The organism is Shinella agrisoli (assembly GCF_046557955.1).
Taxonomy (GTDB): Bacteria; Pseudomonadota; Alphaproteobacteria; order Rhizobiales; family Rhizobiaceae; genus Shinella.
The window spans coordinates 1-55,742 of sequence record NZ_JBJIEP010000012.1 but is presented as its reverse complement, the minus strand read 5'-3'; the positions used below and the strand labels follow the sequence as shown (position 1 = coordinate 55,742).

Here is a 55,742-nt window from a genome sequence, read left to right as displayed (position 1 = left end):
GGGTTTTCCGCCATCACCTTCGCCGTGTTGAGGAGCGAACGGGTGGCGTTCGTCTCCTCGCGGCGGCGGATGACGTTGGCCTCGGCCTGCTTCTCGGCAGCCACGACCTGGTTGAGGATATCGCGCATCTCGCCCGGCAGGATCACGTCCTTGAGCTCGATGGCCGAAACCTCGATGCCGATGGCCGCCATGTCGGCCCGCACCTTCCCGGCGGCCTCCGCGTTGACCGTCACCTTGCGCTCGAGGACCTGGTCGAGCGTCAGCGTGCCGAGCGTCTGGCGGAAGGCGAACTGCAGCGCCCGGTAGAGGGCGTCCGCAAAGTCCTTCACCTGCGAGACCGCCGTCAGCGGGTCGACGACGCGGTATTCGGCCGAGATGTTCACCCGGATCGTCACCTTGTCCCGGGTGAGCAGTTCCTGGCCGGTCACGTCGAGCGACTGGCGCTTCAGGTCGACCACACGCACCTGGATCGTCTTGCCGACGTTCCAGAAGGCGTGGAGGCCCGGCTCCAGCATGCGCTGGTGCGTTCCGTCGACGAAGAGCAGGCCGACCTGGCCGTCGCTGACGACGAAGGCCGTCGCCAGCTCCGTGCGGCGGGCCCGCGTCAGCCGGCGCATCAGCTCCGGTTCGACGTCGAGCCGCTCGGCAAGGTCGACGCGCGTCTCGGTCCACGGACCGGCCGCGTTCCAGACCACGAGCTTCTGGTTCGGCGCCAGCACCGCGTGAAGCTCGCCGTCGCGCTCGACGACCGAGATTTCGCGGGCGTTCGTGCGGATGACCGTCAGTTCACGCTGCGCGACCTGCGGGAGCGTGTCGAACAACGGCTTCTCGTAGGCCGAAACGAAGACCGGCCGGTTCACGTCGTGGCGCTCCAGCTCCAGCATGCGGCGGCGGTTCGGCAGGCTGTGCTCGCCCGCGCCGAAAATGCCGAGGATCTCTCCCTTGTAGAGGGCGAGCACCCGTTCGTTGGCCTTCACGAGGACGCGCTTGCGTCCCAGGATCATATCGAGAAACATCGTCATTGTTCTGCTCCTTCGGTCATACGCTACGTCATGAACCGATCGTCCTTTCATCATCAGTTCCCTGGGGAACCCGGATCGCCCGGGGAACGTGCGGGCGGGGTATTCGATATGGATCCGGGAACCGGTTGACGGCCATCGGCGGCGGGTTTCCGGGAGCGGACCGCACAGCCCTTGGGCGGGCTCGGGAGCCGTGGCTCCGTCGCTGGCCGAAAGGCGGCTTGATCGTCACCGGCAACCGGACCGCGAACGTCCGGCGTCGGGCTTTCCGGAGAGGGAGCCTTGCGGCCCGCCCCCGGTCCACCGTCCGCAGTCCGGTCCCCGGACCGGATAAGAGACAGCGTGAAGGCTGTTTGGAGAAGGATTCGAACCTTCCACAGTCAGATTAACGGTCTGATGCTCTACCACTGAGCTATCCAATGGAGCAGACAGCGGGAATCGAACCCGCGACCTCCGGACGAATGTCCGGTGCTCTGCCACTGAGCTAGGTCCGCAATACCAGTCTTCTCGGCGCGGCATCCGTACACGACGGCGGCAGGGCCGCCTCGCGCGGGAGGAGCGGGAAAACTCCATCCGTTGACATCCGCACCGGCTGAACGACCGGGAGGGCGCGTTTATTCTCATGGCGATGCGGGATCAAGACGAAAAAGCCGCGCACAGGCTCACGCTGCGGCAGGTGTTGCCGTAGCGTCACACTCCGACGGGCGGGCTGATCGACTCGGCGGGCGCTATGCGCCGCTCACCACCATTTCGCCGGCGCGAAGCGGCCCGCCGCCTTTTCGATGACGTGGGCCGTCTTGAAAAGCGTTTCCTCCTCGAAGGGCTTGCCGATCAGCTGGAGGCCGAGGGGCAGGCCCTTGTGGTCTAGGCCGGCGGGGACGGAGAGGCCCGGAAGGCCGGCCATGTTCACCGTCACCGTGAAGATGTCGTTGAGGTACATCTTCACCGGATCGGCGGCGAGGTCCTCGTCGGCGATGCCGAAGGCGGACGACGGCGTGGCGGGCGTCAGGATCGCGTCGACGCCGGCGTTGAAGGCGAGCTCGAAGTCGCGCTTGATGAGCGTGCGCACCTTCTGGGCGCGCAGGTAATAGGCGTCGTAGTAGCCGGCCGACAGCACGTAGGTGCCGATCATGATGCGGCGCTTGACCTCGGCGCCGAAGCCGGCGGCGCGCGTCTTCTCGTACATGTCGACAATGTCCTTGCCGTCGACGCGCAGGCCGTAGCGCACGCCGTCGTAGCGGGCGAGGTTCGAGGAGGCTTCGGCCGGGGCGACGATGTAATAGGCCGGCAGGGCGTATTTCGTGTGCGGCAGCGTGATGTCGACGACGTCGGCGCCGGCATCCTTCAGCCAGGCGATGCCCTGCTGCCAGAGCGCCTCGATCTCGTCGGGCATGCCGTCGACGCGGTATTCGCGCGGAATGCCGATGCGCATGCCCTTCAGCGACTGGCCGAGCGCGGCTTCGTAGTCCGGCACCGGCAGGTCGACGGAGGTCGTGTCCTTGTCGTCGACGCTGGCCATGGATTTGAGGAGGATGGCGGCGTCGCGCACGTCGCGGGCGATGGGGCCGGCCTGGTCGAGCGAGGAGGCGAAGGCGACGATGCCCCAGCGCGAGCAGCGGCCGTAGGTCGGCTTGATGCCGACGGTGCCGGTGAAAGCGGCGGGCTGGCGGATCGAGCCGCCGGTGTCCGTCGCGGTCGCGCCGGCGCACAGGAACGCGGCGACGGCCGCGGCCGACCCGCCGGACGAGCCGCCCGGCACCAGATCGGCATTGGAGCCCTTGGCGCGCCACGGGTTCTTGACCGGGCCGTAATAGGAGGTCTCGTTGGAGGAGCCCATGGCGAACTCGTCCATGTTGAGCTTGCCGAGCATGACGGCGCCGTCGTTCCAGAGGTTCTGCGTGACGGTCGATTCGTAGCGCGGCTTGAAGCCGTCGAGGATGTGGCTCGCCGCCTGGGTGTGCACGCCCTCGGTGGCGAAGAGGTCCTTGATGCCGAGCGGGATGCCCTCCAGCGCGCCGGCCTTGCCTTCGGCGATGCGGGCATCGGAGGCCTTCGCCATGTCGCGCGCCTTTTCCGGCGTGACGGCGACATAGGCGTTGATCGCCGGGTTCGCCGCTTCGATAGCGGAAAGATACGCGTCCGTCAGCTCGACCGCGGTGATCTCCCTGGCGGAGAGCTTTTCGCGGGCTTCGGCAATGGTCAGGCGGGTGAGGTCGGTCATGGAGGAACTACTTTCGGAAGCGGAGGCTCTGACGGCGGAGGAGGCGTTACTCGACGACCTTCGGAACCTGGAAGAAGTTGCGGTCGGAGGCCGGGGCATTGGCGACGATGTCTTCCGCCTTGTTGCCGTCGGTGACGACGTCCTCGCGCTTCTTCATCTCCATCGGCGTGACGGAGGTCATCGGCTCGACGCCCTCGACATTCACCTCGGAAAGCTGCTCGACGAAGCCGAGGATGCCGTTCAGCTCGCCGGTCATGCGGCTTGCCTCCTCCTCGCTGACGGCGATGCGGGCAAGGCGCGCGACGCGCTTCACGGTGGCCAGATCTACGGACATGGATGGTCTCCGGTAGGAAATTTCCCCTTCGCTATACTGACCAAGCCCAAGGGGCGCAACGGGGAATGCGGGCAAACGAAGCAACACTCCCTCCGCCTGCCGGCATCATATGGCACGCCGTTGCCGCTTTCCCCTTCTCCCCGGCAGGGAGAAGGGGCCGGTGGCGCCCGCCGAATTCCATATGCGATCGCCCTGCCCTTGTGTGGGAGGGCTTACCGCGAGACCGAGCCGCCGGGCTTCGGCACCTCGATCTTCGCGGACGCGCCGTCCATGGCTTTCACGAAAAGGTCCGCCGTCTGGTCGATGATGCCGAAGGAGCCGTAGTGGCAGGGAAGGACGGTGTCGAACTTGAAGAAGCGCTGGCAGGCGAGCGCGGCGACGGCGCCGCCCATGGTGAAGCGGTCGCCGATCGGCACGAGGCCGATCTCCGGCTGGTGCAGCTCGTTGATCAGCGCCATGTCGGAGAAGATGTCGGTGTCGCCCATGTGGTAGAGCGTCGGCTCGTCCTCGAAGTGCAGCACCAGGCCGTTGGCATTGCCGAGCGAATGGGAAATGCCGTCCTCGGTGATCTGCGCGGAGGAATGCAGCGCGTTGACGAAGGTGGTGGAAAAGCCGTCGAAATGCACCGTTCCGCCGGTATTGCCCATATCGACCTTCTCCACGCCCTTCGCGCCGAGCCAGGCGGCAAGGTCGGCGTTGGCGAGCACGGTCGCGCCGGTCTCCTTCGCGATCTCGATCGTGTCGCCGACATGGTCGCCGTGGCCGTGGGTGAGAAGGATATGCGTGAGGCCGGCGACGGCATCCTTGCGGGTCGCGCCGTCGAAGGCGGGATTGCCGGTGAAGAACGGGTCGATCAGGATCTTTGCCTTGGCCGTTTCGATGCGGAAGGCGGAGTGGCCGAGCCAGGTGATTTTCATGTCTGTTCTCCCGTTTGGATTCGGCAGGCAATATAGTCGCGGCGAAGGCCGTTTCCATCCGCCGCCGGATCGTTATAAGCGTGGCCTTCGGCTTATTGAAGGAAACCCGCCATGAGCGACGACGACTACATCTATGACGAAGCGACCGGCGAATGGCGCCCGGCCTCCGAGATCGCGGCGGAAAAGGCCGCGCAGAATACGGTGCGCGACGCCAGCGGCAACGTGCTTGCCGACGGCGACTCGGTCGTGCTGATCAAGGACCTCAAGGTCAAGGGCGCCGGGCAGACCCTGAAGCAGGGCACGGTGATCAAGTCGATCCGCCTCACCGACAACCCGGAGGAGATCGACTGCCGGCACGAGGCCATCAGGGGGCTGGTGCTGCGGACGGAATTCGTGCGCAAGCGCTGAGAGGCCTTGAATGGCGACCCTCACCCTTGAAGAACTGGCGCAGACCCTTGGCCCCGGCCAGCCGATCGCCGGCCTCGACCTCGGCACCAAGACCATCGGCCTTTCCGTCTCCGATCTCGGCCGGCGGCTGGCGACGCCGCGGCCGGTGCTCAAACGCGTGAAGTTCACGCGGGACGCCGAGGTGCTGCTCGCCTTCGCGGCGAAGGAGAAGGTCGCCGCCTTCGTCATCGGCCTGCCGGTGAACATGGACGGCAGCACGGGCCCACGCGTCCAGGCGACGCGGGCCTTCGTGCGCTCCATGGCGGAAAAGACCGACATTCCCTTCGTCTTCTGGGACGAGCGGCTGTCGACGGTGGCGGCGGAGCGCACGCTGATCGAGATGGACGTCTCGCGCAGGAAGCGGGCCGAGCGCATCGATTCGGCCGCCGCCTCCTTCATCCTTCAGGGCGCGCTCGACAGGCTCTCGTCGCTGGCAAGGGCGGCCGGCGAGGACTGACGGCGGGCCTGCCACCAGGCGAGAATCTGCCTGCGGCGGCGGAAGGCGAGGATGCCGAGCACGAGAAGGCTGTCGACGGCGATGGCGCGCAGCACCAGCGGCGGCAGGTCCTCCGGCGGAATGCCGAGGATGTGGCCGTAGATCTGGAACACCAGGTCGTGCGCGTCCCGGGTCAGCATGAAGATGCCGAAATTCATGTCGTAGTAGGACAGCCCGTACCAGCTGCCGAGCAGCGCGATGGGACCTGCCCACAGAATCAGGAACCACTTCATGCCGCCCTCCTCTTCATGGCGAGAAGGTCGCCGGCCGCGAAGATCATCTCACCGACCGCCACGCCCGCGACGAGCACGATGAGCGGCACGACGATATCCACCGCCGCGAAGGAAAACAGGGTCGTCATGACCGACATCCGGGCCGTCCTGGCCATACTCGATACTCGCTCGCATGGTTAACACCAAGTAAACGGCACCTTTGCCCGTTAACCCTTTCCGTGCAATGCAAACCCTGCATTAAGGTTAATTTCCACACGGCTGCCTCCCGCCAGCGACTTGCCATGCCTTTCAAGGCGTGGAATGAGCGGAAGTCCCAATCGCCCGATCCGGTTCCATGCCCGACATCTTCGAAAGCATCCTGCCCGTCTTCCTGCTGGTCGTGCTGGGGGCGCTGCTCAAGCGCTGGCGGCAGATCGACCGCGACATGTGGAACGGGCTCGAGCAGCTCGGCTTCTTCGTGCTGTTCCCGTGCCTGCTCTTCACGACGCTCGCCAACGCCGAGTTTTCCGGCATCGGGGCCGTCAACGTCGCGGTCGGCTCCATCGGCTCGGTGACCTTCATCGCGCTCCTGCTGGCGCTCGCCTGGCCGCTCTTCCGCGCGGCGGGCGTCTCGGCGGCGTCCTTCACCTCCGTCTTCCAGACCTCGACGCGCTGGAACGCCTTCATCGCGCTGGCGATCGGCGAAAAGCTCTACGGCGCGGACAGCCTCGCCCTCGTCGCGCTTGTGGCGACGCTGATCATCATTCCCCTGAATTTCTACAATATCGCCCTTCTGGTCTGGTTCGGCGGCGGTACGCGCAGCCTGAAGACCTTCGCGCAGAAGATCGTCACGAACCCGATGATCATCGGTTCGGTGCTCGGCATCGCCATCAACCTACTGGGAATCCATATCTACGAGCCGCTGATGCGCACGGCGGAGCTGGTCGCGGACACCTCGCTCAGCTTCGGCCTCATCATGGTCGGGGCCGGGCTGAAGCTTGCCGATGCCCTGAAGCCGCGGCCGCTGGCGCTCCTGCCCGTCGCGCTGAAGCTCGTCTTCATGCCGATCGTCATGACCGGCGCGGCCTATGGGCTCGGCATGCGGGGCGAGCCGCTGCTCACCATCGCCATGGGCGCGAGCGTGCCGACCGCGATGAACGGCTATGTGCTGGCCAAGCAGATGGGAGGCGACGCGCCGCTTTACGCCGCCGTCGCGACGCTCCAGACGATCGCGTCCTTCTTCACCATTCCGATGGTGCTCGCGGCGACCGCCTATCTCGCCGGCGGATAGAGCAGGTCGACGATATAGGCCGAATCGAAACGCGAATCGAGCATGCCGTAGGTCGCGCGCCAGCCGGAGGCAAGGCGCGTTTCGAGGAAGGCGTCGGCGATGCGGCCGGCCCCGGCGCGGTAGAGCTCGGCGGCGCCGGCGGCGAGCGCCAGCTGCTCGACCAGCATGCGCGCCGCACCCTCGTCGCGCTCGCAGAGCGACAGGCAGGCGCGCAGCACGTCGACCGTCTTCTTGCCGGCGGGGCCGAGGTCGCGGGCAAGGGCGGCGAAGAGGATGTCGAAAAGGTCCCTGCCCCGGCCCATGACGCGCATGAGGTCGAGCGCCATCACATTGCCGGAGCCTTCCCAGATCGCGTTCACGGGCGCCTCGCGGTAGTGCCGCGCGATCGGCCGCTCCTCGACATAGCCGCTGCCGCCGATGCACTCCATCGCCTCGTAGATGAGCGCCGGGGCGATCTTGCAGCACCAGTATTTCGTGACCGGCGTCATGATCCGGGCGTAAGCCGCGTCCTCCGCGCTGTCGCGCGCCTTGTCGAAGGCCTCCGCGAGGCGGAAGGACAGCGCCGTGGCGCCGGCGACGTCGAGCGCCATGTCGGCGAGCACGCGCGTCATGATCGGCTGGGCGACCAGCGGCCTGCCGAAGACGCTGCGGCCGCGCGCATGGTGCACGGCCTCGGCGAGCGAGGCGCGCATGATGCCGGCCGAGGCGAGCGCGCAGTCAAGCCGCGTCAGCGTCACCATGTCGAGGATGGTGCGGATGCCGGCATCCGGCGCGCCGAGCAGGAAGCCGAACGTGTCGGAGAACTCGACCTCCGACGAGGCGTTGGAGCGGTTGCCGATCTTGTCCTTGAGGCGCTGGAAGCGCAGGCCGTTCGTCGAGCCGTCCTCCAGCAGGCGCGGCACGAGGAAGCAGCCGATGCCCTCCCGGGTCTGCGCCAGCATGACGAAGCCGTCGCTCATCGGCGCGGACATGAACCACTTGTGGCCCGTGAGGCGATAGATGCCCTCGCCGACGCGCTCGGCGGTGGAGGTGTTGGCGCGCACGTCGGTGCCGCCCTGCTTTTCCGTCATGCCCATGCCGAGCGTGACGGCGCTCTTCTGCATGGCCGGCTTGTTGGCGCTGTCGTACTTGCGCGACAGGATCTTGCGGCCCCATTCGCGCTGCACCTGCGGCGAGGCGGAGAGCGCGGCGACCGAGGCGCTCGTCATGGTCAGCGGGCACAGATGCCCGCATTCGAGCTGGGCCGTGAGATAGAAGCGCACGGCGCGCGCCTTGTGCGCCCTGCCCTTCTCGTCCGGCACGTTCTCCCAGAGCGAGGAATGCAGGCCGTTCGCCATGGAGCGGCGCATCAGCGCGTGCCAGGCCGGGTGGAAATCGACGACGTCGATACGCTCGCCGCGCGGCCCGTGGGTGCGCAGCTTCGGCACGCCCTCGTTCGCCATGCGGGCGAGCTCCTGCGCCTCCGGCGAGGTGACATAACGGCCGATCGCGTCGAACTCGTCGCGCAGCCCCTTCGGCATCGCGTCGGTGGCGTCGACCAGCAGCGGGTCGGAGCGATAGGCGTTGATGCCCGACCAGAGCGGCGGCTGGTTGAGATCGGCGAGTTTCTGTTCGGTGTCGCGAGTCATGAGCGGTTTCTATCCCAAGTCGCGGCGGGGCGAAACGGGGCGCTGCGCGCTGCGGCGCCCCGGCGGCCACAAAAGAGTGGGAATGCTCGGATGCAGGCCCTCTTCGCCTTGCCGCCGCGGAACCGACACTCTATAGACCCCGCGTATCCACGACATTGAGGCGGAGCCCCATGGACTTCTTTCCGCATCGCCACCTTCTCGGCATCAAGGGCCTGACCGAGCAGGAAATCACCCACCTGCTCGACCGGGCAGATGAGGCGGTCAAAATCTCCCGCCAGCGCGAGAAGAAAACCTCCACCCTGCGCGGCCTGACGCAGATCAACCTGTTCTTCGAAGCCTCCACCCGAACGCAATCCTCCTTCGAGCTCGCCGGCAAGCGCCTCGGCGCCGACGTGATGAACATGTCGGTCGGCAATTCCTCGGTGAAGAAGGGCGAGACGCTGATCGACACGGCGATGACGCTGAACGCCATGCACCCGGACGTGCTGGTGGTGCGCCATTCCTCCGCCGGGGCCGCCGCGCTTCTTGCGCAGAAGGTCTCCTGCGCGGTGGTGAACGCCGGCGACGGCCAGCACGAGCACCCGACGCAGGCGCTGCTCGACGCGCTCACCATCCGCCGCGCCAAGGGCAAGCTCTCGCGCATCATCGTCGCCATCTGCGGCGACGTGCTGCACTCGCGCGTCGCCCGTTCGAACATCCTGCTGCTCAACGCCATGGGCGCGCGGGTGCGCGTCGTCGCTCCGGCGACGCTCCTGCCTTCGGGCATCGCCGACATGGGCTGCGAGGTCTACCACTCCATGGCGGAGGGGCTGAAGGACGCCGACGTCGTCATGACGCTGCGCCTCCAGCGCGAGCGCATGTCGGGCGCCTTCGTGCCCTCGGTGCGCGAATACTTCCACTACTACGGGCTCGACGCCGAAAAGCTGAAGGCGGCGAAAGAGGACGCGCTCGTCATGCATCCGGGTCCCATGAACCGCGGCGTCGAGATCGCCTCGGAGATCGCCGACGGGCCGCAGAGCGTCATCGAGCAGCAGGTCGAGATGGGCGTCGCCGTCCGCATGGCCGTGATGGAAACGCTTCTTCTTTCGCAGAACCAGGGTGTTCGCGCATGACCCGCACCACTGTCCTTAAAAACCTCCGCATCATCGACCCCTCCCGCGATCTCGATGAGAACGGCTCCATCGTCATCGAGAACGGCAAGATCGCCGCCGTCGGCAGCGGCGCGCAGAACCAGGGCGCGCCGGAAGGCGCCGAAGTGGTCGACGGCCGCGGACTCATCGCCGCGCCCGGCCTCGTCGATGCCCGCGTCTTCGTCGGCGACCCCGGCGCCGAGCACCGCGAGACGATCGAATCGGCCTCGCGCGCGGCGGCGGCCGGCGGCGTCACGACCTTCATCATGATGCCGGACACGGACCCGGTGATCGACGACATCGCGCTGGTCGAATTCGTGCTGAAGACGGCGCGCGACAAGGCGGTGGTCAACATCCATCCGGCGGCGGCGCTCACCAAGCACCTCGCCGGCGAGGAGATGACCGAGTTCGGCCTCCTCAAGGCCGCCGGCGCCGTCGCCTTCACCAACGGCCGCAACCCGATGCACAATGCGCAGGTCTTGCGCCGCGCCATGACCTATGCCCGCGAGTTCGGCAGCGTCATCGCGCTCGAGACCCGCGACAGGCATCTGGGCAGCGGCGGCGTGATGAACGAGGGACTGCTGGCGAGCTGGCTCGGCCTTTCCGGCACCCCGCGCGAGGCGGAGCTGATCCCGCTCGAACGGGACCTGCGCATCGCCGGCCTCACGCGCGCAAAATACCACGCGGCACAGATTTCCGTGCCGGAATCGGCCGAAGCGGTGCAGCTTGCCAAGACGCGCGGCGCGGACGTCACCTGCGGCGTCTCGATCAACCACCTGACGCTGAACGAGAACGACATCGGCGAGTACCGCACCTTCTTCAAGCTCTCCCCGCCGCTGCGCGGCGAGGACGACCGCAAGGCGATGGTGGACGCGCTCGCGCGGGGCGACATCGACATCATCGTCTCCTCGCACGACCCGCAGGACGTCGACACCAAGCGCCTGCCCTTCGCGGATGCCGCGGACGGGGCGATCGGCCTCGAAACCATGCTGGCAGCAGCACTGAGGCTGCATCACAGCGGCGAAGTCCCCTTGATGCGCCTCATCGATGCGCTCTCCACGCGTCCGGCAAGAATCTTCGGCCTCGACGCCGGCACGCTGGCGCCGGGCGCCCGCGCCGACATCGTGCTGATCGATCCGGACGAACCGTGGCTCGCCGTCAAGGACGGCTTCGTCTCGCGTTCGAAGAACACGCCCTTCGAAGATGCCCGCTTTACGGGACGCGCGGTTAGCACCTATGTTGCCGGCGAGCGGGTGCATTCGCTGGGCTGACGGGACGCGGCCTGGGATGGTGGATCCTCGGGTCGAGCCCGAGGATGACGGAGGGGAGGAGACGTTGCTGAGCCCATCGATCGATGCGGCATGCGGCGACGTTTCCCAAAATCTGTCTACCTTCCCGTCGTCATCCTCGGGCTCGACCCGAGGATCCACGGCCGCGCATGCAGATAACGGAACTGGGGGAGAACAACCGTGACCGACATCCTCACCTGGCAGCTCGGCACCCTGCCGACGCTCGCCGCCCTCGCCTTCGGCTATCTCCTCGGTTCCATCCCCTTCGGCCTGATCCTCACCCGCATGGCGGGGCTCGGCGACGTGCGCAGGATCGGCTCGGGCAATATCGGCGCAACCAACGTGCTGCGCACCGGCAACAGGAAGCTCGCCGCCGCGACACTGCTTCTCGATGCCCTCAAGGGCACCGCGGCGGCGGCCATCGCCTCGCGCTGGGGCCTCGATGCGGGCATCGCGGCGGGCCTTGCCGCCTTCTTCGGCCATCTCTTCCCCGTCTGGCTCGGCTTCAAGGGCGGCAAGGGGGTCGCGACCTATGTCGGCCTGCTGCTCGGCCTCGTGCCGGTCGTGGTCGCCGTCTTCGCGGCCGTCTGGATCGGCCTTGCTTACCTGACCCGTTACTCATCCCTCTCTGCCCTGGTTGCAACCGCCGTATCTCCGGTTGTATTGTGGTTTCTGGGTCACGAGAAGGTGGCGGTGCTCTTCCTGCTGCTCACCCTGATCACCTGGTGGAAACACCGCACCAATATCAGCCGCCTCCTGAGCGGCACGGAAAGCAAGATCGGCAGCAAGGGATAGCCATGGACGACCGCAGCGCAGGCAGACGGGGGATTGCGCTGACGGAAAGACAGAGGATCGCCTGGCTGCGCCTCATCCGCAGCGACAATGTCGGCCCCGTCACCTTCCGCGAACTGATCAACCATTTCGGCAGCGCCGAAACCGCGCTGGAGATGCTGCCGGAGCTTTCCCGCCGCGGCGGCGCCGCTCGCAGCATCCGCGTCGCCAGCAGGGCTGACGCGGAACGGGAACTGGAGATCGCGGAACGGCACGGCGCGGCCTTCGTCGGAATCGGCGAGCCCGACTATCCGCCGCTGCTGCGCCAGATCGACGGCGCCCCGCCGCTTCTCGCCGTCAAGGGCAACCGCAAGGCCGCGGCGGCACCGGCCGTCGGCATCGTCGGAGCGCGCAATGCCTCGATCTCGGGAATGAAATTCGCGGGCCTGCTGGCGCGGGAGATCGGCCGGGCGGGCTATTCCGTCGTCTCCGGCCTTGCGCGCGGCATCGACACCGCCGCCCACCGCGCCAGCCTCGACACCGGCACCATCGCCGCCATGGCCGGCGGGCTCGACAAGCCCTATCCGCCCGAAAACGTCGGCCTGCTCAACGAGCTCACGGATGGACAGGGGCTCGCCGTCAGCGAAATGCCCTTCGGCTGGGAACCGCGGGCGCGGGACTTTCCCCGCCGCAACCGGCTGATCGCCGGCATGTCGCTCGGCCTCGTCGTGGTGGAGGCGGCCCTGCGCTCCGGCTCGCTGATCACCGCGCGCAACGCGGCGGATTTCGGCCGGCTGGTCTTTGCCGTGCCGGGCTCGCCGCTCGATCCGCGCTGCGAGGGCACGAACGGCCTCCTGAAGGACGGCGCGACGATCACCACGACGCCGGAGGACGTGCTCGACGCCTTGAGGCCGCTTTCCGAACCCGACCTCTTCGCCCCCCGCCCCGGCGCGGACGAGCCGGCGGAGGACATGCCGGCCGCCCTCCGGCTGCCGCCGAGCGACGGCGAGCGCGAGCGCATCGCCGAGGCGCTGAGCCAGGTGCCGGCCGAGATCGACGAGATCATCCGCCACACGGGCATTGCGGCTGCCACCGTCTACCTCGTACTCCTAGAACTTGACCTTGCCGGCCGGCTTCAGCGGCATGCCGGTGGCGGGGTCTCGCTGACCCCGGACTGAAAGCGGCCTGAGGCCGGACAGGATGTCCCCCGCCTCCATGTAGGCCATCTCGATCAGGTACTGCAGCATGTCGGCGCCTTCATTGTGCACGACCGTGCGCAACTCGCCCAGCATCTGGCGGGTGTAGGCGATGTTCTCCTCCGGCGTGTGCGGCGGGAGAACGGGCTTGGAAGGTTTCTCTCTCATGGCTTTTCCGTTGCACCAACGATTCAGAATCGCCGTAAGGTTGCATCTCTTGCGCCTGAAAAACGATACAATGATTATTTATAATTGCAACTGTAGATTAATCTCGCATTGGTTGCATGACGTTGCAACCGACTAATTTCAGCCCTACCTCTTGACCGGAACGCTTTCCCTGTTCATGTCGAAGCACGACTTTCCGGCGCGAGGCGCCCGTTTCGCCGCGCATTTCAGCCGCGGCGCCTGAAATCAGAGAAATGACGATGAATGTTGTAGTTGTGGAATCGCCTGCCAAGGCCAAGACGATCAACAAGTATCTCGGCCCTGGCTACAAGGTGCTCGCCTCCTTCGGCCATGTGCGCGACCTGCCGGCCAAGGACGGCTCCGTGCGCCCGGACGAGGACTTCGAGATGTCCTGGGAAGTCGACGGCGCATCGGCCAAGCGCATCAAGGACATTGCCGACGCCGTGAAGTCCTCCGACGGCCTCATCCTCGCAACCGACCCCGACCGCGAGGGCGAAGCGATCTCCTGGCACGTGCTGGACGTCCTGAAGAAGAAGAAGGTGATCGGCGACAAGCCGGTCAAGCGCGTCGTCTTCAACGCCATCACCAAGTCGGCCGTGCTCGACGCGATGCAGAACCCGCGCGACATCGACATCTCGCTGGTCGACGCCTATCTCGCCCGGCGCGCTCTCGACTACCTCGTCGGCTTCAACCTGTCGCCGGTCCTCTGGCGCAAGCTGCCGGGCGCCCGCTCGGCCGGGCGCGTGCAGTCGGTGGCGCTTCGCCTCGTCTGCGACCGCGAGGCGGAGATCGAGCGCTTCGTCTCGGAGGAATACTGGAACCTCTCCGCCCTCCTCAAGACGCCGCGCGGCGACGAGTTCGAGGCGCGCCTCGTTTCGGCCGAGGGCAAGCGCCTTCAGGCGAAGTCCATCGGCAACGGCGAGGAGGCGAACCGCCTCAAGGCCCTGCTCGACGGCGCGGCCTACCGCGTCGAGAGCGTCGAGGCCAAGCCGACGAAGCGCAACCCGGCACCGCCCTTCACAACCTCCACATTGCAGCAGGCCGCCTCCTCGAAGCTCGGCTTCTCCGCCTCGCGCACCATGCAGGTGGCGCAGAAGCTCTACGAGGGCATCGACATCGGCGGCGAGACGGTCGGTCTCATCACCTATATGCGTACCGACGGCGTGCAGATGGCGCCGGAGGCGATCGAGGCCGCCCGGCGGGCCGTCGCCAGCCAGTTCGGCGCGCGCTACGTGCCGGAAAAGGCCCGCTTCTACTCCACCAAGGCGAAGAACGCCCAGGAAGCGCACGAGGCGATCCGCCCCACTTCCTTCGACCGCACGCCGGACCAGGTGAAGCGCTTCCTCGATCCGGACCAGTTGAAGCTCTACGACCTCGTCTGGAAGCGCGGCATCGCCAGCCAGATGGCCTCCGCCGAGATCGAGCGCACCACGGTCGAGATCGAGGCGGACAATGGCAGGCGCAAGGCGGGCCTGCGCGCCACCGGCTCGGTCATCCGCTTCGACGGCTTCATCGCCGCCTATACGGACCAGAAGGAGGACGGCGAGCAGCCGGACGAGGGCGAGGAGGACGGCCGCCTGCCGGAGATCAACGCCAAGGAAAAGCTCGACAAGCAGAAGGTGAACGCCACGCAGCACTTCACCGAGCCGCCGCCGCGCTATTCCGAAGCCTCGCTCATCAAGAAGATGGAGGAGCTCGGCATCGGCCGCCCGTCGACCTATGCCGCGACGCTGGCGACGCTGCGCGACCGCGAATACATCGTGATCGACAAGCGCAAGCTGGTCCCGGAGGCCAAGGGCCGGCTCGTGACCGCCTTCCTCGAAAGCTTCTTCACCCGCTATGTCGAATACGATTTCACGGCCGATCTCGAAGAGAAGCTCGACAAGATCTCCGCCGGCGAACTCGACTGGAAGCAGGTCCTGCGCGACTTCTGGAAGGACTTCTTCGCCCAGATCGAGGACACCAAGGAGCTGCGCGTCACCAACGTACTGGACGCGCTGAACGAGGAGCTGGCGCCGCTCGTCTTCCCCAAGCGCGAGGACGGCAGCGACCCGCGCATCTGCCAGGTCTGCGGCACGGGCAAGCTGTCGCTGAAGCTGGGAAAATTCGGCGCCTTCGTCGGCTGCTCGAACTATCCGGAATGCAACTACACCCGCCAGCTTTCCGCCGACAACGGCTCGGACGCCGAAGCCGCCGCCTCCAACGAGCCGCAGAGCCTCGGCAAGGACCCGCACACGGGCGAGGAGATCACGCTGCGCTCCGGCCGCTTCGGACCTTACGTGCAGCGCGGCGACGGCAAGGAGGCCAAGCGCGCGAGCCTGCCGAAAGGCTGGACGCCGGCGAGCATCGACCACGAGAAGGCGCTCGCCCTGCTCTCGCTGCCGCGCGACATCGGCCGGCACCCGGAAACGGGCAAGATGATCTCCGCCGGCATCGGCCGCTACGGCCCGTTCCTGCTGCACGACGGCAGCTATGCCAACCTCGAAAGCGTCGAGGACGTGTTCTCCATCGGCCTCAACCGCGCCGTGACCGTCATCGCCGACAAGCAGTCGAAGGGACCGGGCGGACGGGCGCGCGGCACGCCGGCGGCGCTGAAGACGCTCGGCGACCATCCGGACGGCGGCCCGGTCACCGTGCGGGACGGCAAGTACGGGCCCTACGTCAACTGGGGCAAGGTCAACGCCACCCTGCCGAAGAGCAAGGCCGCCGACAGCGTCACGCTGGAGGAAGCGCTCGCGCTGATCGCCGACAAGGCCGGGAAATCGCCCGCCAAGGGCAAGAAACCGCCTGCGAACGCGAAGACAGCCAAGTCCGGAGAGACCAAGACGGCGAAGCCGAAGGCGGCAGCCAAGCCCAAGGCCGCAGCAAAGGCAAAGAAGGCCTGACGTCATGGACAACCTGGCTTTCGCATATAGGGGCAAGCCGGCTCCGCTCTCCTTCTCTCCCCGGGGAGAAGGTGGCCCGAAGGGTCGGATGAGGGGGAAAGCCATGGAACTCCTTCGCGAAGCCAGGTCGCCCCACCCCCTCGTCCGCCTGCCGGCGCCTTCTCCCCGAAGGGAGAAGGGGGCATACGGCTCACGTCTCATTTCCCATCGGATCGCTTTGACATGACGAAGGAACCGCGCAACCCGGCAGGACAAGGAAGGCGACCCGGCCGCGCGGGCCGGGACGTGCCGCCGGCGGACAATATCCCGATCATCCACGGCGTCATCCCGCCGCGCGACGTGCTGCTGCGCTTCATCGCGGACCACCCCGAGCAGGCGTCCAAGCGGGAGATCGCCAAGGCCTTCGGCCTCAAGGGCGAGGCGCGCGCGGAGCTGAAGGCGCTGCTCAGGTCGCTGGAGGAAGACGGGCTCCTGGAAAAGCGCCGCAAGTCGCTGGTGCGCCCCGGCGCCCTGCCCCCGGTCACCGTGCTCGACATCACGACGCGCGACGTCGACGGCGAGCTGATCGGCCGCCCGGCGGAATGGCTGGACGACGCGGGCGTCGCGCCCGCCGTGCTGATCCGCCAGCCGACCGTCGGCCGCAAGGACAAGGCGCCCGTCGCCGGCCTCGGCGACCGGGTGCTGGCGAAGATCTTCCCCGCGAAGGAACGCGGCGGGCCGGCCTATAGCGGCCGGGTCATCAAGATCCTCGACAAGAAGAAGAATTCCGGCATGGGCGTCTTCCGCACCATGCCGGGCGGCGGCGGGCGCATCATGCCCATCGACCGGCGCGGCGAGGAGATGGAGGTCGACGCCGAGTTCACCGCGGGCGCCACGGACGGCGACCTCGTCGAGATCGACGTCGTGCGCATGGGCCGCCACGGCCTGCCGCGCGCGCAGATCAAGGGCGTGATCGGCTCCGTCGCCTCGGAAAAGGCGATCTCCATGATCGCCATCCATGCCCACGGCATTCCCTACATCTTCCCCGACGCGGCGATCCGCGAGGCGGAGGCCGCCGGCCCCGCCACGATGGCGCACCGCGAGGACTGGAGGAGCCTGCCCCTCATCACCATCGACCCGGCCGACGCCAAGGACCACGACGACGCGGTCTTCGCCGAAGCCGACACCTCCCCCGACAATCCGGGCGGCGTGATCGTCACCGTCGCCATCGCGGACGTGAGCTATTACGTGCGCCCGAAATCGGCGCTCGACCGCGAGGCGCTGAAGCGCGGCAACTCGGTCTATTTCCCCGACCGCGTCGTGCCCATGCTGCCGGAGCGCATCTCCAACGACCTCTGCTCGCTGAAGGAGGGCGTCGACCGGCCGGCGCTCGCCGTGCGCATGGTCTTCTCGAAGGAAGGCCGCAAGGCGAGCCACACCTTCCACCGCATCATGATGAAGAGCGCGGCAAAGCTCTCCTACCAACAGGCGCAGGCCGCCATCGACGGCGCGCCGGACGACAAGACCGGCCCGATCCTCGAAACGATCCTGAAGCCGCTATGGGAAGCCTACCGCATCCTGACGGTCGGCCGGAACCGCCGCCAGCCGCTCGAGCTCGACATGCCGGAGCGCAAGATCCTGCTGAAGGAGGACGGCACCGTCGACCGGGTCTTCGTGCCGCCGCGGCTCGATGCGCACAAGCTCATCGAGGAGATGATGATCCAGGCGAACGTCTCGGCCGCCGAGACGCTGGAGAAGAAGAGGCAGGTTCTCGTCTACCGCATCCACGACGCGCCCTCGCTCGCCAAGCAGGAGGTGCTGCGCGAGTTCCTGCAGACGCTCGACATCTCGCTCGTCAAGGGCGGCAACATGCGCTCCAACCATTTCAACGGCATCCTCGCCAAGGCCAAGGACAAGCCGTTCGAGCAGATGGTGAGCGAGATGGTGCTGCGCTCGCAGAGCCAGGCGATCTACAGCCCGGAGAACATCGGCCATTTCGGCCTCAACCTCATGAAATACGCCCACTTCACCTCGCCGATCCGCCGCTATGCGGACCTCATCGTGCACCGGGCGCTGGTGGGCTCGCTCGGGCTCGGCGAAGGCGGCATCACGCCGGACGAGGAAGCCGCACTCGACGACATCGCCGCCGAAATCTCGACCTTCGAGCGCCGCGCCATGGCCGCCGAGCGCGACACGGTCGACCGGCTGATCGCCCACCATCTCGCCGGCCGCATCGGCGAGGAGTTCGACGGGCGCGTTTCCGGCGTCACCAGGGCGGGACTTTTTGTCACCCTGCCCGAGTATGGCGCCGACGGATTCGTGCCTATATCTATGCTGGGACGCGACTACTATATCTATGACGAGGCCCATCAGGCACTTTCCGGTGAAAAGACCGGGCTCGGCTACCGCCTCGGCGATGAAGTGCGCGTGAAGCTCGCCGAGGCGGTGCCGCTTGCCGGCTCGCTCCGGTTCGACGTCGTCAGCGAAGGACGCAAGATGCCGACGGCGGTGCGCTCCTTCCACAAGTCGGGCCGGCGCAAGGGCGCCGCGCCGCGACGCCAGCCGGGCACGCGCCCGCCCCGCGGCAGGCGCTGAGCAATTCCTGCCTGCGCATCGGCTGCGCGCGGAATTGCATACAACCAGCAGGGCCGGCGCAAGGCGCCGCCAGGAAGGAAATGGACATGCAGGCGAACGAGACCACCGGCAGCACGGTGCATTTCGGCGACACGGCACCCCCCGCACCGGCGGAACGCCCGCTCGGCCGCGCCATCAAGCGCGGCCTCCTGAACCGCTGCCCGGCCTGCGGCTCCGGCCGGCTCTTCCGCGCCTTCGTCAAGCCGGTCGATCACTGCGCGGCCTGCGGCGAGGACTATACGCCCCAGCGCGCCGACGACCTGCCGCCCTACCTCGTCATCACCATCGTCGGCCACATCGTCGTCGGCGGCTACATGGCGACGGACCTCGTCTGGCCGCTCACCACCTGGCAGCACCTCGCCATCTGGACGCCGATCACGCTCGTCCTGTCGCTCCTGCTCCTGCAACCCATCAAGGGCGGCGCCATCGGCCTGCAATGGGCCCTGAAGATGCACGGCTTCGGCGACAAGCCTGCGGACGAAGACAAGACGCCGGCCTACGGCGACCGGACGGCATGACGGCCGTCCGGCCCGTCGATGCCGCCTCGATCCTGCTTCTCGACCGGTCGGGCGGACGCGTGCGCGTGCTGGTCGGCCGGCGCAGCAGCAGACATGTCTTCATGCCGGATGTGTACGTCTTCCCCGGCGGGCGGCGCGACGCGACCGACCGCCTCGTTCCCGTCGCACGGCCGCTGCATCCGCTCGCCTGTCAACGCCTTGCCCTGAGGGCCGGCGCGCGATGTTCCGATTCGCGCCTGCGGGCACTCGGTGTCGCGGCGCTGCGGGAGCTCCACGAGGAGGCCGGCATCGCGGTGGGCACGCCGCACGCCGCGCCTGCCGGGGGCGGGCTCCCCTTCCGGCCGGACCTTTCCAACCTGCGTTTCCTGGCCCGCGCCATCACGCCCGCCGGGATGGTGCGCCGCTTCGATACGCGCTTCTTCACGCTCTTTGCCGACGAGGCGGGCATAGACCCGGCCGGCACCACGGAAAGCCACGAGCTCGAGGACCTGCGCTGGGTGGATATTTTCGACCATGGGGGCATCGAGATGCCCGACATAACCGTATTGATCCTTGAAGAGCTTCAAAAAAGCATTCAGGAAGACGAGTCTCTCCCCTTCGGAAGGGCCGTGCCGCTGTACTACACCCAGCGCGGGCGCTTTTTACGGGACCTTCTTTGAGGATCGATCGCATATGACGCAGCCGCAATCCGGCACCTCCGGCCCGGTGGAGCATATTCACTGGCGGTCTCTCATTGCAGCCGTCGCCGCCATTTCCGCAGTCGGCATCGCCATCGGCCTCGGCCTTCCGCTGCTCTCCATCATCATGGAGAAGCGCGGCATCTCCTCGACGCTCATCGGCATCAACTCCGCCATGGCCGGCATCGCCGCCATGGTCGCGGCACCCTGCACGACGCGGCTTGCCCACGACTGGGGCACGTCGACGACCATGCTGGCCGCCATCCTGCTTGCGGCGGTGAGCGGCCTCGGCTTCTACTATATCGAGAATTTCTGGCTCTGGTTCCCGCTCCGCCTCGTCTTCCACGGCGCGATCACCACGCTCTTCATCCTCTCGGAATTCTGGATCAACGCCGCGGCGCCCCCGCGCCGGCGCGGCCTCGTGCTCGGCATCTACGCCACCGTGCTCTCGCTCGGCTTCGCCACCGGCCCCCTCCTCTTCTCGCTGATCGGCAGCGAGGGCGTGCTGCCCTTCGCGTTGGGCGCGATGATCATCCTCCTTGCCGCCATCCCGATCTTCGTCGCCCGGAGGGAAAGCCCGATCATCAACGAGAAGCCGGAATTGCACTTCATGCGCTACATCCTTCTCGTGCCGACGGCGACGGCGGCGGTCTTCATCTTCGGCGCGGTCGAGGTGGGCGGCCTCTCGCTCTTCCCGATCTATGCGACCCGCGCCGGCTTCAGCGAGCCGCAGGCCGCGCTGCTGCTCACCGTCATGGGCATCGGCAACATGGCCTTCCAGATCCCGCTCGGCATGATCTCCGACCGCATGCGGGACCGCAGGAGCCTCCTGACGATCATGTCCGCCATCGGCCTTCTGGGGTCGCTCTGCCTGCCGATCATCTCGCACAACTGGCTGTTGATGGCGGCGGTCCTCCTGGTCTGGGGAGGATGCGTGGCCGGCCTCTATACGGTCGGTCTCAGCCATCTCGGCTCGCGCCTGCACGGGGCGGACCTTGCGGCCGCGAACGCCGCCTTCATCTTCTGCTATGCGGTCGGCACGGTGGTCGGCCCGCAGGCGATCGGCGCGGCGATGGACGTGTCCGGCAACAACGGCTTTGCCTGGGCGATCGTCGCCTTCTTCGGCTTCTACCTCGTACTTTCTCTCGGCCGGATGGTTTTCCGGCCGAAACGGGCTTGACTTTTCGGGCGCGATTTGTAGTTTCCGCCCAGATTTAGAGCCGTGGAGCAGACTGGCTGTCCGCGGCTTCGTTTTTCATAAAGGCAGGACGACCATGGCCAAGGCTACCACCATCAAGATCAAGCTGCTGTCGACGGCCGACACCGGTTTCTTCTACGTGACCACGAAGAACAGCCGTACGATGACGGAAAAGATGACCAAGACGAAGTATGACCCGGTCGTCAAGAAGCACGTCGAGTTCAAGGAAACCAAGATCAAGTAGTCTTGGGACCCCATAGGTTCCGAAAAGGCGCCGGGCGGAAACGTCCGGCGCCTTTTCTTTTGGCATCGAATCCCTGCAACCCATTGCAACCGTACGAATCAAAAACGCCGCTCCCTTGACGGGAGCGGCGTTGAACGGGGGTCGACCAGGTACGACGACGGCACGAGGATTCCGTTTCTGTCGCAACCGGCCGACCGACCCCACGACCCAGGAGATGCGGCGGACCTAGCATCATGGGGTAACCGGTTGTGCGGGCTTGTTTGCCGCCCATGAGTTGAGCATCGCGCGAAAAAGAAAAAAAATCAACGAATTCTTAACGCTCCCGCAGCCGCCCCTTGTCTCATAGTTAACCGGCGCGGCCGCAGCTGTCCCGTTGAGCAGCATTTACGTTATAGAAGACAACAATACAGGGCTCCCCCTTCACAACCGCTGAGGGAGCGGCCCACAACCTGCGTACATGATCGGAACGGCACACGGCAAGATTGTGACAGGCAGAACCCATTGATAAGCTTTATCAAAAATAAATAGTACGATTTATAGCCAGAATTTGCCACAGCGGCGCCCGGCGGAAAACGGCGCCGCGCCCCTCGGGGCGAGACCGGCGATTCAGGGCAAATGCCCGAAATTAAAGGCAAATGCCCGTCCCCAAACTCGCCTGTGGACAAAAATGACGGAAGGAGGTCGAGTCGCGGCTTACGCGGCAGCGGCGACGACCCGGTTGCGGCCCGAACGCTTGGCCTCGTAGAGCGCAGCGTCGGCACGCTTGAGCAGCGCCTGCGGGCTGTCGTCCTCCGGCAGCATGGAGGCGATGCCGAGCGAAGCGGTGATCGGCAGGAACACATCCGTCTCGGGGATGCGGAAAGGCTCGCGCTCGACGATCGCGCGCAGGCGCTCGGCAACGCCGGCCGCCATCTCGGCGGGCGTGTCCGGCATGACAAGCACGAATTCCTCTCCCCCGTAGCGGCAGGCAAGGTCGGCGCCGCGCACGGCGGAACGGACGCGGTTGGCGAATTCGCGCAGCACCGCATCGCCCGCATCGTGTCCGTAGGTATCGTTGACGAGCTTGAAGCGGTCGATATCCGTGATGCAGACCGAGAGCGCCCGGCCGCGGGCGGTCGCACGGTCGATCAGCAGCTTCATATGGTTGTCGAGGTAACGGCGGTTGTGCAGCCCCGTCAGGCCGTCGGTCACCGCAAGCTCGATCGTCTGGCGCACGCTCGCCCGCAGGCGGTCGTTGCAGCGCTTCCGGCGGATCTGGGTGAGGCTGCGGGCGATCAGCTCGTTCGGATCGATCGGCCGCATCAGGTAATCCGTCACGCCGAGATCGAGCGCGCGCACGATCATGTCGTCATCCCCCTGCTCGGTGATCAGCAGGAGGGGCAGGAAGCGCGTGCGCTCCAGCGAGCGCAGCTGCGAGCAGAGGCGCAGCGGATCGTAATCCTCGAAGTTGGCGTTGACGATGACGAGCTCGTAGTTGCTTTCCGCCGCCTGGAACAGCGCCGCCTGCGGATCGGACATGCAGGTAACCTCGGCGACGGGCTTCAGCGCACGCACGATGCGCTCCTGCGAGCTTGCGCGCCCGTCGACGAGCAGGACGTCGCCCGGCTCGTCGCCCATGCTGTTCTCGATCCCCTCCTCCATGGAGATGGCGCGCGCGGTCGCCGCGCGCATGCGCAGCTCGTCCGTCAGCGTCTTCAGGCGCACGAGGCTCTTCACGCGCGACATGAGCTGCAGGTCGTTGACGGGTTTGGTGAGGAAGTCGTCGGCACCGGCCTTGAGGCCGCGCACGCGGTCGGAAGGCTGGTCGAGCGCCGTCACCATGACGACGGGGATATGGGCCGTGCGCGGATTGGCTTTCAGCCGCGCGCAGACCTCGAAACCGTCGATGCCCGGCATCATGATGTCGAGCAGGATGAGGTCGACCTGGGTGCGCTCGCAGATCGACAGCGCGTCGTAACCGTTCTCGGCGGTCAGCACGTCGAAATATTCCGCAAGCAGCCGCGCTTCGAGCAGCTTCACGTTTGCCGGAATGTCGTCGACGACGAGGATGCGTGCAGTCATGCGCCTGGCCTCCGCCTCATGCGTCGCCGAGATAGGTTTTTATGGTCTCTATGAATTTCGGAACGGAGATGGGTTTGGAGACATAGGCCTCGCAGCCGCCCTGCCGGATGCGCTCCTCGTCGCCCTTCATCGCGAAGGCGGTGACCGCGATCACCGGGATGACATGGAGCTCGTCGTCCTCCTTCAGCCACTTGGTGACCTCGAGGCCGGAAACCTCCGGGAGCTGGATGTCCATCAGGATCAGGTCCGGACGGTGTTTGCGTGCAAGATCAAGGGCTTCCATACCGTTTCGGGTCTGGATGGTGGTATAGCCGGATGCCTCGATGAGGTCCCGGAAGAGCTTCATGTTGAGCTCGTTGTCCTCGACAATCATCACCTGCTTGGGCATCGTGCGTCCCTGTTCCTCTCGCCGGCCTTGCAACCTTCTGGGAGATGGATAAGTTGCGGCAAAGCCGACATCACCCAGCCCGACCGCAGCCACGTTAGCGTCACTTGGTTGATTAAAAGGTAAATTTCCCGAGGGAAAACGATGAAAAGCCAAAAAGATACACCCGCGCCGGAAGACGCGGAGGCAACCGCCATCGCCATCCTCGGCTGGCTCGCAGGCGAACCGGAACTGCTATCCCGTTTCCTCGCGCTCACCGGCGTCGCGCCCGGCGAGGTCAGGAACGCGGTCGGCGATCCCGGTTTCCGTGCCGCCCTCGTCGATTTCCTGATGGGCCACGAGCCAACGCTTCTCGCCTTCAGCGCGGCGACGGGCATCCAGCCGGAAGCGGTCGTCCGTGCCCATGCGATCCTTTCGGGACCGTATGGCAGCGACGACTTCTGAGCCGGCGGGCGGAAGCCGGTGCCTCGCGCGTCTGGCCTGTGCAGCGTCATTGGTTAAGCCCCAGCCACTATTGAGACTCGCGAATTTAAGCAGTAAAGTCGCGATGTTCAATATTTGTTCCTGCCGATGAGCACCGCCGACATGCGTTTTCCGGGCTTCTGCCGCGACTGCCTTGCCGGGCAGCCGGCCGGCCTGCGCCGATGCCGCGCCTGCGGCAGTCCCCGCCTCGTCTACCATGACGAGCTCTACCGCCTGACGCTGGCGCATATCGACTGCGACGCCTTCTATGCGGCGATCGAGAAACGCGACAACCCGGAGCTTGCCGACAAGCCGGTCATCGTCGGCGGCGGCAAGCGCGGCGTCGTCTCCACCGCCTGCTATGTCGCGCGCATCCAGGGCGTGCGTTCGGCCATGCCGATGTTCAAGGCGCTGGAGGCCTGTCCGCACGCCGTCGTCATCAAGCCGGACATGGAGAAGTACGTGCGCGTCGGCCGCCAGGTGCGCGCGATGATGCAGGAGCTGACGCCGCTGGTGCAGCCGCTCTCCATCGACGAGGCGTTCCTCGAACTGAAGGGCACGGAACGGCTGCACCACGATCCCCCCGCCCGCGTGCTCGCGCGCTTCGCCCAGCGCGTCGAGAAGGAGATCGGCATCACCATCTCCATCGGCCTTTCCTACTGCAAGTTCCTCGCCAAGGTGGCCTCGGACCTCAACAAGCCGCGCGGCTTTTCCGTCATCGGCGAGGCCGAGGCGCTGGATTTCCTGCGGGAGAAGCCGGTGCGCCTTATCTGGGGGGTGGGAAAGGCCTTCGCCGAGACGCTGGAGCGCGACGGCATCCGCACCATCGGACAGCTCCAGACCATGGAGGAGACCGACCTGATGCGCCGCTACGGCGTGATGGGCAGGCGGCTCTTCACGCTCTCGCGCGGCCGGGACGACCGCGAGGTGCACCCGAACGATCCGGCCAAGAGCGTCTCGGCGGAGACCACCTTCTTCGACGACATTTCCAGCTATGACGAGCTGGCCACGCACCTGCGGCGCCTCAGCGAGAAGGTAGCCGCGCGCCTTCGCAAATCCGGCATTTCCGGCCAGACCGTCGTGCTCAAGCTGAAGACCGCCGACTTCAAGAGCCGGACCCGCAACCGCAAGCTGGAGGACCCCACCATGCTCGCCGACCGCATCTTCCGCACCGGTATCGAACTGCTGCGCAAGGAAGCGGACGGCACGAAGTACCGGCTGATCGGCATCGGGGTCAGCGACCTTGCCGATCCCGGCCGCGCCGACCCGCCGGACCTCGTCGATCCCGCCGCCGCGCGGCGCGCCGCGGCCGAGGCGGCGATGAACACGCTGCGCGACAAGTTCGGCAAGGCGAGCGTTGAGACCGGCTATACGTTCGGCAAGTCCGGCCCCGAGCGCTTTCACGAAAAGTTGACGCTCAAATCCACCGGAAAGACCGACCTTCCGACCGAATAAATCCCGGCAAACCAGCGTTCTCACCTGCATCGGGATGGCACAGATCGGGGAATCGCAACGGTGCATCAAACCTTCCTTAAGCCAGATGCACTACGCTTCCTGCCGGTTTGTATTGCGTACGGATGGGTTACATGAAGTTTCGCCTCGCGACCGGCATGAGCATATTGGGCCTGGTGCTGAGCTGCGGCACCGCGCTCGGCGGAACGCTCGAAGGTCCGCTCCAGATCATCGTGTCGAAGGACCAGCAGGAGTTGAAGATCTATGACGGCGGCGTCGTGGTCGCCACCTCGCGCGTTTCCACCGGCAAGGCCGGCCATTCGACGCCGACCGGCATCTTCTCGATCCTCGAAAAGAAGCGCAGCCACTTCTCCAACCTCTACGACAACGCGCCGATGCCCTTCATGCAGCGGCTGACCTGGTCTGGCATTGCGCTGCACGCCTCCAACAGCGTGCCCTCCTATCCCGCCTCGCACGGCTGCGTGCGCCTGCCGAACGATTTCGCCAAGACGCTGTTCTCCGTCACGCGGCGCGGCGGCCACGTGCTGATCACCGACCGCGAGATCGCGCCGCAGCGCGTCGTGCACGAGGCGCTGTTCAAGCCCGCCGTCGTCGTGCCGGACACGCCGCTGCTCGCGGATGCGGGGCTGCGCCCTGCCCTGATCGAGGCCGGCGACAAGAGCGTCGAGGTGGCGATGACCGACCCGAAGCCGGCCGTGGTGACGCCCGTCGTGCAGAAGACCGAGGAGGACCCGATCCGCATCCTCATCACCCGGCGCGGCGAGCGCGAGATGCTGATGGACATCCAGGCCCTGCTGAACACGCTCGGCTACGATGCCGGCATGCCGGACGGCCTCTTCGGCAAGCAGACCGTCACCGCCATCCGCGCCTTCCAGATCGCCGAAGGCCTCAAGGAAGACGGCATGGTCACGCCCGAGCTTGCCGCAGCCGTCTACGCGAAGGCCGGCAAGGGAACGCCGCCGAACGGCCAGATCCTCGTGCGCCAGAAATTCAAGCCGCTGATCGAGGAGCATATCACCATCCGCAACCCGGAAATCGCGCTCGGCACGCATTTCCTCCTCGCCCGCGAGGTCGATGCCGACAAGGGCAAGGCCGAGTGGTACGGCGTGAGCATGGACAACCAGCTCCCGCAGACGACGATGAAGCGCCTAGGCATCACCACGGAGGCCGACGCCGCCCTGCCCGGCGCGATCGCCCGCACGCTCGACCGCCTCGACATTCCGCAAGACGTCCGCATGCGCATTTCCAGCCTGATGGGCGAAGGCGCCTCCCTCTCCATCTCGGACACCGGCCTCGGCCCCGAAACCGGCGAGGGCACGGATTTCATCACCGTGACCCGCAAGGTGCAGAAAGCGGAGGCCGCCGCGGTGCAGGGCGGCAAGAAGGCCAAGAAGAAAAAGAAGGCGTCGTCGGTTACCGCGGTGAACTGAGCGCGGCACGGCCTTCGCGGCAAGCGCGTGTGAACGAAAGGCCGGGTGCACCGCCGCGACGAAATAGGCGGCGCGCCCTCACACCAGTTCCACGTCCAGCACGCCCGGGGCCGCGCGCATGGCGGCGGCGATTTCGGAGGAGATGCGGAAGCGCTCGTTCAGTTCCACCTCGATCTCGCGCTGGCCGTTGTCCTTGATCACGATGAACGAGACGAGGCCGTCGCCCTTCGTGTTGAGGTGGGCGGCGATGGAGCGCAAGGGGCCGGAATCGCGGACATAGACGCGCAGCGCCTTCTGGGTCTGGAGCGATTCCTCCTCGAGCGAGCGCAGCGTCTGGATGCGCAGGCCGATGCCTTCCGGCCGCTCCTCCGCCTGCACGGTCATCACCAGCGACTTTCCGGGCTCCAGGAGGTCGCGGTACTGGTTCAGCATCTCGGAGAACAGCACCGCCTCGAACTGGCCGGACGAATCGGAGAAGGCGACGATGCCCATCTTGTTGCCGGTGCGGGTCTTGCGCTCCTGTTTCGACGTGACGGTGCCGGCAAGGCGACCGGCCGTCGCGCCGCGCCTCACCGCGGCGGAGAAATCCGCAAAGGTCTGCACGCGCATCTTGGAGAGGAGCGCGGAATAGGTATCGAGCGGGTGGGCCGACAGGTAGAAGCCGAGCACCTGGAACTCGCGGTGCAGCTTCTCCGAGGCGAGCCAGGGCGTGTAGGCGGGCAGCGTGATGACCTCCGGCCCCGTCGCCGCGCCCATGCCGAAGATGTCGCCCTGCCCGCTCGTCTTGTTCTCCTGCGCGCGCTGGGCGGCGCCCAGGAGGCGGTCGAGCCCGGCGATCATGGCGGCGCGGTCATGGCCGAAGCAATCGAAGGCACCGGCGACGATCAGGCTCTCGAAGACGCGGCGGTTGACGAACTTCGGGTCGATGCGCGCGCAGAAATCCTCCAGGCTCCTGAAGGGCGCGTCGCCGCGCACCTCCACGATGTGCTGCACGGCCGCCTCGCCGACGCCCTTGATGGCGGCGAGCGCGTAATAGATGCGGTCCTCGCCGGTCTCGAAATGGGCGAAGGACGTCTGCACGGAGGGCGGGATGACCTCGATGCCGAGGCGCGCGGCATCCTGCCGGAAATCGTTCAGCTTGTCCGTGTTGGACATATCGTAGGTCATCGACGCGGCGAGGAACTCGACCGGGTAATGCGCCTTCAGGTAGGCCGTCTGGTAGGAGACGATGGCGTAGGCGGCGGCGTGCGACTTGTTGAAGCCGTAGTTGGCGAACTTCGCCAGCAGGTCGAAGATGAGGTCGGCCTGCGGCTTCGACACGCCGTTCTTGACGGCGCCGTCGACGAAGCGGGCGCGCTGCTTGTCCATCTCCTCCTTGATCTTCTTGCCCATGGCGCGGCGCAGAAGGTCGGCCTCGCCGAGCGAGTAGCCGGAAAGAACCTGGGCGATCTGCATCACCTGTTCCTGGTAGACGATGACGCCCTGCGTCTCCTTCAGGAGATGGTCGATCATCGGGTGGATCGACTCGATCTCCTCCTCGCCGTGCTTGCGGGCGTTGTAGACCGGGATGTTCTCCATCGGCCCGGGGCGGTAGAGGGCGACGAGCGCGATGATGTCCTCGATGCAGTCCGGCCGCATGCCGATCAGCGCCTTGCGCATGCCGGCACTTTCCACCTGGAACACGCCGACCGTCTCGCCCCGCGACAGCATCTCGTAGGTCAGCTTGTCGTCGAGCGGCAGGCTCTCGAGCTTCACCTCGATGCCGCGCTTGCGGATGAAGTCGACGGCCGTCTTCAGGACGGTGAGCGTCTTCAGGCCGAGGAAGTCGAACTTCACGAGGCCCGCCTGCTCGACCCATTTCATGTTGAACTGGGTGACCGGCATGTCGGAGCGCGGATCGCGGTACATCGGCACGAGCTTGGAGAGCGGCCGGTCGCCGATGACGATGCCGGCGGCGTGCGTGGAGGCGTGGCGGTAGAGGCCCTCGATCTTCTGGGCGATGTCGAGCAGGCGCGCGACCACCGGCTCCTTCTCCGCCTCCTCCTGCAGCTTCGGCTCCTCCTCGATGGCCTTGTAGAGCGGCGTCGGGTTGGCCGGGTTGTTCGGCACGAGCTTGCAGATCTTGTCGACCTGGCCGTAGGGCATTTCAAGGACCCGGCCGACGTCGCGCAGCGCCGCGCGCGCCTGCAGCGAACCGAAGGTGATGATCTGCGCCACCTGCTCGCGGCCGTATTTCTGCTGCACGTAGCGGATCACCTCCTCGCGCCGGTCCTGGCAGAAGTCGATGTCGAAGTCCGGCATCGAGACGCGTTCGGGATTGAGGAAGCGCTCGAAAAGCAGCGAGAAGCGCAGCGGATCGACGTCGGTGATGGTGAGCGCATAGGCGACGAGAGAACCCGCGCCCGAACCGCGGCCCGGCCCGACGGGGATGTTCTGCTGCTTTGCCCATTTGATGAAGTCGGAAACGATGAGGAAGTAGCCGGGGAACTTCATGCGCTCGATGACGCTGAGCTCGAAGTCCAGCCGCTCGCGATAGTCCTGCTCGGTATAGCCCGGCGTCAGGCCGAGCAGCGCCATGCGGCTTTCGAGGCCTTCCACGGATTGCCGGCGCAGCTCCGCCGCCTCCGCACGCTCCGCCTCCTCCGGGTCGTCCGTCGCGCCGGTGAAGCGCGGCAGGATGGGGCTGCGCGTCTTCAGCACGAAGGAGCAGCGCCTGGCGATCTCCACCGTGTTCTCCAGCGCCTCCGGCAGGTCGGCAAAAAGCCCCGCCATCTCCTTGCGGCTCTTGAGATAATGGTCCGGCGACAGACGGAAACGGTTGTCGTCCGAGACCATCGCATTGTGCGCCACGGCCATCAGCGCGTCGTGGGCGTCGTAATCGTCCGGCGCCGGGAAGAACGGCTCGTTGGTCGCCACCAGCGGCACATCCTGCGTATAGGCGAGCTCGACCATGCGCCGCTCGTGCTGCCTGTCGTAGCGCCCGTGGCGCTGCAGCTCGATATAGAGCCTGTCGCCGAAGACGCGCTTCAGCGCATGAAGCCGCGCCCGCGCCACCGCCGGCTGGCCGGCGAGGAAGGCCATGTCGACCGGGCCGCCGAGCGCGCCGGTGAGCGCGATCAGCCCCTCCGTCCCCTCCTCCAGCCAGCTGAAGGCGATGCGGACGGCCTGGCTGCCCTCGCCGCCGAGATAGGCACGGCTGACGAGCTCTACGAGGCGCGCATAACCGGCGTCGGTCGCGGCGAGGAGGACGATCGACGGCAGCTTCGCAAGCTGCGCCTGCGCTCCGCGCCGCTCGCCTTCGCCCTCGTCTTCCATGTCGATCGACAGCTGGCAGCCGATCAGCGGCTGGATGCCGTCGCCCACCGCCTTCTGCGAAAATTCGAGGGCGGCGAACAGGTTGTTCGTGTCGGTGATGGCGATCGCCGGCTGCTGGTCGGACACCGCCTTGCCGATGATCTTCTTGATCGGCAGGGCGCCTTCGAGCAGCGAATAGGCCGAATGCACGCGCAGATGCACGAACTCCGGCGTCTCCGCGATCTTTTCGCCATCCGTCTTGCGCGCTTCGTCCGCCATTTCGATCTTCCTTCCGGTCAGGCAGGAAGCTTAAGCGGATTCGGCCCCGCCTCGTCCAGACGGTTCTTGGCGTTGCACCCGGTTTCCACGCCCCAAGGGCGTGGAAAAAGGCACGGCAGTCACAGGTGAAATGCGGCCCTTCAGATTCCGAAGAGGATGACGGAGAAGCTGGCTACGAACATGGCCATGGAGGCGAATGCGGCAAGATCACGAAGAAAATCGGTCATTGTGGCTCCCTTTCCTTTTATGTTTTCATTTTGTTCTATTATTGTTCTCATGTCAACCGCTTTCCACAGCCCCTCTGGACCGGCATTCTCCGGCGCAATAAGGTCGCCTCGATCAAACGGAGGAAAACAGATGAAATCGCTTGCTGCCGCCCTTCTGCTCTCGGCCGGCCTGCCCGCTGTCGCGGCTGCCGCGGACTTTCCGGCCGACCGCATCATCGCCATGGCGAGCGGCGACTGGAACAAGGACGGCACGCCGGACCTCGCCCTCGTCGCGACGCCCGGCGCCGACGGCGCGGACGACAACGGGCTCTACGTCTATCTCGCCAAGCCGGAAGCAAACCGGCTGACGCTGGCGCTCGCGCTGCCGAACAGCGTCTGGGGCAACCTGACGATGTCCGGCCAGGAACCGGAGCTGACGGCGCTCGCCAACGGCTCCTTCACGCTGACGACGAAGAACGAAGCGATCGGCCGGGAGCGCTGGCGCGAGACGCTGACGATCGCCTACCGCAATTTCGACTTCATCGTCGCCGGCTACACCTATGCGTCCTACGACACGATCGCGGAGGACGGCGGGGAAAACAGCACGAGCGACTGCGACCTCAACATCCTGACCGGCAAGGGCAAGAGCAACGGCCAGGCCGTTGCCGGCAAGCCGCAATTCGTGCTGCTCAGGGATTGGAACAACGGCATCCCGCGCTCGACCTGCGGGCTCGACAACTAGAACATCCTGCCGTCAGGCGAGCTCGCGCACGACGCCGTCCTCGATCGTCACGCGGCGGTCCATCAGGCCGGCCAGCTCGTGGTTGTGGGTGGCGATGAGCGCCGCCAGGCCGGACTGGCGGGCGAGCGCCTCCAGCGCCTCGAAGACGTAGCCGGCGGTTTCCGGGTCGAGGTTGCCGGTCGGCTCGTCGGCGAGCAGGACGAGCGGGGCGTTGGCGACCGCGCGGGCGATGGCGACGCGCTGCTGCTCCCCGCCGGAAAGCTCCGACGGCCGATGATCGGCCCGGTGGCCGATGCGCATGTAGTCGAGCAGCTGGGCGGCCCGTTCGCTCGCCTCGCCCCTCGAAAGGCCGGAGATGAGCTGCGGCATCATGATGTTCTCCAGCGCGCTGAATTCCGGCAGAAGATGGTGGAACTGGTAGACGAAGCCGATCTCGCTGCGGCGGATCGCGGTGCGCTGGTCGTCGGAAAGTTCCGCGCAGGAATGGCCGTTGACGAAGACCTCGCCGGCATCCGGCTTCTCGAGCAGGCCGGCGATGTGGAGCAGCGTGGACTTGCCGGTGCCGGACGGGGCGACGAGCGCGACGGTCTCCCCGCTCTTCAGCGCGAAATCCGCGCCCTTGAGGATCGTCAGCAGGGTCTCGCCCTGGCCGTAGTGCCGTTCGATGCCCTTGAGTTCCAAAGCGACGCGCGCATTCATGCGTTCTGTTCCTATTCGTACCGGAGGGCCTGGACGGGATCGAGCCTGGAGGCACGCCAGGCCGGGAAGATCGTCGCGAGGAAGGAGAGCGCCAGCGCCATGACGACGACCGAGACCGTCTCGCCGGCATTCATGTCGGCCGGCAGCTGGCTCAGGAAATAGAGCTCCGGATTGAACAGCGTCGTGCCGGAGATCCAGGAGAAGAACTGGCGGATCGATTCCACGTTGAGGCAGACGACGACGCCGAGGACGACGCCGGCGAAGGTGCCCACCGTTCCGATCGCCGCGCCGGTCATGAAGAAGATACGCATGATCGCGCCGGAGGTCGCGCCCATGGTGCGCAGGATCGCGATGTCGCTGCCCTTGTCCTTCACCAGCATGATGAGGCCGGAGATGATGTTGAGCGCGGCGACGAGCACGATGAGCGTGAGGATCATGAACATGACGTTGCGCTCAACCTCCAGCGCCGAGAAGAAGGTGCGGTTGCGCTGGCGCCAGTCGGTGATGAAGATCTGCCGCTCGGCCGCCGCCTCGATCGGCTGGCGCAGCTGGTCGACCGCGTCCGGATTGGAGACGAACAGCTCGATCGACTGCACGATCCCTTCGGCATTGAAATAGAGCTGCGCCTCTTCGAGCGGCATGTAGATGATTGAGGCGTCGTATTCCGACATGCCGATCTCGAAGACGGCGGAAACCGTGTAGGTCTTCACCCGCGGGTTCACGCCGAGCGGCGTGACGTCGCCGTCGGGGGCGACCAGCGTGATCTGCCCGCCGGCCCCGAGGCCAAGCTGCTCGGCCATGCGCGAGCCGATCGCCACGCCGCCTGTGGCAAAACCGACGAGGTCGCCCTCCTTGATGTGATCGGAAACGGCCTTCATCTTGACGAGGTCGTCGGCGCGCACGCCGCGCACCAGCGCGCCCGTGCCCGCCCCCGCCGTGCCGGAGGCCAGCGTCTGGCCCTCGACAAGCGGGATCGCCATGGTGACGCCCGGAACGGCGGAAAGGCGCTCTGCAAGCCCGGAATAGTCGTTCAGCGGGGTGTCGATCGGCTGAACGATCATGTGGCCGTTGATGCCGAGGATGCGCGAGATCAACTCGGTGCGGAAGCCGTTCATCACCGCCATGACGATGATGAGCGTCGCGACGCCGAGCATGATGCCGATGAAGGAGAAGCCGGCGATGACCGAGATGAAGGCTTCCTTGCGCCGGGAGCGCAGGTAGCGCCAGGCGACCATCCGCTCGAAGGCGCAGAACGGGCGGCTTGTCTTGAAGGCCTGGGCCCCGGTTGCAGATGCACCGCTCGCTGCGTCAGCCATGGTTTCCCCCGTTCCCCCAGGCGTCGATGCGCCGCATCAGTTGCCGGACGTCAGGCGGCTGACGGCCGCCTCGATGGTCAGCGTCTCGCGCGCGCCGGTCTTGCGATCCTTGATCTCGACCTCGCCGGCCGCGACGCCGCGCGGGCCGGCGATGACCTGCACCGGCGCGCCGATGAGGTCGGCGGTGGCGAACTTCGCGCCGGCACGCTCGTCCTTGTCGTCGTAGAGCACGTCGACGCCGGCCTTCAGCAGCGCGCCGTAGATCGTTTCGCAGGCCGCATCGCAGGCCGCGTCGCCCGACTTCATGTTGATGACGATCGCCTCGAAGGGCGCGACGGCCTTCGGCCAGACGATGCCGTTCTCGTCGTGCGAGGCCTCGATGATCGCCGGCACGAGGCGCGTCGGGCCGATGCCGTAGGAGCCCATGTGCACGGTGTGCTCCTTGCCGTCCGGGCCCTGCACCTTGGCCCCCATGGCCTCGGAATATTTCGTGCCGAAATAGAAGATGTGGCCGACCTCGATGCCGCGGGCCGACAGGCGCTCGCCTTCCGGTATCGCCTCGAAGGCTTCGGCGTCGTGCATTTCGGAGGTCGCGGCATAACGCGAGGTCCATTGCTCGAAGATGGCGCGGAGCGCCGCGACATCCTCGAAATCGGTATCCTCGGCCGGAATGTCGAAGTTCACGAAATCCTTGTGGCAGAAGACCTCGGACTCGCCGGTATCGGCGAGGATGATGAACTCGTGGCTGAGATTGCCGCCGATCGGGCCGGTGTCGGCGCGCATCGGGATGGCGCGAAGGCCCATGCGCGAGAAGGTGCGCAGGTACGCCGCGAACATGCGGTTATAGGCGTGCTCGGCGCCCTCGCGGTTGAGGTCGAAGGAGTAGGCGTCCTTCATCAGGAACTCGCGCGAGCGCATCGTGCCGAAGCGCGGGCGGATCTCGTCGCGGAACTTCAGCTGGATGTGGTAGAGGTTGAGCGGCAGGTCCTTGTAGGACTTCACGAACGAGCGGAAGACGTCCGTGATCATCTCCTCGTTCGTCGGGCCGTAGAGCATGGGGCGCTCCTGGCGGTCCTTGATGCGCAGCATTTCCTTGCCGTAGGCGTCGTAGCGGCCGCTTTCCTGCCAGAGCTCGGCCGATTGCAGCGTCGGCATCAAGAGCTCGATGGCGCCGGAGCGGTTCTGCTCCTCGCGGATGATGGCGTTCACCTTGTCGAGGACCCGCTTGCCCAGCGGCAGCCAGGTATAGATGCCCTGGGACTGCTGCTTGATCATGCCCGCACGCAGCATGAGCCGGTGGGAGACGATCTCGGCCTCCTTGGGGTTTTCCTTGAGGATGGGCAGGAAGAAGCGGGAAAGGCGCATATCGGGTTCCGGAGTGACTGATCCGCCCTATTGGGGGAATCGGGCAAAATGACGTTGATTTTCACGCGTTCATAAACGCTTCGCCAAAGGAAGGGAACCCGCCAGGCCGGGCCGGGAGGCCGGCGCGGGGCGATGTCCACCGCTCTCGGCGCCTTGCCAATTGTGGCGAAAAAATGGGGCAGCCAATAACAGAAATTGCACGGCCGTTGTCAATGGAAAAATATTATTCCACTGTAGCAAAAATGCAAAAAAAGCGGATGACAACGCCTAAGCTTTGGGCTAGTTTCAGGCCACAAAACAGGCAGGAAGTGCAAATTCTTGCCAATTTCGCGGTCAAGTCTTGGGAGGATCAGATCTTTGGCGCGCGTAGACGCTGCCACCGCACAACGGATAAAGATCACGCGATACCTGTAAAACAAGGCTTTCCGCCTTGTTTTTTTTTGCCTTTTGCCGATTGCCCCATCTCCCCTAGCAAGTCCGCCCGCAAGGTCCATGCGTCAAAGCCGCGCACCCCGCCGCGCCTGCGGCACTCTGCCTCACGTATGGTGAGGACGAAGCATCCGCAACGCCCCTGACTCAAGGTCAGGAAGGCTTCCAGGCCGATTTGCCGGCGGAAGGCAGCGCGGAGCGCGGATGGAAGACTTTTCCAGTGTGTCCCGGAGAGCGCGGAATGGCTTGCCGCGGCGCGGCGCCGGCGATTAACCTTTGTGGCGGCCGCTTACTTGAAATCGGGGATGAACTGCGGAATGGCGTCGATGCCGTAACCGAGGCGCACCGACAGGACATACCAGCAGCCGTATATGACGGCCGAGACGAGCGTCGTCACCAGCACCACGCGGCCGCCGCGAAAGCGCGCGGGTGCGCTCTCCACCGTGCCGGGCACGACGTCGTTCGCTTCCGCCTGCGTCTTCAGGCCGAAGGGCAGGACGGCAAAAAGCGTCATCCACCAGATGATGAAATAGACGGCGAAGTAAGAGAAGAACTGCATGGACGAACCCTCGTGCGACAGCGGCTCTTTTACGCCGCTTGCCCGCCAAGTTCAAACGGCGGCAAGGCGGCGTGCTGTCACACCTGCTCGAGCTCGACCAATGTGCCGAGGAAATCCTTGGGATGGAGGAAGAGCACCGGCTTGCCATGCGCGCCGGTCTTCGGGTTGCCGTCGCCGAGCACCCGCGCGCCGCTGGCCAGCAGCCGGTCGCGCGCGGCGAGGATGTCGTCCACCTCGTAGCAGATATGGTGCATGCCGCCGGCCGGCGCCTTTTCGAGGAAAGCGGCGATCGGCGATGCCTGGCCCAGCGGCTCCAGAAGCTCCACCTTGGTGTTGGGCAGCTCCACGAAAACCACCGTGACGCCGTGTTCCGGCAGGGCCTGGGGCGCGGAGACCTTCGCACCGAGCGTGTCGCGGTAGGTCGCCGCGGCGGCGGCGAGGTCCGGCACGGCGATGGCGATGTGGTTGACCTTTCCGAGCATGGCATCCCTCTTTCCTTGCCGCACCGGTAGCATCCGGCACGGCGGCAGGGAATCAGACTTTCGTCAGGAACACGGTGACGACGGGCTTCTTGCCCCAGATCTCGTTCGCCGTGGAGCGCACGGCGCGGCGCACCGCCTCGCGCACCATCTCCAGGTCCTTGCGCCGCGCGCGCGGGATGCTCTCGACGGCGCCGAGCACGGCGTCGTAGAGCGTGTCGCCCATGTCCTCGCCCTCGTCGTCGAACTGCGGCAGGCCGAAGGGCTCCACCTCCGGGTCGCCGAGGAAATCGTAGCGGCTGTCGAGCAGGACGCTGACGGCGACATGGCCGACGAAGGCGAGCTTGCGGCGGTCGCCGATGCCCATCTCCTCATAGTCGCCGATGAGGTTGCCGTCCTTGAAGATGCGGCCGAAGGGCGCCTGGTCGACGACCTCCGGCGCGCCGGGCGCCAGCTTCAGGACATCGCCGTTGCGCACGCGCGGCACTTCGGCGATGCCGGACTGCTCGGCAAGCTCGGCATGGGCGGTGAGGTGCGCCGCCTCGCCATGCACCGGCACGACGATCTTCGGCCGCGTCCAACCGTACATCTGCTGCAACTCGTGGCGGCGCGGGTGGCCAGAGACGTGCACCAGCGCCTCGGCGTCAGTAATGATATGGATGCCCTGGTCGATCAGGCCGTTCTTGATGTCGTTGATCGCCTTCTCGTTGCCCGGGATGGCGCGCGAGGAGAAGATGATCGTGTCGCCCTGCGAGAAGGCGACGTTGCGCATCTCGTCGCGGGCGATCTTGGCGAGGGCGGCACGGGGCTCGCCCTGGCTGCCGGTCAGGATGACGACCACCTTGTCGCGCGGGATATAGCCGAACTCGTCCTCGGCGATGAAGGGCTTCAGTCCCTCCATGAGGCCGATGTCGCGCGCCACGTCCGTCACGCGCTTCATGGAACTGCCGAGCAGCAGCACCTCCCGGCCGGCGGCCTCGGCGGCTCGCGCGATCGAGCGGATGCGGCCGACATTCGAGGAGAAGGTGGTGATGCCCACCCTGCCCTCGGCGCTCTCGATGATCCTGGTGAGGCTTTCGGAGACCTCGCGCTCGGAGGGCGAGACGCCATCGCGCACCGCGTTGGTGCTGTCGCAGATGAGGGCCAGCACGCCCTCGTCGCCGAGCTGGCGGAAGCGCCTTTCGTCCGTCAGCGGCCCGAGCGAGGGGTCGAGGTCGATCTTCCAGTCGCCGGTGTGGATGACGGTGCCGAGCGGCGTCCTGATCGCCAGCGACATCGGCTCGGGAATGGAGTGGTTGACGCCGATGGCCTCGATCTCGAACGGGCCGACATTGATGCGGTCGCCCTGCTTGAAGATCGTCACCGGGATTTCCACGCGGCTGCGCTCGTAATCCCGCTTGGCCTCCAGCATGCCGGCGGTGAAGGGCGATGCATAGACGGGCACGTTGAGGCCGGGCCAGAGCTCGTTCAGCGCGCCGTAATGGTCCTCGTGCGCGTGCGTTATGATGATGCCCTTGAGGTTCTTGCGCTCTTCCGCAAGGAAGCGGATGTCGGGCAGCACGAGATCGACGCCCGGCAGTTCCGGTCCCGGGAAGGTGACGCCGCAATCGACCATGATCCACTGGCGATTGGTCTTCGGGCCATAGCCGTAGAGCGCCAGGTTCATGCCGATCTCGCCGACGCCGCCAAGCGGCAGGAACACCAGTTCGTCTTCTTTTGCCATCGGGTTCAAAAAATCCTATCCAAAAAACACGTCGCCGGCCGCGATAAGCCGCGTTCCGCCGTCATCCGTCTCCAGTTTCAGGAGACCTGTATCATCAATTCCGGCAAAGCGCCCGGAAATAGAACGGTCGGGGAGATTGACCGTTATGTTTTCGCCGACACCTCCGGCCACCTGCTTCCAGCGCTCCATGATGGCCGCGATGCCGCGCCCGCGGTTCCAAAGGGACAGCGTCCCGGCCATCGACTGGAAGAGATGGGCGAACAGTTCCTCGGCAGAAGCGGAGACGCCGAAATCGCGCAGCGTGGCAACCGGATAGAGGCCGGCATCCGGTGCCGCCGCGACGTTGATGCCGCAGCCTATCACCAGCGCGTGGCGGCCATCGGGCAGCGTCTCGCCCTCGATCAGGATGCCGCAGACCTTGCGGCGGTCGATCAGGATGTCGTTCGGCCACTTGATCAGCACCTGCGGCGCACCGGGCGGCATGACGCGGCTGATCGCCTCCTCCACGGCGACGGCGACGGCGAGCGGCAGGGAGCCGAGCCGGTCCATCGGCGCCGGGTCGATCAGGAGCAGCGAGGCGTAGAGATTGCCGGGCTCGGAGAACCATGCGCGCCCGCGCCGCCCGCGCCCGCCCGTCTGCCGGCCGGCGGTGATCCACAGACCGGAAAGCGCGCCGTTTCGGGCGCGCTCCAGGCATTCCGTGTTGGTCGAGCCCACTTCGCCGAGCGCTTCGTGCCGGAAATCGTCGAGCGAGAACCGGCGAGGAAAGCCGGAGCCGCTCAAAAGAAGGTCCGCGCCGCTGCTTCGGCGGCCGCGCCGATCGGGCCGCCGATCAGCACGTAACCGGCGACGAACAGGCCGGAAAGGCCGAAGACCAGCTTCAGCTCGCCCGAGGTGCGCGCGAATTCGCCGGTCGCCTCGTCGAACCACATCACCTTGATGACGCGCAGATAGTAATAGGCGCCGACGACCGAGGCGAGCACGCCGATGATGGCGAGCGCGTAGAGCTCGGCCTCGATGGCCGCCATGAAGACGAAGTATTTCGCGAAGAAGCCCGCCAGCGGCGGAATGCCGGCCAGCGAGAACATCAGGATCGTCAGCACGGTCGCCATGAACGGGTTCGTCGAGGAGAGGCCGGCAAGGTCGTTGATATCCTCGACATTGCCGCCTTCCTTGCGGCGCATGGCGAGGATGCAGGCAAAGGTGCCGAGCGTCATGACCATGTAGATGAGCATGTAGAGCGCGACGCCGCGAACGCCCGCCATGGAACCGGCGGCAAGGCCGACGAGCGCGTAGCCCATGTGGCCGATCGAGGAATAGGCCATCAGGCGCTTGATGTTGCGCTGGCCGATGGCCGCGAAGGAGCCGAGCAGCATCGAGGCGATCGAGATGAAGACCACGACCTGCTGCCAGTCGGCGACGACCGGCTCGAAGGCGTCGATGACGATGCGCACCAGCATGGCCATGGCGGCGACCTTCGGGCCCGCGGCGAAGAAGGCCGTGACCGGCGTGGGCGCGCCCTCATAGACGTCCGGCGTCCACATGTGGAACGGCACGGCCGAGATCTTGAAGGCAAGGCCGGCGAGGATGAACACCAGGCCGAAGACGAGGCCGAGCGAGCGGCCCTCGGCCGTCAGCGCCGCGGCGATCTCCTGGAAGCCGATATGGCCGGTGAAGCCGTAGACCAGCGACATGCCGTAGAGCAGCATGCCCGAGGAGAGCGCGCCGAGCACGAAATATTTCAGGCCCGCCTCCGTCGAGCGCAGGCTCTCGCGGTTGATCGCGGCGACCACGTAGAGGGCGAGCGACTGGAGCTCCAGCGCGAGATACAGCGACAGGAGGCTGTTGGCCGAGATCATCAGCAGCATGCCGAGCGTCGAGAGCACGACGAGCACCGGGAACTCGAAGCGGTCGAGCTGCTCGGAGCGCGCGTGGCCGACGGTCATCACCATGGCGGTGATGGAACCGATCAGCGCGAGCACCTTCATGAACCTGGCGAAGGCATCGGAGACGAAGGCGCCGCCATAGGCCTGCCCCTCGCCCGTGGCCAGCACGAGCCAGAGCCCCGAAATGATCAGAAGCGCGACGGCAAGCCCGGTGACGGTCGTGCCCGAGCGCTCGCCCGAGAAGACACCGACCATCAGCAGGATCAGGCCGCCGACGGCCAGGATGATCTCCGGCGTCGAGAGCTGAAGGCTGGCAAGGATTGTATCAGCAGTCATTGTCTTCACGTCCCGTCGTCAGTTCGCCGTCAGCGCAACGGATTGCGCCGCCTGCAGAGCCGCGGAGTAGTTGTTGAGCAGCGCGTCGACGGAAGCCGCCGTCGCGTCGAAGATCGGCGCCGGATAGACACCGTAGAAGATCGTGAGGATCACGAGCGGATAGAGCAGCAGCTTTTCGCGCGTGTCGAGGTCGAGCAGCGCCTTCAGGCTCTCCTTCTCGAGCGCGCCGAAGATCACCCGGCGGTAGAGCCAGAGCGCATAGGAAGCCGAGAGGATGACGCCCGTGGCGGCGAAGAGCGCGACCCAGGTGTTGGCGCGGAAGGCGCCGAGCAGGGTCATGATTTCGCCGACGAAGCCGGACGTGCCGGGCAGGCCGACATTGGCCATGGTGAAGACCATGAAGGCGACGGCATATTTCGGCATGTTGTTGACGAGGCCGCCATAGGCCGAAATCTCGCGGGTGTGCAGCCGGTCGTAGACGACGCCGACGCAGAGGAAGAGCGCGCCGGAGACGATGCCGTGCGAGAGCATCTGGAAGATGGCGCCCTGGAGACCCTGCGCGTTCGCCGCGAAGATGCCCATGGTGACGTAGCCCATGTGCGCGACCGACGAATAGGCGATCAGCTTCTTGATGTCGTCCTGCATCATCGCGACCAGCGAGGTGTAGATGATGGCGATGACCGACAGCGCGAAGACGAAGGGCGCGAAATAGTCGGAGGCGAGCGGGAACATGGCGAGCGAAAAGCGGATGAAGCCGTAGCCGCCGAGCTTCAGCAGCACGCCCGCCAGGATGACCGAGCCAGCCGTCGGCGCCTGGACGTGCGCGTCCGGAAGCCAGGTGTGCACCGGCCACATCGGCATCTTCACCGCGAAGGAGGCGAAGAAGGCGAGCCACAGCCAGGTCTGCATATGGGCCGGGAAGTTGTAGGCGAGCAGTTCCGTGATGTCCGTCGTGCCGGCCTGCCAGTACATCGCCATGATGGCGAGCAGCATCAGCACCGAGCCGAGCAGCGTGTAGAGGAAGAACTTGTAGGACGCGTAGACGCGGTCCTTGCCGCCCCACACGCCGATGATGATGAACATCGGGATGAGGCCCGCCTCGAAGAAGACGTAGAAGAGGACGATGTCGAGCGAGACGAAGACGCCGACCATAAACACTTCCAGGAGCAGGAAGGCGATCATGTATTCCTTCAGGCGCTTCTCGACCGAATGCCAGCTCGCCAGCACGCAGAACGGCATCAGGAAGGTCGACAGGATGACGAACAGCATAGAGATGCCGTCGACGCCGAGATGGTAGGCGATGCCGGTGCCGAGCCATTCGTGCTTCTCGACCATCTGGAAGCCTGGATTGGAATAGTCGAAGCCGATCCAGATGAAGAGCGAGAGGACGAAGGTGAAGACCGTCGTCAAGAGCGAGACGTTCAGGATGTTGCGGCGGCCGTACGGGCTGTCCTCGCGGGTCAGCAGCAGAAGCGCCACGCCGACGAGCGGGAGGAAGGTGACCGCTGAAAGAATGGGCCAATCGGTCATCAGAGGGAACTCCCGAGCATCATCCAGGTGACGAGTGCCGCAATACCCAGCAGCATCGCGAATGCATAGTGATAGAGGTAACCGGTCTGCAGGCGGACGACCCGGTTGGTGACGTCGACGACGCGGGCGGCGACGCCGTTCGGGCCGAGGCCGTCGATGACGGCGCCGTCACCCTTCTTCCACAGGAACCTGCCGAGCGCCTTGGCCGGACGGACGAAGATGAAGTCGTAGAGCTCGTCGAAGTACCACTTGTTGAGCAGGAACTGGTAGAGGCCGCGGTGCTGCTCGGCGAGGTACTTCGGCGTTTCCGGCGAACGGATGTACATGTACCAGGCGGTGACGAAGCCGATGGCCATGGCGGCGAACGGGCTCCACTTCACCCAGGTCGGCACGTTGTGGAACTCGTGCACGAGATGGTTGTCGGGAAGCGTGAAGAGCGCGCCCTGCCAGAACTCGTCGTAATGGTGGCCGTAGAAGTACTCCACGAAGATCACGCCGGCGACGACCGCGCCGGCGGCGAGCAGGTAGAGCGGGACCAGCATGACGGCCGGCGACTCGTGGACATGGTGCATGACGTCGGCGGAGGCGCGCGGCTTGCCGAAGAAGGTCATGAAGGCCAGGCGCCAGGAGTAGAAGCTCGTGAAGAGCGCGGCGATGACCAGGAGCGTGAAGGCGAAGCCGGCGACGGGGCTGTGCGAGGCAAAGGCGCTCTCGATGATCGCGTCCTTCGAGAAGAAGCCGGCAAAGCCGATGATCGTGCCGGGGATGCCGACGCCGGTCAGCGCCAGCGTGCCGATCGTCATCATCCAGAAGGTGACCGGAATGTGCTTCCTGAGGCCGCCCATGTAGCGCATGTCCTGCTCGCCGTCGACGGCGTGGATGACGGAGCCCGCGCCGAGGAACAGGAGCGCCTTGAAGAAGGCGTGCGTGAACAGGTGGAAGATCGCCGCGCCATAGGCGCCGATGCCGAGCGCGACGAACATGTAGCCGAGCTGCGAGCAGGTGGAATAGGCGATGACGCGCTTGATGTCGTTCTGCACGAGGCCGACGGTCGCCGCGAAGAAGGCGGTGATGGCGCCGATCAGCGTCACGACGACGAGCGCCTCATGCGACAGTTCGAAGATCGGCGACATGCGGGCGACGAGGAAGACGCCGGCGGTGACCATGGTCGCGGCATGGATGAGGGCCGAAACCGGGGTCGGGCCTTCCATGGCGTCCGGCAGCCAGGTGTGCAGCAGGAACTGCGCCGACTTGCCCATCGCGCCCATGAAGAGCAGCAGGCAGGTGGCGGTCAGCGCATGCGACTTGTCGAGGTTCATGCCGAAGAGGTTGATGACGGGCTCGGCGGCATCCGCGGCGCCTTCGGCCGGCAGATAGGTGGCGGCCGTCGCGAAGATCGTCTCGAAGTTGATCGAGCCGAAGAGCACGAACACACTGGAAATGCCGAGGATGAAGCCGAAGTCGCCGACGCGGTTGACGATGAAGGCCTTCATGGCGGCCGCGCAGGCGGACGGCTTCTTGTACCAGAAGCCGATCAGCAGGTACGACGCCAGGCCCACGCCTTCCCAGCCGAAGAACATCTGGAGAAGGTTGTCGGACGTCACCAGCATGAGCATGGCGAAGGTGAAGAGCGAGAGGTAGGCGAAGAAGCGCGGCCGGTGCGGGTCGTGGTGCATGTAGCCGATCGAGTAGACGTGCACGAGCGTCGAGACCGAGTTGACGACGACGAGCATGACGGCCGTCAGCGTATCGACGCGGAACGCCCATTCGACATCGAAGCTGCCGGACTGGATCCAGGTGAGCACGGAGACCTTGATCATCTCCGTCTCGCCCATGGCGACGTCGAAGAAGACGATCCACGACAGGGCGGCCGCGACGATCATGAAGCCGGACGTCACGTATTCCGACGCCTTAGCGCCGATGGCGTTGCCACCGATGCCGGCGATCAGGAAGCCGATCAGCGGAAGGAAGACGATTGCCTTGATGATGGTATCCATGACCCGATCAGCCCTTCATCATATTGACGTCTTCGACGGCGATCGAACCGCGGTTACGGTAGAAGACGACGAGAATTGCAAGACCGATGGCGGCTTCCGCAGCCGCGACGGTCAGAATGAACAGCGCGAAGACCTGGCCGACGATGTCGTTCAGGAAGGCCGAGAACGCGATCATGTTGATGTTGACCGCAAGCAGGATGAGCTCGATCGACATCAGGATGACGATGACGTTCTTCCGGTTGAGGAAGATGCCGAAGACGCCGAGGGTAAAGAGGATGGCGCTGACGGTGAGATAGTGGGAAATACCGATTTCCATTTTGCTTTTCCTTGGGTCCCGCGCTGCCTCAGATGCCCTGGCCGGGCTTCACCTTGACGACGTCCACGGCGGTCGCCGGCGTGCGGGCGACCTGCTTGGAGATGTCCTGGCGCTTGATGTTCTCGCGGTGGCGCAGCGTCAGCACGATAGCGCCGATCATGGCGACGAGCAGCACGAGGCCGGCGATCTGGAAGAAGTAGACATAATGCGTGTAGAGCACGTCGCCGAGCGCGGCCGTGTTCGTGCGTTCGGTGACCGGCGGGATCGGCATCGCGGCATTGGCGGCGATCTCCGGCGAGAGCGTCGAGCCGCCGACGACGATGATGAGCTCGGCCGCCAGGATGAGGCCGATCAGCGCGCCGACGGGAGCGTATTCGAGGACGCCCGCACGCAGCGCCGCAAAGTCGATGTCGAGCATCATCACGACGAAAAGGAAGAGGACCGCCACGGCGCCGACATAGACGACCAGCAGGATCATCGCCAGGAACTCGGCGCCCGTCAGCAGGAAGAGGCCCGCCGAGTTGAAGAAGGTGAGGATCAGGAACAGCACGGAATAGACCGGGTTCCTGGCCGCGATCACCATGAAGGCGGACGCCACCGCCACGAAGGCGAACAGATAGAAGAATAGAGCCTGCAGACCCATTTTGGTGCCTTTTCGTCTTCCCCGGGGCGGGCCTTGGCCGAATTGCCGCCCTTCCCCGTCGAAGCCTGACGTCCCAAGGCCGTCAGGCACTTTAGTTCATTTTGCCCTTCCGCTGCCGATCAGCGGTAAGGCGAGTCCATAGCGATGTTGCGGGCGATCTCCCGCTCCCAGCGGTCGCCGTTGTCGAGCAGCTTCTGCTTGTCGTAGTAGAGCTCCTCGCGCGTCTCGGTCGAGAACTCGAAGTTCGGACCTTCGACGATCGCGTCGACCGGGCAGGCTTCCTGGCAGAAGCCGCAATAGATGCACTTCACCATGTCGATGTCGTAGCGCACCGTGCGGCGCGTCCCGTCGTTGCGGCGGGGACCCGCCTCGATGGTGATGGCCTGAGCGGGACAGATGGCTTCGCACAGCTTGCAGGCGATGCAGCGCTCCTCGCCGTTCGGGTAGCGGCGCAGCGCGTGCTCGCCGCGGAAGCGCGGGGAGACCGGGCCCTTCTCGAAGGGATAGTTCACCGTCGCCTTGGGGCGGAAGAAGTAGCGCATCGACAGGAAGAACGCGCCGACGAATTCCTTGAGGAACAGCGAATTTACGGCTTGCGAAAGACTAGCCATTTCAAGCTCCAATGCTGCCGAGGGTCAGGGCGGTCCTCATGCGGACCAGCCCGTGAGCTTCAGCACGAATGCAACGATGACGACCATGGCGAGCGAGATCGGCAGGAAGACCTTCCAGCCGAGGCGCATGAGCTGGTCGTAGCGGTAGCGCGGCACGAAGGCCTTCACCATCGCGAACATGAAGAAGACGAAGGATGCCTTGAGCACGAACCAGACGATGCCCGGGACCCAGTTGAGGAACCAGACGTCGACCGGCGGCAGCCATCCGCCGAGGAAGAGGATCGTCGTCAGCGCGCACATCAGGCAGATGGCGGCATATTCGCCGAGCATGAACATCATGTAGGGCGTCGAGCCGTACTCGACCATGAAGCCGGCGACGAGTTCGGATTCGGCCTCCGGCAGGTCGAAGGGCGGGCGGTTCGTCTCGGCGAGCGCCGAGATGAAGAAGACGACGAACATCGGGAAGAGCGCCAGCCAGTGCCAGTCGAGGAACGAGCCCGGCAGGCCGATCATCGTGCCGATGCCGTCACGCTGCGAATTGACGATGTCCGTCAGGTTCAGCGAGCCGACGCACAGGAGCACGGTGACGATGACGAAGCCGATCGAGACCTCGTAGGAGACCATCTGCGCGGCAGAGCGCAGCGCGCCGAGGAACGGGTACTTCGAGTTGGACGCCCAGCCGCCCATGATGATGCCGTAGACCTCGAGCGAGGAGATCGCGAAGATGTAGAGGATGCCGACATTGATGTTGGCGATCACCCAGCCCTCGTTGAGCGGCACGACCGCCCAGGTGGCGAGCGCCAGCGTCACGGAGACGAGCGGGGCGAGCAGGAAGATGACCTTGTTGGCGGTCGCCGGGATCACCGGCTCCTTGAAGACGAACTTCAGAAGGTCGGCGAAGGACTGGAACAGGCCGAAGGGGCCGACGACGTTCGGGCCGCGGCGAAGCTGCACGGCCGCCCAGATCTTGCGGTCGGCAAGCAGGATATAGGCGATGAAGATCAGCAGCGCGACCAGGAGCAGGAGCGACTGCGCGACGATGATCACACCGGGCCAGACATAGGTCGAAATGAAAGCGTCCATAATGCTTTATCCCTTCGCGCTCATTCCGCCGCGGCTTTGAAGTTGTTGCGGGCCAGAGCCGAGCATTCGGCCATGACCGCGGAGGCGCGCGCTATCGGGTTCGTCAAATAGAAGTCTTTGATCGGAGACGCAAACCCGGAATTCGCCATCGTCCCGCCTTTTTTCGCAAGCGCGGAAAGATCGGCGGTGTCGCCGGGGGCGATCTCGTCGACCGCGGCGAAATGCGGGTGCGCCTCGTAGAGCTTCGCGCGCAGCTCAGCCAGCGAATCGAACGGCAGCTTCCTGCCGAGAACGTCGGACAGCGCGCGCAGGATCGCCCAGTCCTCGCGGGCGTCGCCCGGCGCGAAGCCGGCACGGTTGCCCATCTGGACGCGGCCCTCGGTGTTGACCCAGGTGCCGGACTTTTCCGTATAGGTCGCACCCGGCAGGATGACGTCGGCGACATGCGCGGCGTTGTCGCCGTGCGAGCCGATATAGACGGTGAAGGCGGTCTTCCTGGAAAAATCCATCTCGTCGGCGCCGAGCAGGAAGAGCACGTCCGTGCCCGTCAGCATCTCGGCCGCCGTCTTGCCGCCCTCGCCCGGCACGAAGCCGAGGTCGAGGCCGCCGACGCGCGAGGCCGCGGTGTGCAGAACGGCAAAGCCGTTCCAGTCCGCCGTCACGGCGCCGACGCTTTCGGCGAGCCTGGCGACGGTCGAAAGCACCGCGAGCCCGTCGGGACGCGAGAGCGCGCCCTGGCCGACGATGATCATCGGGCGCTCGGCCTTCTTCAGCTTGGCCGCGAACTTGATGGAACCGTCGACGAGGCCGTTGAGCGTGTCCGTGCCGGCGCCGAGATATTCGTAGCCGTAGCGCAGCTCCCCTTCTTCGCCGATCACGCCGATCGGGAAGTTGTCCATGCGCCAGCGCTTGCGGATGCGGGCGTTGAGCACGGCGGCTTCGAGGCGCGGGTTGGCGCCGACGATGAGCAGCGCGTCGGCCTCCTCGATGCCTTGGATGGTCGGGTTGAAGATGTAGCTGGCGCGGCCGAGCGACGGGTCGAGGGCCGAGCCGTCCTGGCGGCAGTCGACATTCGTGGAGCCGAGCGCGGTCATCAGCTCGCGCAGCGCGTAGATTTCCTCGACGGAGGCAAGGTCGCCGGCAATGGCGCCGATGCGCTCGCCCGGCTTGCCCGCGACGGCGGCCTTCACCGCGCCGAAGGCCTCGGCCCAGGTGGCCGGCTGGAGGCGGCCGCCCTTGCGGACATAGGGGCGGTCGAGGCGCTGGGTCTTCAGGCCGTCCCAGATGAAGCGGGTCTTGTCGGAGATCCACTCCTCGTTGATCTCTTCGTTGACACGCGGCAGGATGCGCATGACCTCGCGGCCGCGCGTATCGACGCGGATCGCCGAGCCGACGGCGTCCATGACGTCGATGGATTCGGTCTTGTTCAGCTCCCACGGGCGGGCGGTGAAGGCGAACGGCTTGGAGGTGAGCGCGCCGACCGGGCAGAGGTCGACCACGTTGCCCTGGAGCTCGGAGGTCATCGCCTGTTCGAGATAGGTGGTGATCTCGGCGTCCTCGCCGCGGCCGATCAGGCCGAGCTCGGTGATGCCGGCCACTTCCGTCGTGAAGCGGACGCACCGCGTGCAGTGGATGCAGCGGTTCATGATCGTCTTGACGAGCGGGCCGATATACTTGTCCTCGACCGCGCGCTTGTTTTCCGAATAGCGCGAGCTATCGATGCCGAAGGCCATCGCCTGGTCCTGCAGGTCGCATTCGCCGCCCTGGTCGCAGATCGGGCAGTCGAGCGGATGGTTGATGAGCAGGAACTCCATGACGCCTTCGCGGGCCTTCTTGACCATCGGCGTGGTCGTGAAGACTTCCGGCGGCTCGCCGTTCGGGCCGGGGCGCAGGTCCCGAACGCCCATGGCGCAGGAGGCCGCCGGCTTCGGCGGGCCGCCCTTCACCTCGACGAGGCACATGCGGCAGTTGCCGGCAACCGACAGCCGCTCGTGGAAACAGAAGCGCGGAACCTCGGCGCCGGCCTCCTCGCACGCCTGCAGCAGCGTGAAGTGATCCGGGACTTCGATTTCTTTTCCGTCGACTTTCAGCTTTGCCATATCTCAATCCCGCTTCTGACGTGGGGGACCCCCGCGTCTTGCCAGCGCCATTCTCTCCGGCCGCCGTTCGGGCCCCTGCCCGTTCCGTCGGCCTGCGTTCCGTTTCGCCGGTCCCGGCGGAGCCTCAGCCCCTGCCCTTCGCCAGCGTCCTTGCCTGCTCCACCCAGCCGTCGCGGGTGATACGCCCGCCGAGGCCGAGTTCGGCTTCGATTCGTTCCACATCGGCGGCACTCAAGGCCGCGATGTCGGCGTAACGCCGGAGCCCCATGCCGTTCAGCACCTGCTCCAGCTTCGGGCCGATGCCCGAAATCGCCTTCAGGTCATCGGACCTGGCGGACTTGCGGGCCGGCGCCTTGCGCACCGGCCTTGCCTCCGCCGCCCGCGGCGTCGCGCTTTCGCGCGCCACCTTCGGCTTCGGCTGCGCGGCGGGCTTTTCCGCCTTCGGCACCACCGTCAGCACCGGTTTTGCCTTCACCGGCGCCGCTTCCGCCGCAAGTTCGGCCGCCTCGTCCAGCACCGCCTTGGCCCGCTCGGTCGCGCTCCGCATCACGCCCAGCATCATGCCGGCCATCTGGCCCGCGATACCGAAGCCGATCGCGGCCGTGGCGGCCATCGCCGCCGCCGGATGGGCCATCAGCGGATGCAGCGGCACGTCCGGCATCTGCCTCAGCCACGGCGCCAGACCGAAGGGATCGTCGCCGGCGGCCGTTTCCGGCGGGATTCCAGTCGCATCCGCATCCTGTCCTGCCGGCTTCTCCATCGTCCTACTCCGCTGCTTCGAGGACGGCGCCATGCGCCATCGCGTTGGCCGTGTACTGATCGATGCGCTTTTCCATCTCGGGACGGAAATGCTTGATGAGGCCCTGGATCGGCCAGGCGGCGGCGTCGCCGAGCGCGCAGATGGTGTGGCCCTCGACCTGCTTCGTCACGTCGAACAGCATGTCGATCTCGCGCTTCTGCGCATTGCCCTTCACCATGCGCTCCATGACGCGCATCATCCAGCCCGTGCCTTCGCGGCAGGGCGTGCACTGGCCGCAGCTCTCGTGCTTGTAGAAGGCCGAGAGGCGCCAGATCGCCTTCACGATGTCCGTCGACTTGTCCATGACGATGACGGCGGCGGTGCCGAGGCCGGAGCCGAGCTCGCGCAGGCCGTCATAATCCATGATCGCGTCCTTCATCTGCGCGCCGGGCACGCAGGGAACGGACGAGCCGCCGGGAATGACGGCGAGCAGGTTGTCCCAGCCGCCGCGGATGCCGCCGCAGTGCCTGTCGATCAATTCGTGGAACGGGATCGACATGGCTTCCTCGACCGTGCACGGACGGTTGACGTGGCCGGAGATCGAATAGAGCTTGGTGCCGTGGTTGTTCTGGCGGCCGAAGCTCGTGTACCAGGCGGCGCCGCGGCGCAGGATGGTCGGGGTGACGGCGATCGATTCGACGTTGTTGACGGTCGTCGGGCAGCCGTAGAGGCCCATATTGGCCGGGAACGGCGGCTTCAGGCGCGGCTGGCCCTTCTTGCCTTCCAGGCTTTCGAGCAGCGCGGTCTCCTCGCCGCAGATATAGGCGCCGGCGCCGTGGTGCACGACGATGTCGATGTCGTAGCCGAGCTTGTTGTTCTTGCCGAGGAGGCCCGCCTCGTAGCACTCGTCGATGGCGGCCTGCAGCGCCTCGCGCTCGCGGATGAACTCGCCGCGCACATAGATGAAGGCGGTGTGGGCGCCCATGGCGAAGGAGGCGACCACGCAGCCCTCGATCAGCGTGTGCGGATCGTGGCGCATGATGTCGCGGTCCTTGCACGTGCCGGGCTCGGACTCGTCGGCATTGACGACGAGGTAGTGCGGGCGGCCGTCGCTCTCCTTCGGCATGAAGGACCACTTGAGGCCCGTCGGGAAGCCGGCGCCGCCGCGGCCGCGCAGGCCGGAGGCCTTGACCTCGTTGACGATCCAGTCGCGGCCCTTCTCGAGCAGCTGCTTGGTGCCGTCCCAATGGCCGCGGGCCATGGCGCCCTTCAGCGATTTGTCCTTGAGGCCGTAGATGTTGGTGAAGATGCGATCCTGGTCCTTAAGCATGATTCACCCCTTTACCGCGGCTTCTTGCCGAAGACGCGGATATATTCCGCTTCGCCGCCCTCGGCGAGCGCCTTGGCCTGACCGGTCCAGTCGTCCCGCTCGATACGGCCCTTGAAATTCAGATAGCCGTCCACCCATTCGCGCTCCGCCTTCTCCCAGGAGGCGACCTGCGCGAAGGTGAAGATGCCGAGTTCGTGGAGGATGCCCTCGATCTTCGGGCCGACGCCGGAGATGAGCTTCAGGTCGTCCGGGCTCGCGGGACGCGCGATTGCGGCCGGGCGGTTCTTGTCGTCCAGGGAGGGCTTGGCGGCGGCTTTCTCGGCCGGCTGCTTGGCGGCTGCATCGCCGCCCTCGGAGCGGGTGTCGCCCTTCAGTTCGGCGGCGGCAGCCGCTTCCGCCTTGGCGGTCGCCGGCGTCTTCAGCTTGGGGTTCGTCTCGTCCGCATCCGTCCGCGGCTTGGCGGCGTTCGACGGGGGAACGCTGACGCTGTCCTCGTCCGCCTTCTTCGCGCGGGCGGTCGCCTTCTTCGCCGCCGGCTCCGGCTCGGTGAGGCTGGTGAGGCCGCCGATGGGCGCGGAATAGATGCGGTCGATCTGCGGGCCGGGCCTGATGTCGGCGCCCCTGCCGGCGTCGAAGCTGTCGATGATGTGTTCGAGTTGCGTCGGCGTCAGGTCTTCGTAGCTGTCCTTGAAGATCATGATCATCGGTGCGTTGACGCAGGCGCCCTGACACTCGACCTCTTCCCAGGAGAGCGTGCCGGTCTCGTTGAGGTGGAAGGGCTCGGGGTGGATGCGCTTCTTGCAGACGTTGATCAGGTCCTCTGCGCCGCGCAGCATGCAGGGCGTCGTGCCGCAGACCTGGACATGGGCGCGCGTGCCGACCGGCTTCAGCTGGAACTGCGTGTAGAACGTCGCCACTTCCAGGACGCGGATATAGGCCATGCCGAGCATGTCCGCGATGGATTCGATCGCCGCCTTGGTGACCCAGCCGTCCTGTTCCTGCGCCCGCATCAGGAGCGGGATGACGGCCGACTGCTCGCGGCCCTTCGGATACTTCTTGATCGTTGCCTTGGCCCAGTCCGCATTCTCCTTGGTGAAGGCGAAGCTCGCGGGCTGTACACTGTCTTCGGCTAGTCGACGAACGGACATTCTGTAACGCCTTGTATCAGTTAATCTGCCGGCACTGCGCCGTCGCGGTGACGAACCCGCAGGCTTGGGCCGACGTGTCATTCTGCATGAATACGGTATCGCGGCCGCCGGCCGGCGCCGCAGCCTCGATCCGGCAGCCCGCGGACGTGCCGCGCCGGTCGCCGCCCCGCGCGAAGAAGGCGGCGGCGGTCGGCATCGTGACGGTCACGGCAAGGGCTGCTTTCGGCATCAGCGGTCGACCTCGCCGAACACGATGTCGAGGGAGCCCAGGATCGCCGAGACGTCGGCGAGCTGGTGTCCCCGACAGAGGAAATCCATCGCCTGCAGGTGCGCGTAGCCCGGAGCGCGGATCTTGCAGCGGTATGGCTTGTTGGTGCCGTCGGCGACGAGGTAGACGCCGAACTCGCCCTTCGGCGCTTCCACGGCGGCATACACCTCGCCTTCCGGCACGTGGTAGCCTTCCGTATAAAGCTTGAAGTGATGGATGAGCGCTTCCATCGAACGCTTCATCTGGCCGCGCTTGGGCGGAACCATCTTGCCGTCGATCGAGGAGACCGGGCCGACCTTGGCGTCGCCGAGCAGGCGGTCGACGCACTGGCGCATGATCTTCGCCGCTTCGCGCATCTCGATCATGCGGATGAGGTAGCGGTCGTAGCAGTCGCCGTTCTTGCCGATCGGGATGTCGAAGTCGAGCTCGGAATAGCACTCGTAGGGCTGCGCGCGGCGCAGGTCCCAGGCGGCGCCCGAGCCGCGCACCATCACGCCGGAAAAGCCCCAGGCCCAGGCGTCCTCCAGCTTCACCACGCCGATATCGACGTTGCGCTGCTTGAAGATGCGGTTGCCGGTCAAGAGCTCGTCGATGTCGTCGACGGTCTTCAGGAACGGGTCGATCCACTTGCCGATGTCTTCCACCAATTCGTGCGGCAGGTCCTGGTGCACGCCGCCCGGGCGGATATAGGCCGAGTGCATGCGCGCCCCGCAGGCCCGCTCGTAGAACACCATCAGCTTCTCGCGCTCCTCGAAGCCCCAGAGCGGCGGCGTCAGCGCGCCGACGTCCATGGCCTGGGTCGTGACGTTGAGCAGGTGCGAGAGGATGCGGCCGATCTCGGAATAGAGCACGCGGATGAGCTGGCCGCGGATCGGAACCTCGGTGCCCGTCAGGCGCTCGACGGCAAGCGCGAAGGCATGCTCCTGGTTCATCGGCGCGACGTAGTCGAGGCGGTCGAAATAGGGCACGGCCTGGAGATAGGTCTTCGTCTCGATCAGCTTTTCCGTGCCGCGGTGCAGCAGGCCGATATGCGGATCGACACGCTCGACGATCTCGCCGTCGAGTTCGAGCACGAGGCGCAGAACGCCGTGCGCCGCAGGGTGCTGCGGGCCGAAGTTGATGTTGAAGTTGCGAACGTTGTGCTCGTTCATGTGCGCGCTCCGCGCTGGAAGAGAGTGGCGAATAGCGAATAGCGAATAGATTTCGTCGGTCGTTTCATAGCTTGTCCTGCAGACTTCTGATCAAAGCGCGTAGCATTTTTCCGATATTTTCCGACTGATCCGCCAGTTCCTGGAATCTCGAATCCGGCAGAAAGCCAACCTTGCTCGCTATGATCAAATGGGTCTCGAACTCCTTCAAGGATCCTTGAGAAAATCGCAGGAACTGAATGAAGTGAGCTGTGGTTTCTCGCCCGTGACCTTCCGCAATGTTGGCCGCTATTGAGCCGGCCGCCCTTCGCATCTGGGACGTTAACCCGTAGAGCTCGCTTCCAGGAAACTCTCCAGTTGCCTTATAGGCATCGACAGCGAGCTCTATAGCAAGCTGCCAAACCTTCAGTTCCTTGTAGGAGTTTACCGTCTGCCTCTCCTTACATCTCGGCGATAACTATTCGCTATTCGCTACTCGCTATTCGCAGTTGATCTGATCAGTTCGTCTTGGCCTTCTCGTCCCCCGGCAGCACGTAGTCCGTGCCTTCCCAGGGGGAGAGGAAGTCGAAGTTGCGGAATTCCTGCTTCAGTTCGACGGGCTCATACACGACGCGCTTGACCTCGTCGTCGTAGCGCACCTCCACGAAACCGGTCGTCGGGAAGTCCTTGCGCAGCGGATGGCCCTCGAAACCGTAGTCGGTGAGGATGCGGCGCAGGTCCGGATGGCCGGTGAAGAGGATGCCGTACATGTCGTAGGCCTCGCGCTCGAACCAGTCGGCACCCGGATAGACCGCGCAGGCAGAAGGAACCGGAACGTCCTCGCCGGTCGCGACCTTGACGCGGATGCGCAGGTTCTGGCGCGGCGACAGGAGGTGATAGACCACGTCGAAACGGTCGGCCCGGGCCGGCCAGTCGACGCCGCAGATGTCGACGAGGTTGACGAAGCCGCATTGCACGTCGTCGCGCAGGAAGGTCAGAAGATCAAGGACGCGCGCGCCGTCCGTCTTCAGGGTGAGTTCGCCATAGGCGATATCGGCGGAGGCGACGAGACTGCCGGCCGCTTCGCCGATATAGGAGGAAAGCTCCTGGAGGGCTTCGCTCATCGTATAAGTCCCCTGCCCTTAACGCTCGATCGTGCCGGTCCGGCGGATCTTCTTCTGCAGCAGGAGCACGCCGTAGAGGAGCGCTTCTGCCGTGGGAGGACAGCCTGGCACGTAGATGTCGACCGGCACGACGCGGTCGCAGCCGCGCACCACCGAATAGGAATAGTGATAGTAGCCGCCGCCGTTGGCACAGGAGCCCATGGAGATGACGTAGCGCGGCTCCGGCATCTGGTCGTAGACCTTGCGCAGCGCCGGGGCCATCTTGTTGGTCAGCGTGCCGGCGACGATCATGACGTCGGACTGGCGCGGGCTAGCGCGCGGCGCAAAACCGAAGCGCTCGACATCGTAGCGCGGCATGGACAGCTGCATCATCTCGACCGCGCAGCAGGCGAGGCCGAAGGTCATCCACATCAGCGAGCCGGTACGGGCCCAGGTGATGAGCTCGTCCGTCGAGGTGACCAGAAAGCCCTTGTCGGCGAGCTCGTTGTTGATCTCGCCGAAGAAGGCGTCGTTGCTGCCGACGGGCTTGCCGGTGTTGGGGTCGATGATCCCCTTGGCCTTAGGCGCGACGAGCGTGTTGTTCGTATGAGCTACTCCCATTCGAGCGCTCCCTTCTTCCATTCATAGATGAAGCCGACGGTCAGGACGCCGAGGAAGACCATCATCGACCAGAAACCGAACCAGCCCATGTCGCCGAAGGAGACGGCCCAGGGAAAGAGGAACGCCACTTCAAGGTCGAAGATGATGAAGAGGATCGACACCAGATAGAAGCGGATGTCGAATTTCATGCGCGCATCGTCGAACGCATTGAAGCCGCACTCGTAGGCGGAGAGCTTTTCCGAATCGGGCGCCTTGTATGCGACGGCAAACGGCGCAACCAGCAAGGCAAGGCCGATCACGAGCGCGATACCGATGAAGATGGCGATCGGGATATAGGAACCGAGAAGTTCAGTCATTGGCGTCCATCCTGCCTGCACGCGGCGCCGGAGAGACGCCTGTTGGCCTTGAGACCTGCAAGCCGAGAAAGTATGTTGCAACGCCACGTCGTTAGCGCAGTGAGCGTCCCCGCGCAAGGCTTTGTCCGCTTTCGCCGCCATCATTGTGCTGTTTTCCGCGCCGCCCGGAAAAGGCTGCGGCAAAGCCATTTAAATCGTTACGATTTCGCGATCGGCGCGATGCGGGACGTTTCGCCGCAGGTGCGAAGAAAAAGCCGCATGCCGGCCCTCGCCCCGTTCGCCTGCCTCGTTTCCGCAGGCGAGGAATGCGGACCGGAACGCAATTCGGACGGCACGTGAGGAAGATTCCGTAACAGCTTGTCATGGAGGGGAAAG

At 65.7% G+C, this 55,742-nt stretch carries 53 protein-coding genes and 1 tRNA gene (1 of these 54 running past the window's edge); 18 read left to right on the top strand and 36 right to left on the bottom strand.

Going from position 1 to position 55,742, the window contains the following annotated elements:
- The 5 genes from ACIIOY_RS14450 to ACIIOY_RS14430 all read right to left on the bottom strand — a co-directional run.
- On the bottom strand, positions 1–1,022 hold the 5' portion of the coding sequence (locus ACIIOY_RS14450) for a slipin family protein (protein WP_411035375.1). Its footprint begins 124 nt before the window's first position; 1,022 of the gene's 1,146 nt are visible here — the first part of the coding sequence; it begins with the start codon at positions 1,020–1,022; its stop codon lies beyond the left edge, outside the window.
- A 417-nt stretch (positions 1,023–1,439) separates the two neighbouring features.
- Positions 1,440–1,513: transfer RNA gene (locus tag ACIIOY_RS14445), tRNA-OTHER, on the bottom strand.
- Positions 1,514–1,758: 245 nt separating this feature from the next.
- Positions 1,759–3,240, bottom strand: coding sequence for an Asp-tRNA(Asn)/Glu-tRNA(Gln) amidotransferase subunit GatA (gene gatA / locus ACIIOY_RS14440; protein WP_411035374.1), 1,482 nt, complete (start codon positions 3,238–3,240; stop codon positions 1,759–1,761).
- 46 nt (positions 3,241–3,286) lie between these two features.
- Entirely contained in the window at positions 3,287–3,574 is a 288-nt protein-coding gene (gene gatC / locus ACIIOY_RS14435) for an Asp-tRNA(Asn)/Glu-tRNA(Gln) amidotransferase subunit GatC (RefSeq protein ID WP_411035373.1), read from the bottom strand.
- Positions 3,575–3,786: 212 nt separating this feature from the next.
- The gene (locus ACIIOY_RS14430) at positions 3,787–4,491 is read right to left on the bottom strand and encodes a metal-dependent hydrolase (protein WP_411035372.1); all 705 of its coding nucleotides are present in this window, start codon (positions 4,489–4,491) and stop codon (positions 3,787–3,789) included.
- 111 nt (positions 4,492–4,602) lie between these two features.
- Here ACIIOY_RS14430 and ACIIOY_RS14425 point away from each other — a divergent pair, with 111 nt between their 5' ends.
- On the top strand, positions 4,603–4,899 hold the full coding sequence (locus ACIIOY_RS14425) for an alkylphosphonate utilization protein (RefSeq protein WP_411035371.1): 297 nt from the start codon (positions 4,603–4,605) through the stop codon (positions 4,897–4,899).
- Positions 4,900–4,909: 10 nt separating this feature from the next.
- The gene (ruvX, locus tag ACIIOY_RS14420) at positions 4,910–5,395 is read left to right on the top strand and encodes a Holliday junction resolvase RuvX (RefSeq protein WP_411035370.1); all 486 of its coding nucleotides are present in this window, start codon (positions 4,910–4,912) and stop codon (positions 5,393–5,395) included.
- Here the strand turns inward: ruvX and ACIIOY_RS14415 are convergent.
- A complete protein-coding gene (locus ACIIOY_RS14415; protein ID WP_411035369.1) occupies positions 5,341–5,667 on the bottom strand; it encodes a DUF6105 family protein in 327 nt (108 codons plus the stop codon). The two genes, ruvX and ACIIOY_RS14415, sit on opposite strands and share 55 nt — an antisense overlap.
- Positions 5,664–5,795, bottom strand: a complete 132-nt coding sequence (locus tag ACIIOY_RS14410) for a hypothetical protein (protein WP_411035368.1) — start codon at positions 5,793–5,795, stop codon at positions 5,664–5,666. Before ACIIOY_RS14410 ends, ACIIOY_RS14415 begins: the two co-directional genes overlap by 4 nt.
- 206 nt (positions 5,796–6,001) lie before the next feature.
- Here ACIIOY_RS14410 and ACIIOY_RS14405 point away from each other — a divergent pair, with 206 nt between their 5' ends.
- Positions 6,002–6,937 (top strand): AEC family transporter, encoded by a 936-nt coding sequence (locus ACIIOY_RS14405; protein ID WP_411035367.1) that lies wholly within the window; start codon positions 6,002–6,004, stop codon positions 6,935–6,937.
- On the opposite strand, the gene ACIIOY_RS14400 is transcribed toward ACIIOY_RS14405, so the two are convergent.
- Positions 6,919–8,565 (bottom strand): acyl-CoA dehydrogenase family protein, encoded by a 1,647-nt coding sequence (locus ACIIOY_RS14400; RefSeq protein ID WP_411035366.1) that lies wholly within the window; start codon positions 8,563–8,565, stop codon positions 6,919–6,921. The two genes, ACIIOY_RS14405 and ACIIOY_RS14400, sit on opposite strands and share 19 nt — an antisense overlap.
- A gap of 170 nt (positions 8,566–8,735) precedes the next feature.
- Here ACIIOY_RS14400 and ACIIOY_RS14395 point away from each other — a divergent pair, with 170 nt between their 5' ends.
- The 4 genes from ACIIOY_RS14395 to dprA all read left to right on the top strand — a co-directional run bounded on the left by ACIIOY_RS14395 (position 8,736) and on the right by dprA (position 12,933).
- Positions 8,736–9,677 (top strand): aspartate carbamoyltransferase catalytic subunit, encoded by a 942-nt coding sequence (locus ACIIOY_RS14395; RefSeq protein WP_411035365.1) that lies wholly within the window; start codon positions 8,736–8,738, stop codon positions 9,675–9,677.
- The gene (locus ACIIOY_RS14390; RefSeq protein WP_411035364.1) at positions 9,674–10,966 is read left to right on the top strand and encodes a dihydroorotase; all 1,293 of its coding nucleotides are present in this window, start codon (positions 9,674–9,676) and stop codon (positions 10,964–10,966) included. Before ACIIOY_RS14395 ends, ACIIOY_RS14390 begins: the two co-directional genes overlap by 4 nt.
- Before the next feature lie 207 nt (positions 10,967–11,173).
- Complete coding sequence (plsY, locus tag ACIIOY_RS14385; RefSeq protein ID WP_411035385.1) at positions 11,174–11,779, top strand: glycerol-3-phosphate 1-O-acyltransferase PlsY; 606 nt, start codon at positions 11,174–11,176, stop codon at positions 11,777–11,779.
- 2 nt (positions 11,780–11,781) lie between these two features.
- Positions 11,782–12,933 (top strand): DNA-processing protein DprA, encoded by a 1,152-nt coding sequence (dprA, locus tag ACIIOY_RS14380; RefSeq protein WP_411035363.1) that lies wholly within the window; start codon positions 11,782–11,784, stop codon positions 12,931–12,933.
- On the opposite strand, the gene ACIIOY_RS14375 is transcribed toward dprA, so the two are convergent.
- Positions 12,865–13,119: a hypothetical protein gene (locus ACIIOY_RS14375; RefSeq protein WP_411035362.1), complete on the bottom strand. Its 255-nt coding sequence runs from the start codon at positions 13,117–13,119 to the stop codon at positions 12,865–12,867. The two genes, dprA and ACIIOY_RS14375, sit on opposite strands and share 69 nt — an antisense overlap.
- A 257-nt stretch (positions 13,120–13,376) precedes the next feature.
- Between ACIIOY_RS14375 and topA the strand changes: the two genes are divergently transcribed.
- The 6 genes from topA (at position 13,377) to rpmG (ending at position 21,272) form a co-directional block, all read left to right on the top strand.
- The gene (gene topA, locus ACIIOY_RS14370) at positions 13,377–16,022 is read left to right on the top strand and encodes a type I DNA topoisomerase (protein ID WP_411035361.1); all 2,646 of its coding nucleotides are present in this window, start codon (positions 13,377–13,379) and stop codon (positions 16,020–16,022) included.
- Between the two features lie 222 nt (positions 16,023–16,244).
- On the top strand, positions 16,245–18,596 hold the full coding sequence (rnr, locus tag ACIIOY_RS14365) for a ribonuclease R (RefSeq protein WP_411035360.1): 2,352 nt from the start codon (positions 16,245–16,247) through the stop codon (positions 18,594–18,596).
- 86 nt (positions 18,597–18,682) lie between these two features.
- Complete coding sequence (locus ACIIOY_RS14360) at positions 18,683–19,153, top strand: DUF983 domain-containing protein (RefSeq protein ID WP_411035359.1); 471 nt, start codon at positions 18,683–18,685, stop codon at positions 19,151–19,153.
- Positions 19,150–19,812: an NUDIX hydrolase gene (locus ACIIOY_RS14355; protein ID WP_411035358.1), complete on the top strand. Its 663-nt coding sequence runs from the start codon at positions 19,150–19,152 to the stop codon at positions 19,810–19,812. Before ACIIOY_RS14360 ends, ACIIOY_RS14355 begins: the two co-directional genes overlap by 4 nt.
- A gap of 13 nt (positions 19,813–19,825) precedes the next feature.
- The gene (locus ACIIOY_RS14350) at positions 19,826–21,010 is read left to right on the top strand and encodes an MFS transporter (RefSeq protein WP_411035357.1); all 1,185 of its coding nucleotides are present in this window, start codon (positions 19,826–19,828) and stop codon (positions 21,008–21,010) included.
- 94 nt (positions 21,011–21,104) lie between these two features.
- The gene (gene rpmG / locus ACIIOY_RS14345; protein WP_034795357.1) at positions 21,105–21,272 is read left to right on the top strand and encodes a 50S ribosomal protein L33; all 168 of its coding nucleotides are present in this window, start codon (positions 21,105–21,107) and stop codon (positions 21,270–21,272) included.
- Positions 21,273–21,965: 693 nt separating this feature from the next.
- Here rpmG and ACIIOY_RS14340 read toward each other — a convergent pair.
- On the bottom strand, positions 21,966–23,333 hold the full coding sequence (locus ACIIOY_RS14340; protein WP_411035356.1) for a PleD family two-component system response regulator: 1,368 nt from the start codon (positions 23,331–23,333) through the stop codon (positions 21,966–21,968).
- 16 nt (positions 23,334–23,349) lie between these two features.
- Entirely contained in the window at positions 23,350–23,721 is a 372-nt protein-coding gene (locus tag ACIIOY_RS14335; RefSeq protein WP_003547430.1) for a response regulator, read from the bottom strand.
- Between the two features lie 141 nt (positions 23,722–23,862).
- Here ACIIOY_RS14335 and ACIIOY_RS14330 point away from each other — a divergent pair, with 141 nt between their 5' ends.
- The 3 genes from ACIIOY_RS14330 (at position 23,863) to ACIIOY_RS14320 (ending at position 27,083) form a co-directional block, all read left to right on the top strand.
- Positions 23,863–24,162, top strand: coding sequence for a DUF3572 domain-containing protein (locus ACIIOY_RS14330; protein ID WP_411035355.1), 300 nt, complete (start codon positions 23,863–23,865; stop codon positions 24,160–24,162).
- A gap of 126 nt (positions 24,163–24,288) precedes the next feature.
- On the top strand, positions 24,289–25,635 hold the full coding sequence (locus tag ACIIOY_RS14325) for a DNA polymerase IV (RefSeq protein WP_411035354.1): 1,347 nt from the start codon (positions 24,289–24,291) through the stop codon (positions 25,633–25,635).
- Between the two features lie 131 nt (positions 25,636–25,766).
- Complete coding sequence (locus ACIIOY_RS14320; protein WP_411035353.1) at positions 25,767–27,083, top strand: L,D-transpeptidase family protein; 1,317 nt, start codon at positions 25,767–25,769, stop codon at positions 27,081–27,083.
- Between the two features lie 78 nt (positions 27,084–27,161).
- On the opposite strand, the gene dnaE is transcribed toward ACIIOY_RS14320, so the two are convergent.
- Positions 27,162–30,656, bottom strand: coding sequence for a DNA polymerase III subunit alpha (gene dnaE, locus ACIIOY_RS14315; RefSeq protein ID WP_411035352.1), 3,495 nt, complete (start codon positions 30,654–30,656; stop codon positions 27,162–27,164).
- Between the two features lie 357 nt (positions 30,657–31,013).
- On the opposite strand from dnaE, the gene ACIIOY_RS14310 reads away from it, so the two are divergent.
- Positions 31,014–31,604: an FG-GAP repeat protein gene (locus ACIIOY_RS14310; RefSeq protein WP_411035351.1), complete on the top strand. Its 591-nt coding sequence runs from the start codon at positions 31,014–31,016 to the stop codon at positions 31,602–31,604.
- Positions 31,605–31,616: 12 nt separating this feature from the next.
- Here ACIIOY_RS14310 and ACIIOY_RS14305 read toward each other — a convergent pair whose 3' ends face one another.
- The 24 genes from ACIIOY_RS14305 to ACIIOY_RS14190 all read right to left on the bottom strand — a co-directional run bounded on the left by ACIIOY_RS14305 (position 31,617) and on the right by ACIIOY_RS14190 (position 55,367).
- Positions 31,617–32,303 carry an ABC transporter ATP-binding protein gene (locus tag ACIIOY_RS14305; RefSeq protein WP_411035350.1) on the bottom strand — a complete coding sequence of 229 codons (687 nt, stop codon included), beginning with the start codon at positions 32,301–32,303 and terminating at the stop codon, positions 31,617–31,619.
- An 11-nt stretch (positions 32,304–32,314) separates the two neighbouring features.
- Positions 32,315–33,619 carry a lipoprotein-releasing ABC transporter permease subunit gene (locus tag ACIIOY_RS14300; RefSeq protein WP_411035349.1) on the bottom strand — a complete coding sequence of 435 codons (1,305 nt, stop codon included), beginning with the start codon at positions 33,617–33,619 and terminating at the stop codon, positions 32,315–32,317.
- A 36-nt stretch (positions 33,620–33,655) separates the two neighbouring features.
- Entirely contained in the window at positions 33,656–34,984 is a 1,329-nt protein-coding gene (gene proS / locus ACIIOY_RS14295) for a proline--tRNA ligase (protein WP_411035348.1), read from the bottom strand.
- A 718-nt stretch (positions 34,985–35,702) separates the two neighbouring features.
- Positions 35,703–35,972 carry a DUF1467 family protein gene (locus ACIIOY_RS14290; RefSeq protein ID WP_411035347.1) on the bottom strand — a complete coding sequence of 90 codons (270 nt, stop codon included), beginning with the start codon at positions 35,970–35,972 and terminating at the stop codon, positions 35,703–35,705.
- A 77-nt stretch (positions 35,973–36,049) separates the two neighbouring features.
- Positions 36,050–36,454, bottom strand: a complete 405-nt coding sequence (mce, locus tag ACIIOY_RS14285; protein WP_411035346.1) for a methylmalonyl-CoA epimerase — start codon at positions 36,452–36,454, stop codon at positions 36,050–36,052.
- A gap of 52 nt (positions 36,455–36,506) precedes the next feature.
- Positions 36,507–38,174, bottom strand: coding sequence for a ribonuclease J (locus ACIIOY_RS14280; protein WP_411035345.1), 1,668 nt, complete (start codon positions 38,172–38,174; stop codon positions 36,507–36,509).
- A gap of 15 nt (positions 38,175–38,189) precedes the next feature.
- The gene (locus ACIIOY_RS14275) at positions 38,190–38,957 is read right to left on the bottom strand and encodes a biotin--[acetyl-CoA-carboxylase] ligase (RefSeq protein ID WP_411035344.1); all 768 of its coding nucleotides are present in this window, start codon (positions 38,955–38,957) and stop codon (positions 38,190–38,192) included.
- Positions 38,954–40,396: an NADH-quinone oxidoreductase subunit NuoN gene (nuoN, locus tag ACIIOY_RS14270; RefSeq protein WP_411035343.1), complete on the bottom strand. Its 1,443-nt coding sequence runs from the start codon at positions 40,394–40,396 to the stop codon at positions 38,954–38,956. The genes ACIIOY_RS14275 and nuoN overlap by 4 nt, the downstream gene beginning before the upstream one ends.
- A gap of 18 nt (positions 40,397–40,414) precedes the next feature.
- Positions 40,415–41,926, bottom strand: coding sequence for an NADH-quinone oxidoreductase subunit M (locus ACIIOY_RS14265; protein ID WP_411035342.1), 1,512 nt, complete (start codon positions 41,924–41,926; stop codon positions 40,415–40,417).
- A complete protein-coding gene (nuoL, locus tag ACIIOY_RS14260) occupies positions 41,926–43,923 on the bottom strand; it encodes an NADH-quinone oxidoreductase subunit L (RefSeq protein ID WP_411035341.1) in 1,998 nt (665 codons plus the stop codon). Before nuoL ends, ACIIOY_RS14265 begins: the two co-directional genes overlap by 1 nt.
- A gap of 7 nt (positions 43,924–43,930) precedes the next feature.
- The gene (gene nuoK, locus ACIIOY_RS14255) at positions 43,931–44,239 is read right to left on the bottom strand and encodes an NADH-quinone oxidoreductase subunit NuoK (protein ID WP_411035340.1); all 309 of its coding nucleotides are present in this window, start codon (positions 44,237–44,239) and stop codon (positions 43,931–43,933) included.
- A 28-nt stretch (positions 44,240–44,267) separates the two neighbouring features.
- Complete coding sequence (locus ACIIOY_RS14250; protein ID WP_411035339.1) at positions 44,268–44,882, bottom strand: NADH-quinone oxidoreductase subunit J; 615 nt, start codon at positions 44,880–44,882, stop codon at positions 44,268–44,270.
- Between the two features lie 119 nt (positions 44,883–45,001).
- Positions 45,002–45,493: an NADH-quinone oxidoreductase subunit NuoI gene (gene nuoI, locus ACIIOY_RS14245; RefSeq protein ID WP_242222229.1), complete on the bottom strand. Its 492-nt coding sequence runs from the start codon at positions 45,491–45,493 to the stop codon at positions 45,002–45,004.
- Positions 45,494–45,529: 36 nt separating this feature from the next.
- On the bottom strand, positions 45,530–46,576 hold the full coding sequence (gene nuoH / locus ACIIOY_RS14240) for an NADH-quinone oxidoreductase subunit NuoH (protein WP_411035338.1): 1,047 nt from the start codon (positions 46,574–46,576) through the stop codon (positions 45,530–45,532).
- Positions 46,577–46,596: 20 nt separating this feature from the next.
- Positions 46,597–48,675 (bottom strand): NADH-quinone oxidoreductase subunit NuoG, encoded by a 2,079-nt coding sequence (nuoG, locus tag ACIIOY_RS14235; RefSeq protein ID WP_411035337.1) that lies wholly within the window; start codon positions 48,673–48,675, stop codon positions 46,597–46,599.
- Between the two features lie 124 nt (positions 48,676–48,799).
- Positions 48,800–49,435 (bottom strand): helix-hairpin-helix domain-containing protein, encoded by a 636-nt coding sequence (locus ACIIOY_RS14230; protein WP_411035336.1) that lies wholly within the window; start codon positions 49,433–49,435, stop codon positions 48,800–48,802.
- Positions 49,436–49,439: 4 nt separating this feature from the next.
- Positions 49,440–50,744 carry an NADH-quinone oxidoreductase subunit NuoF gene (nuoF, locus tag ACIIOY_RS14225; protein ID WP_411035335.1) on the bottom strand — a complete coding sequence of 435 codons (1,305 nt, stop codon included), beginning with the start codon at positions 50,742–50,744 and terminating at the stop codon, positions 49,440–49,442.
- Between the two features lie 11 nt (positions 50,745–50,755).
- A complete protein-coding gene (locus tag ACIIOY_RS14220; RefSeq protein ID WP_411035334.1) occupies positions 50,756–51,892 on the bottom strand; it encodes an NADH-quinone oxidoreductase subunit E in 1,137 nt (378 codons plus the stop codon).
- 16 nt (positions 51,893–51,908) lie between these two features.
- Complete coding sequence (locus ACIIOY_RS14215; RefSeq protein ID WP_411035333.1) at positions 51,909–52,121, bottom strand: hypothetical protein; 213 nt, start codon at positions 52,119–52,121, stop codon at positions 51,909–51,911.
- Positions 52,121–53,311 carry an NADH-quinone oxidoreductase subunit D gene (locus tag ACIIOY_RS14210; protein WP_411035332.1) on the bottom strand — a complete coding sequence of 397 codons (1,191 nt, stop codon included), beginning with the start codon at positions 53,309–53,311 and terminating at the stop codon, positions 52,121–52,123. The genes ACIIOY_RS14215 and ACIIOY_RS14210 overlap by 1 nt, the downstream gene beginning before the upstream one ends.
- A 64-nt stretch (positions 53,312–53,375) precedes the next feature.
- A complete protein-coding gene (locus tag ACIIOY_RS14205) occupies positions 53,376–53,717 on the bottom strand; it encodes a four helix bundle protein (protein ID WP_411035384.1) in 342 nt (113 codons plus the stop codon).
- An 88-nt stretch (positions 53,718–53,805) separates the two neighbouring features.
- Complete coding sequence (locus tag ACIIOY_RS14200; protein ID WP_411035331.1) at positions 53,806–54,411, bottom strand: NADH-quinone oxidoreductase subunit C; 606 nt, start codon at positions 54,409–54,411, stop codon at positions 53,806–53,808.
- Positions 54,412–54,429: 18 nt separating this feature from the next.
- The gene (locus tag ACIIOY_RS14195; RefSeq protein ID WP_411035330.1) at positions 54,430–55,011 is read right to left on the bottom strand and encodes a NuoB/complex I 20 kDa subunit family protein; all 582 of its coding nucleotides are present in this window, start codon (positions 55,009–55,011) and stop codon (positions 54,430–54,432) included.
- Entirely contained in the window at positions 55,002–55,367 is a 366-nt protein-coding gene (locus tag ACIIOY_RS14190; protein ID WP_411035329.1) for an NADH-quinone oxidoreductase subunit A, read from the bottom strand. The genes ACIIOY_RS14195 and ACIIOY_RS14190 overlap by 10 nt, the downstream gene beginning before the upstream one ends.
- A gap of 72 nt (positions 55,368–55,439) precedes the next feature.
- On the opposite strand from ACIIOY_RS14190, the gene ACIIOY_RS14185 reads away from it, so the two are divergent.
- The gene (locus tag ACIIOY_RS14185) at positions 55,440–55,706 is read left to right on the top strand and encodes a hypothetical protein (protein WP_411035328.1); all 267 of its coding nucleotides are present in this window, start codon (positions 55,440–55,442) and stop codon (positions 55,704–55,706) included.
- Positions 55,707–55,742 lie beyond the last annotated feature (36 nt).

Coding starts and splice junctions, on each gene's coding strand:
- ACIIOY_RS14220 (WP_411035334.1), bottom strand. CDS start 51,892: ATGTCCGTTCGTCGACTAGCCGAAGACAGTGTACAGCCCGCGAGCTTC.
- topA (WP_411035361.1), top strand. CDS start 13,377: ATGAATGTTGTAGTTGTGGAATCGCCTGCCAAGGCCAAGACGATCAAC.
- ruvX (WP_411035370.1), top strand. CDS start 4,910: ATGGCGACCCTCACCCTTGAAGAACTGGCGCAGACCCTTGGCCCCGGC.
- ACIIOY_RS14250 (WP_411035339.1), bottom strand. CDS start 44,882: ATGGGTCTGCAGGCTCTATTCTTCTATCTGTTCGCCTTCGTGGCGGTG.
- proS (WP_411035348.1), bottom strand. CDS start 34,984: ATGCGCCTTTCCCGCTTCTTCCTGCCCATCCTCAAGGAAAACCCCAAG.
- ACIIOY_RS14425 (WP_411035371.1), top strand. CDS start 4,603: ATGAGCGACGACGACTACATCTATGACGAAGCGACCGGCGAATGGCGC.
- ACIIOY_RS14210 (WP_411035332.1), bottom strand. CDS start 53,311: ATGAACGAGCACAACGTTCGCAACTTCAACATCAACTTCGGCCCGCAG.
- ACIIOY_RS14390 (WP_411035364.1), top strand. CDS start 9,674: ATGACCCGCACCACTGTCCTTAAAAACCTCCGCATCATCGACCCCTCC.
- nuoF (WP_411035335.1), bottom strand. CDS start 50,744: ATGCTTAAGGACCAGGATCGCATCTTCACCAACATCTACGGCCTCAAG.
- ACIIOY_RS14405 (WP_411035367.1), top strand. CDS start 6,002: ATGCCCGACATCTTCGAAAGCATCCTGCCCGTCTTCCTGCTGGTCGTG.
- nuoG (WP_411035337.1), bottom strand. CDS start 48,675: ATGGCAAAGCTGAAAGTCGACGGAAAAGAAATCGAAGTCCCGGATCAC.
- dnaE (WP_411035352.1), bottom strand. CDS start 30,656: ATGGCGGACGAAGCGCGCAAGACGGATGGCGAAAAGATCGCGGAGACG.
- gatC (WP_411035373.1), bottom strand. CDS start 3,574: ATGTCCGTAGATCTGGCCACCGTGAAGCGCGTCGCGCGCCTTGCCCGC.
- ACIIOY_RS14200 (WP_411035331.1), bottom strand. CDS start 54,411: ATGAGCGAAGCCCTCCAGGAGCTTTCCTCCTATATCGGCGAAGCGGCC.
- ACIIOY_RS14355 (WP_411035358.1), top strand. CDS start 19,150: ATGACGGCCGTCCGGCCCGTCGATGCCGCCTCGATCCTGCTTCTCGAC.
- ACIIOY_RS14335 (WP_003547430.1), bottom strand. CDS start 23,721: ATGCCCAAGCAGGTGATGATTGTCGAGGACAACGAGCTCAACATGAAG.
- ACIIOY_RS14190 (WP_411035329.1), bottom strand. CDS start 55,367: ATGACTGAACTTCTCGGTTCCTATATCCCGATCGCCATCTTCATCGGT.
- ACIIOY_RS14230 (WP_411035336.1), bottom strand. CDS start 49,435: ATGGAGAAGCCGGCAGGACAGGATGCGGATGCGACTGGAATCCCGCCG.
- ACIIOY_RS14415 (WP_411035369.1), bottom strand. CDS start 5,667: ATGAAGTGGTTCCTGATTCTGTGGGCAGGTCCCATCGCGCTGCTCGGC.
- ACIIOY_RS14280 (WP_411035345.1), bottom strand. CDS start 38,174: ATGGCAAAAGAAGACGAACTGGTGTTCCTGCCGCTTGGCGGCGTCGGC.
- rnr (WP_411035360.1), top strand. CDS start 16,245: ATGACGAAGGAACCGCGCAACCCGGCAGGACAAGGAAGGCGACCCGGC.
- mce (WP_411035346.1), bottom strand. CDS start 36,454: ATGCTCGGAAAGGTCAACCACATCGCCATCGCCGTGCCGGACCTCGCC.
- ACIIOY_RS14395 (WP_411035365.1), top strand. CDS start 8,736: ATGGACTTCTTTCCGCATCGCCACCTTCTCGGCATCAAGGGCCTGACC.
- ACIIOY_RS14195 (WP_411035330.1), bottom strand. CDS start 55,011: ATGGGAGTAGCTCATACGAACAACACGCTCGTCGCGCCTAAGGCCAAG.
- ACIIOY_RS14305 (WP_411035350.1), bottom strand. CDS start 32,303: ATGAATGCGCGCGTCGCTTTGGAACTCAAGGGCATCGAACGGCACTAC.
- rpmG (WP_034795357.1), top strand. CDS start 21,105: ATGGCCAAGGCTACCACCATCAAGATCAAGCTGCTGTCGACGGCCGAC.
- ACIIOY_RS14400 (WP_411035366.1), bottom strand. CDS start 8,565: ATGACTCGCGACACCGAACAGAAACTCGCCGATCTCAACCAGCCGCCG.
- ACIIOY_RS14320 (WP_411035353.1), top strand. CDS start 25,767: ATGAAGTTTCGCCTCGCGACCGGCATGAGCATATTGGGCCTGGTGCTG.
- ACIIOY_RS14310 (WP_411035351.1), top strand. CDS start 31,014: ATGAAATCGCTTGCTGCCGCCCTTCTGCTCTCGGCCGGCCTGCCCGCT.
- ACIIOY_RS14430 (WP_411035372.1), bottom strand. CDS start 4,491: ATGAAAATCACCTGGCTCGGCCACTCCGCCTTCCGCATCGAAACGGCC.
- nuoI (WP_242222229.1), bottom strand. CDS start 45,493: ATGGCTAGTCTTTCGCAAGCCGTAAATTCGCTGTTCCTCAAGGAATTC.
- nuoL (WP_411035341.1), bottom strand. CDS start 43,923: ATGGATACCATCATCAAGGCAATCGTCTTCCTTCCGCTGATCGGCTTC.
- nuoK (WP_411035340.1), bottom strand. CDS start 44,239: ATGGAAATCGGTATTTCCCACTATCTCACCGTCAGCGCCATCCTCTTT.
- ACIIOY_RS14185 (WP_411035328.1), top strand. CDS start 55,440: ATGTTGCAACGCCACGTCGTTAGCGCAGTGAGCGTCCCCGCGCAAGGC.
- gatA (WP_411035374.1), bottom strand. CDS start 3,240: ATGACCGACCTCACCCGCCTGACCATTGCCGAAGCCCGCGAAAAGCTC.
- ACIIOY_RS14360 (WP_411035359.1), top strand. CDS start 18,683: ATGCAGGCGAACGAGACCACCGGCAGCACGGTGCATTTCGGCGACACG.
- dprA (WP_411035363.1), top strand. CDS start 11,782: ATGGACGACCGCAGCGCAGGCAGACGGGGGATTGCGCTGACGGAAAGA.
- ACIIOY_RS14290 (WP_411035347.1), bottom strand. CDS start 35,972: ATGCAGTTCTTCTCTTACTTCGCCGTCTATTTCATCATCTGGTGGATG.
- nuoH (WP_411035338.1), bottom strand. CDS start 46,576: ATGGACGCTTTCATTTCGACCTATGTCTGGCCCGGTGTGATCATCGTC.
- ACIIOY_RS14265 (WP_411035342.1), bottom strand. CDS start 41,926: ATGACCGATTGGCCCATTCTTTCAGCGGTCACCTTCCTCCCGCTCGTC.
- ACIIOY_RS14340 (WP_411035356.1), bottom strand. CDS start 23,333: ATGACTGCACGCATCCTCGTCGTCGACGACATTCCGGCAAACGTGAAG.
- ACIIOY_RS14325 (WP_411035354.1), top strand. CDS start 24,289: ATGAGCACCGCCGACATGCGTTTTCCGGGCTTCTGCCGCGACTGCCTT.
- ACIIOY_RS14350 (WP_411035357.1), top strand. CDS start 19,826: ATGACGCAGCCGCAATCCGGCACCTCCGGCCCGGTGGAGCATATTCAC.
- nuoN (WP_411035343.1), bottom strand. CDS start 40,396: ATGACTGCTGATACAATCCTTGCCAGCCTTCAGCTCTCGACGCCGGAG.
- ACIIOY_RS14375 (WP_411035362.1), bottom strand. CDS start 13,119: ATGAGAGAGAAACCTTCCAAGCCCGTTCTCCCGCCGCACACGCCGGAG.
- ACIIOY_RS14215 (WP_411035333.1), bottom strand. CDS start 52,121: ATGCCGAAAGCAGCCCTTGCCGTGACCGTCACGATGCCGACCGCCGCC.
- ACIIOY_RS14410 (WP_411035368.1), bottom strand. CDS start 5,795: ATGACGACCCTGTTTTCCTTCGCGGCGGTGGATATCGTCGTGCCGCTC.
- ACIIOY_RS14300 (WP_411035349.1), bottom strand. CDS start 33,619: ATGGCTGACGCAGCGAGCGGTGCATCTGCAACCGGGGCCCAGGCCTTC.
- ACIIOY_RS14330 (WP_411035355.1), top strand. CDS start 23,863: ATGAAAAGCCAAAAAGATACACCCGCGCCGGAAGACGCGGAGGCAACC.